Genomic DNA, 56667 nt, shown 5'->3' on the forward strand with positions numbered 1-56667 from the left:
CTGATGCCGGTATTTCCGCTGCTTTCCGATCGGCGGGCGGACCGTCATTGTAGCGTGCCGGACCGAGAGCACGGCGCAATGATCCTTGCCCTGCGCATCGCGGAACCGGACCTCGTGGGTGCCGCTGGACTGCACCTCTGCCATCACCTTGGCAATGGTCGTGCCGCCATCCTCCGCCAGACGGTCGACGCAGCTGCGGACGAGGAACCCGGTCCCGAGTTCTTCGGACAGGCAGTAGAGTTCGTATATGTCGCTTTCCCGATCACCGATATGCACGCAGCGCTCTGGCACCCCTGTCAGTTCGGTGGACAGGCGCAGATTGTCGAGCCAGCGCATGCTTTCCTTCTGTTCGATCGGCACCCGGGTCGGATTGATCTTCCGTTTAAGAGCGGCGGTTCCCTTGAACTTGCTGCGCGACCAGAACTTGGCCGCCGTCAGGCCGAGCGGCAGCCCATCCGGCGTGATGGCCATGCTGGCATGCATCAAAAGCCCGCAGACCGCATGTTTCTGATAGCGACCTTCCTTCAGTTTGCGTCCAGTCGACACCGTCGTGAACCCCACCTTCTCCGGAGCCGAACGCTTGAAGGAGAATTCCGTGGTGTCCTGCAGGATCAGGATGGGACCATCGGTTGCCCGGATGCGCAGGGCAGAGGCAGCGAAATGGCCCTCGAGGATCTTGTCCTCGCTGACATTGCCGTTAGCAAAGAAGCGGTAGGCGGCCTTGGTATTCGACCAGTCCTGGAATGCCGTCGGCAGCGATTTTCCCGGCCGTTCCCCGAGGGCCTCGAGCATTGCCTCAAGCCGCCTGTTCAGCCTGACATCTCCCAGATCGCATCCGGCCGTTTCCGTTTCCACCCAACTCTGTCCCATGTCTGCACCTCAATTATTCGGTGCCACATGACGAATCATGATCGCTTGTGCTCAGGCAAGGCCAAGTCTGGTGGGTGAATCAATTCGCCGCACCACTTGTGGGTAACTGCAAGCTCAGCCGGTCGTATACAGACCTTCATAGATCGGCAGCAGCGTATCGGTCTCGAACAGGCTGGAAACCGACGTCCCGTTCCAGATGTTCAGGATCGCCTGCGTGAACATCGGCGCGGTGGGCACGATGCGGATGTTCGGCGCCGACTTGGCCGCCTCGCTCGGCTGGATCGAATCGGTGATGACCAGCGATTTCATCACCGATTTGCTGACCCGCTCGACCGCCGGACCGGACAGCACGCCATGGGTGATATAGGCGTGAACCTCGGTCGCGCCGCGATCGGTCAGCACCTGCGCCGCCTTGACCAGCGTGCCGGCCGTGTCGCAAATGTCATCGACGATGATGCAGGCCTTGCCCTCGACATCGCCGATCACGGTCATCTCGGCCACCTCACCCGCCTTCTCGCGGCGCTTGTCCACGATCGACAGCGGCGCACCGATCCGGGTCGCCAGTTCCCGCGCCCGCGCCACTCCGCCGACATCGGGCGAGACCACCATCAGATCGCCCATCCGGCCCTTGAAGTGATGCTGCACATCCAGCGCAAAGACCGGCGCGGCGTAAAGGTTGTCCACCGGAATATCGAAGAACCCCTGAATCTGCGCCGCATGCAGATCCATGGTCAGCACGCGGTCCACACCCGCCTTGGTCAGCAGATTGGCCACCAGCTTGGCCGAAATCGGCGTGCGCGCCTTGGCGCGGCGATCCTGCCGGGCATAACCGAAATAGGGAATGACCGCCGTGATCCGCGCCGCCGAGGACCGCTTCAGCGCGTCCACCATGATCAGCAGTTCCATCAGGTTGTCATTGGCCGGATTCGAGATCGGCTGGATGATATACATGTCCTCGCCGCGGACATTCTCGAAAACTTCGACAAAGATCTCCTGATCGTTGAAGCGTTCGACGCGGGCATCGCACAGGCCCACATTCATGCCGCGATGCATGGACATGCGGCGGGCGATGGCGGCGGCCAGCGGACGGTTGGCATTGCCGGAAATCAGCTTGGGTTCGGTCATGACGGGCATGGGGGATGGCCTTTACGGGATTCGTCAGATTGCACCCGCCTTAGCACCGGGCTAGCCTGCGGGCAAACCAAGAAGGACCGCTCATGGCCAGCATCGACTTCTATCTCAGCACAATGAGCCCGTGGTGCTATCTCGCAGGCGACCGGATGCAGCAGATCGCCACCCGGCACGGCGCCTCGGTCAGCTACAAGCCGCTGGACGTGCTGCAACTGTTCGACCGTACCGGCGGCACCCGGCCCGCGAACCGCCATCCCTCGCGCATCGAATACCGCGAACAGGAATTGCGGCGCTGGTCGGCGCATCTGGACCTGCCGCTGAACCTGAAACCCGCCTTCTTCCCGGTCAATACCGCGCCCTCATCCTATGCCGTCATCGCCGCGCAACAGGCGGGCGGCGGCGATCCGGGCGGGCTGGTCCAAGGCTTTCTGCGTGCCGTCTGGGCCGAGGATCGCGACATCGCCGACGACGCCACCATCCGCGACATCCTTGCCGCAAACGGCTTCGATCCCGATCTGGCCGACAAGGGCCTGTTCATCGGCGCCGAAACCTATGGCCGCAATCTCGACGAGGCGGTGAATGCCGGGGTATTCGGCGCGCCCTTCTACATCATCCGCGAAACCGGCGAACGGTTCTGGGGACAGGACCGGCTGGAATTTCTCGACCGCGCGCTGCAATCCGCATGAGCGGACAGATCCACCAGCGCCACTGGCCGGGCGATCCCGACCGCCCCGCGCTGGCGCTGCATTGCATGCTGGGCAGCGCCGGATACTGGGGGCCGATCGCCACCCGGCTGAAGGGACGGGTCGACCTGAGCGGCTTCGACATGCCCGGCCACGGCCGCAGCGATGCCTGGCATCCCGGCCCCGACAGCCCCGACTATCACACCACCGTCACCCGCATCGCCGCCAGCTATATCCAGCGCCCGCTGGACCTGATCGGTCACTCGATGGGCGCGACCGTGGCGCTTCGTATCGCCGTCGCCGCCCCCGATGCGGTGCGCAGCCTGACCCTGATCGAGCCCGTGCTGTTCGCCGCCGCCCCCCATCCGGCCCAGTCCGCCCTCGACGCCGAGATGCTGACCCACCTGAACGACGGGCGCGAGGCCGAGGCCGCCCGCCTCTTCCTCTCGGTCTGGGGTCATTACGGCTATGACGAGATGCCGCACCCGATCCAGAAGCAGATGCGCGACCTGATCCCGCTTGTCACCCGGACGAACGACGCCCTGAACCATGACAGCGCCAATATCCTGCGCGATGGCGGGCTGGAAGCCATCGACGCGCCGGTGCTGATGATCTCGGGCGCGCAATCCCCGCCGGTCATCAGCGACATCGCCGAGGCGCTGGCCGCCCGACTGCCCGATGTCGGCCGCGCCACCGTCCCGGACGCCGCCCATATGCTGCCGATCACCCATCCCGCCGCCGTGGCCGAACTGATCGCCCTCAACCTCGACCGGGCCTGACCCTCAAACCAAAGCCATGCCCCCTCGCACTCCTGAAAAATACCTTGGGGGTGAAGGCCCGGCACGGGCCGAGGGGGCAAAGCCCCCTTCCCCGTTCCCACCCGACACATCAGATGTGAAAATCATCCTCATAACGCACCGGCCCGATGGCCAGCCACTCGGCACGGACCCTGGCGACGCGGGTATCGTCCCAGGTGCGAAAGACGATCTCGAACCCCTCTTCGGTGATACGGTCGGCGCTGATATCGCCGCGCTGGTTATGCCCGCCCGCCATATCCCACATGCCGACGCTGACATGCACGACCGGCGGTTCCATGAACCGCTCGTCAAAGTGGACCCTGACACGCTCGACCCGCGGCCCGGTGCCCGTCCACATCGGCCCGCCATCCTCGAAGGCGGAAAACAGCATCACCGCGCCGCGCGTCACGCCCACCATCGACTGACTGAAACGCTTCATGACTCCTCCATATCGTCCTCAGGATAATCCAGGAGTTATGCGAAGGCAGCCTCAAAGCCGACCCCTTCGGGACAAAAAAGGCGCGGCATCGCTGCCGCGCCCATTATGGGATCGTGTTTGCGCCGGATCAGTCCGGGAAGGACGCCTGATTGGGGTCCAGCCCGATATGGGTGCCAAGGGCCTCCATATCGGCAAGAAGCTTGACCGCGGCGGTCACGACATCCTCGCCCACCTGCGCGCGACGCTCTTCCAGCGACCGCTTGCGGCGATGGGCGTCGGTCAGCATCTCGTTGAAGACCTCCTGCGTCACCTCTTCGCGCGGATGACCACGTTCGGCCAGCAGCGTGACGGATTCCGCGTTGATCTCGACGAAGCCGCCGGTGACGGCGAATTCGCTTTCGCTGCCATCGGCGGCCACCAGCGTGACCATGCCGGGGCGCAGCGTCACGATCGCGGGCGCATGGCCGGGCATGGCGGTCAGATCGCCCTCGCTGCCCGGCAGGCGCACCTCGCGCACGGAAACAGAGACGAGGCTCCGTTCCGGCGACACGAGGTCGAACTGCATGGTATCAGCCATCTCGCCCCCTTATGCGGCTTCAGCCGCAAGACGCTCGGCCTTGGCCTTCACATCCTCGATATCGCCAACCATATAGAAGGCACCTTCCGGCAGGTGGTCATATTCACCGGCAACCACAGCCTTGAACGAGGCGATGGTTTTTTCCAGCGGCACCTGAACGCCGTCCGAACCGGTAAAGACCTTTGCCACGTCGAAGGGCTGCGACAGGAAGCGCTGGATCTTCCGGGCGCGGGCCACGGTCAGCTTGTCCTCTTCGCTCAGTTCGTCCATGCCCAGAATGGCGATGATGTCCTGCAGCGATTTGTATTTCTGCAGGATCCCCTGAACGTCGCGGGCCACCTGATAATGCTCTTCGCCGACAACCGCCGGGTCGAGGATCCGCGAGTTCGAGTCCAGCGGGTCCACGGCCGGATAGATGCCCAGTTCCGAGATCGCCCGCGACAGAACCGTCGTGGCGTCAAGGTGGGCAAAGGTCGTGGCGGGCGCCGGGTCGGTCAGGTCGTCGGCCGGAACGTAAACGGCCTGGATCGACGTGATCGAGCCGTTCTTGGTCGAGGTGATGCGTTCCTGCATCGCGCCCATGTCGGTGGCCAGCGTCGGCTGATAGCCCACGGCCGAAGGAATACGACCCAGCAGCGCCGACACCTCGGACCCTGCCTGCGTAAAGCGGAAAATGTTGTCCACGAAGAACAGAACGTCGGTGCCCGAGGCATCGCGGAACTGTTCGGCCAGCGTCAGACCGGTCAGGGCAACGCGCATCCGGGCTCCCGGGGGCTCGTTCATCTGACCATAGACAAGGGCCACTTTGCTTTCGACAAGGTTGTCAGGAACGATAACGCCCGATTCCACCATCTCGTGATAAAGGTCGTTGCCCTCGCGGGTCCGTTCGCCAACGCCCGCGAACACCGAGTAACCCGAGTGCACCTTGGCGATGTTGTTGATCAGTTCCATGATCAGAACGGTCTTGCCCACGCCGGCGCCGCCGAACAGCCCGATCTTGCCGCCCTTGGAATAGGGCGCCAGCAGGTCGATGACCTTGATGCCGGTGACAAGGATTTCCGAGCTGGTCGCCTGCGCCGCGAAATCCGGGGCCGGCTGGTGGATGGCGCGGGTCTCGGTCGCCTCGATCGCGGCGCCCTCATCGACCGGCTCACCCACGACGTTCAGGATGCGGCCAAGCGTGACATCACCCACCGGAACCGAGATCGGCCCGCCCAGATCGCGAACGGGTTCGCCGCGAACCAGACCCTCGGTCGAGTCCATGGCGATGGTGCGGACGGTGTTTTCGCCCAGATGCTGAGCGACTTCCAGCACCAGCCGCTTGCCGTTGTTTTCCGTCTCCAGCGCGTTCAGAATCGCCGGCAGGTTGTCTTCGAACTGCACGTCAACGACGGCGCCGATCACCTGCGTGATTTTGCCCCTTGATTCTGCCATGTCATCAACTCCTTGGCTTTTATTTGCGGTCAGACCGGACGGCAAACCGATCTCGCGTTCATTTGCTGACGTTCCGGACAGTATCCGAAGCGTATACATTCCTCTTGAGATAGTCCCAGCGGCTTTGCGGGGTCTCGTTCCACCCCTCGCGCAGCCCGAACAAACCAAACCTGAACTCGGTCACGGTCGCCTGCAGATTCCGGCCGATGAAATAGCGGCGATATTTGCGGGCAAACCGCTCGCGACAGGGCAAAAAGCTTTCATCGATCTTGCCGCCGCTGTGATGCCGTAACAGGAACGGGATGACATAGGCGCGACCGCCCATGATCTCGGAAATCCTGCACAGGTCACTGGCATAAAGATGAAACCCTCTGAGGTCATACGAATTCAGCACCGGGCGATCACGGCGGATGATGAAGAAATTTTCATCCAGCGTTTCAACCAGAACCGGCGCCTCAACGCGCATTCCCAGCTGATGAGGATCGTCGATATGCTGCGTAAGGTAATTTTTGCCGCGCCTGTAGCGGATGCCGCCTGAATTACCCGCAATCGTCCAGTCCGGATCCAGCGCGCTCAGTTCCCCCAACCGCGCTTCCAGCTCTGCCGCACCGTCCCGATGAAACTCCACATCGTCATGGGTAAAGACGATATAGCGCCCCTTCGCCTCGACGACAGTCCGGCGCATCGCATCGTAACCATCGAACTGATTGCCGTTGCGGTTGTCCAGCGCCAGAAACTCCGAATTATCTGGGTTGAAACCCCTGCCCTCGGCCGATTCAAGAAACCGATCGTAACTGTCCTGGTTGGCGACAAGTGTCACGAAGGAAAACAGGATGTCGTGATCGACGGGTTCCGTCAGATAACGGACCCCAAGCCGACCTGCGACATCCTGATTTCCCCCATTCACTATCATGTCAAAGAGCCTCGGCCCCCGCGATGATCTCGACCAGTTCGGTCGTGATCGCAGCCTGACGCGAACGGTTGTATTGGGTCGTCAGACGGTCGATCATGTCGCCGGCGTTGCGCGTGGCGTTGTCCATCGCGCTCATCCGTGCGCCCTGTTCCGAGGCCGCGTTTTCCAGCAGCGCCGCAAAGATCTGCGTGGCAACCGAACGCGGCAGCAGATCGGTCAGGATCCCCTCTTCACCCGGCTCGTATTCATACAGAGCCGAGGCGGCCAGCGCCTCGTCTTCGGGGGCTTCGGCAGGGATCACCTGACGCGCGGTCGGAATCTGGCTGATGACCGATTCGAACCGGTTGTAGAAGATGGTGGCGACGTCGTAATCGCCGGTCTCGAACCGGTGCAGAACCTCGTCCGCAATGCTGCGGGCGTTGTCATAGCCGATGCGCTTGACCTCGGACAGATCGACGTGATGGACGATCTTGTCGCCGTAATCCCGCCGCAGCTGTTCGCGACCCTTCTTGCCGACGGTCAGGACCGTAACGGTCTTGCCTTCCGCCGCCAGCTTTTCGGCATGCTGCCGGGCCAGCTTGACGATCGAGCTGTTGAAGGCGCCCGCCAGACCACGCTCGGCGGTCATCACGATCAGCAAATGGCGCTGATCGCTGCCGGTCCCGGCCAGAAGCGGGGGCGCGGACGAGGAACCGGCCGCATTCGCGGTCAGCCCCGCCATCACCGCCGCCATCCGGTCGGCATAGGGGCGCGCGGCCTCCGCAGCCTCTTGCGCACGGCGCAGTTTGGCTGCGGCGACCATTTGCATCGCCTTGGTGATCTTCCGCGTGTTCTTGACGCTTTCGATCCGGTTCTTGAGATCCTTGAGGCTGGGCATCTATATCCCCTCTCAGGCGCGGGTCTTGTTGTATGCGTCCAACGCCGATTTGATCGCGTCTTCCAGATCGCCCGCCACTTTGCGGTCGTTCTTGGTCATGTCGTCCAGCAGGTCGCCCTTCTGGTTGCGCAGGAACTGGATCAGCCCCTCTTCCCAGGCGACGATTTCGCGCACCGGAACGCTGTCGATATAGCCCTTGGTGCCGGCATAGATGACAATGACGATCTCGGCATTGGTCAGCGGGCGGTATTGCGGCTGCTTCATCAGCTCGGTCAGACGCGCACCACGGTTCAGCAGGCGCTGGGTCGCGGCGTCCAGATCCGAACCGAACTGCGCGAAGGCCGCCATCTCGCGATACTGCGCCAGTTCCAGCTTGACCGGACCGGCGACGGATTTCATCGCCTTGGTCTGGGCGGCCGAACCCACGCGGGACACCGACAGGCCGGTGTTCACGGCGGGGCGGATGCCCTGGAAGAACAGCTCGGTTTCCAGGAAGATCTGGCCGTCGGTGATCGAGATCACGTTGGTCGGGATATAGGCCGACACGTCGCCCGCCTGCGTCTCGATGATCGGCAGCGCGGTCAGCGAGCCGGAGCCGTTATCCTCGTTCAGCTTGGCCGAACGCTCCAGCAGGCGGCTATGCAGATAGAAAACGTCGCCCGGATAGGCTTCACGCCCGGGCGGACGGCGCAGCAGCAGCGACATCTGGCGATAGGCCACAGCCTGTTTGGACAGATCGTCATAGATGATCAGCGCGTCCATGCCGTTGTCGCGGAAATATTCGCCCATCGCGGTGCCCGAATAGGGGGCGAGGAACTGCATCGGCGCGGGGTCCGAAGCGGTCGCTGCGACAATGGTCGTATAGGCCATGGCACCGGTTTCTTCCAGCTTCTTCACCAGCTGCGCCACGGTCGAACGCTTCTGGCCGATGGCGACATAGATGCAGTGAAGCGTCTTCATGCCTTCGGCTTCGCGACCGTTATAGGCCTGCTGGTTCAGGATGGTGTCCATCGCGATGGCGGTCTTGCCAGTCTGGCGGTCACCGATGATCAGCTCGCGCTGGCCGCGGCCAACGGGGATCATCGCGTCCACCGATTTCAGGCCGGTGGCCATCGGCTCGTGCACCGATTTGCGCGGCATGATGCCCGGCGCCTTGACATCGGCGATGCGGCGCTCGGCGGCCTCGATCGGGCCCTTGCCGTCGATCGGGTTGCCAAGGCCGTCCACGACGCGGCCCAGAAGGCCCTTGCCGACCGGAACGTCCACGATCGAGCGCGTGCGCTTGACGGTGTCGCCTTCCTTGATCGAGCGGTCGTCACCGAAAATCACGACGCCGACGTTGTCGGTTTCCAGGTTCAGCACCATGCCCCGGATCCCGCCGGGGAATTCGACCATCTCGCCGGCCTGCACCTTGTCGAGGCCATAGACGCGCGCGATACCATCACCAACGGACAGCACCTGGCCCACTTCGGCCACCTCGGCCTCCTGACCGAAATTCTTGATCTGATCCTTCAGGATCGCCGAAATCTCGGCTGCCTGGATTCCCATTATCCGACCTCTTTCATGACATTCTGGAGGGAGGCGAGCTTCGAGCGGACCGAGGAATCGATCATCTTCGAGCCCAGCTTGACAATCATCCCGCCGATGAGGGCCTCATCGACGCGCGTATTCAATTTGACTTTCTTGCCTGATTTCGCGGCCAGCGTCTCGGTCAGGCGTTTTTGCTGGTCGTCGGTCAGGGCGATGGCGCTGGTCACATCGGCGGTGACTTCGCCGCGCGCCTCGGCGATCAATTCGCGCAGCCGTGCCACCAGCTGCGGCAGCACGAACAGGCGACGGTTGCGGGCCATCAGTTGCAGCGTATTGGCCAGCGTGGCGGACAGCCCCATCCTGGTGGCCAACGCGGCGATGGCGCGGCCCTGATCGTCGCGGGTATAGATGGGCGATCCGATCAGCGACCCCAGATCGGCGCTGTCGTGCAGCGCGGTTCCCAGCTCGTCGATCTGCCGGGCCAGATCATCCAGCCCCCCCTCTTCGCTGACGATGTCGAATACCGCCTGCGCATAGCGCCCGGCGATGCTGTGGGACATGGAAGCAGAGTTGGCCACGGTCATCCTTTACGATTTGCGCATACCCCGCCGGCGGGCCGGCTTACAGCGGTCAGTCGCGGGGTGCGGGTCGCGGTCGCACGGCTTTTGGAGGGCCGTCCTGATTTCTGCGGCGTCTCTAGCAGGTCGTTTTGCTTGCGGCAACCACTTAGGACACGGAAATGAGAGCCCTACGACCATCGTTTTGCGACGTTAGCGGGCAGCAACGCGGTCCGCGCGCGGATCACCGCGCAACAGCTGCGACAGCCTGTCGCAGGCTGGCCCGAAATCGCGGTTTGACCTGTCCGCCCGACCGCCTTTGCCGCTGACAACTGCGCACCGATTCTGTCCGGAATCCCCCACCTCACGACCCGGCATCAACACCCCGCCGCTTGACCGGACTGGCGGCCAGCCGACCGCCGGGTTTGGGCCGCGCCACGCCGTCCAGAATGTCCAGCGGGCTGGGTACATGGACCCGTGCGGTCGGTCCCACGGCGCCGCGCACCTGCTTGGACAGTTCGACCAGCACCACCCCGGCAATCAGCACCCGGCTGATGCGCGCGCCCGTGCGCTCCCACATCTGCGCGCTGCGCAGCCAGAAGCGCCGGTCCGAGGGCGGGATATAAACCGCCGAGCCATGCCATTCGCCGACAAACCCCGCCGCGCGGGTCTGGGCCTGGATCTGCCCGGTGGTATAGCTGCGGCCAAAGCCGAAGGGCGTCCCGTCCGAGGCCGCCCACAGGCCCGAGCGGTTCGGCACCATCACCATCATCCGCCCCCCCGGCCCCAGCGTGCGCCATGCCTCGGCCAGCAGGGCGGCGGGGTGGTCGCTGGTCTCCAGCCCATGCAGCATGACCAGCCGGTCGAGGCTGCCGGTCTCGATGGGCCATGCGGTCTCGTCGCACATGACGCTGTGATTGGGCAGACCGGCAGGCCATGCCATCACCCCCTGCGGGCCGGGCATCAGCGCCGTCACCCGCCGCGCATGACGCAGATAGGGACGCAGCATCGGCGCGGCAAAGCCATAGCCCGCCACGTTCATCCCGTGACAGCTGTCGGGTTCCCACCGCGCCATCAGCCGGTCGCGCAGAATACGCTGAACCACGCGGCCAAGCGCGCGTTGGTAATAGAATCGCCGCAGATCGTCGATGTCGTGGTGCATTGCGTCGGCCGCCCGGGTTTGTCACCCTGACCACAGCACAGGATAAGGAATTTGCCAATGCCGCTGGAACTCGTCACGTTGCGCTGCCTGCGCGACAATTACGCCTATCTGTTGCATGGCGATGCCGGAACCGTGCTGATCGACGCCCCCGAAGCGGGCCCGATCCAGACGGCATTGCGGGAACGCGGCTGGGGACTGGACGCGATCCTGCTGACCCATCACCATGCCGATCACACCGATGCGGTCGCGCCTCTGGTGCAGGCGACGGGGGCCAGGGTGATCGGCGCCGCCAGCGATGCCCATCGCCTGCCGCCCCTGGATACCCGCGTCACCCCGGGCGAGCCGGTCGAGGTTCTCGGCGAACAGGTGTCGGTGATCGACGTGTCCGGCCACACCGTCGGCCATATCGCCTTTCACTTTCCCGAAACCGCCGCGGCCTTCACCGCCGACAGCCTGATGGCACTGGGCTGCGGCCGCCTGTTCGAGGGCGACGCGGCGATGATGTGGGACAGCCTGACCCGCCTGAACGCCCTGCCCAAGGACACGCTGATCTGTTCGGGCCACGATTATTGCGCCGCCAATGGCGCCTTCGCACTGTCGGTCGATCCCGACAATCAGGCGCTGAAGGACCGTCTGGCGGGGGATCTGCCCTGCTCTCCGGTGCCGCTGACGACCGAGCGCGAGACCAATCCCTTCCTTCGCGTGGCGCAACTGCGCGACAGTCTGGGCATGGCCGGGGCCACCGACGCGCAGGTCTTTGCACGGCTGCGCCAGATGAAGGATGCGTTCTGAAGGTTGAAAAACGCCCATCCGCATATCACATCTGCATCAAACGTGGGAAAAACTGTGCATCCTTCGCATTTAGGGCTTGATGCCAGCCGCAATCCACCAAATCTTAACTGTATCATGACAGTCTGGGCAGGTGGGTGACCGAAGACGCCCATACCGCCAGCCGACTGACAGGAGACGACCGTGCCAAGTTTCTCAACCACTCTGGAACAGGCCATCCATCAGGCGCTTGCGCTGGCCAACGAACATCGCCACGAACTGGCGACACTGGAACATCTGCTGCTGGCCCTGACCGAAGAACCCGACGCGGTCCGGGTGATGCGGGCCTGCAATGTCGAGCTGGACGAATTGCGCAAGACGCTGATCGACTTCATTGATGACGACCTCTCGACCCTGATCACCGATGTCGAAGGGTCCGAGGCGGTGCCGACCGCCGCCTTCCAGCGCGTGATCCAGCGTGCCGCGATCCATGTCCAAAGCTCGGGCCGGCAAGAGGTGACGGGTGCCAATGTGCTGGTCGCGATCTTTGCCGAACGCGAATCCAACGCCGCCTTCTTTCTGCAGGAAATGGACATGACCCGTTACGACGCGGTCAATTTCATCGCCCATGGCGTCGCCAAGAACCCTTCGTTCAGCGAGGCCCGCAAGGTCGCAGGCTCGGATGAACCGGTCGAGGCCGCGCAGGCCCCGCAGGCCGAGGAAGCACGCGAGGAAACGGCGCTGTCGAAATATTGCGTCGATCTGAACGCCAAGTCGAAAAAGGGCGATGTGGACCCGCTGATCGGCCGCGAGGACGAGGTCGAACGGGCGATCCAGGTGCTGTGCCGCCGCCGCAAGAACAACCCGCTGCTGGTCGGCGATCCCGGTGTTGGCAAGACCGCCATCGCCGAGGGGCTGGCGCTGAAGATCACCCGCGGCGAGACGCCCGAGGTGCTGGCCGGTGCGACGATCTTTTCGCTGGATATGGGCGCGCTGCTGGCGGGCACCCGCTATCGCGGCGATTTCGAGGAACGGCTGAAGGCCGTGGTCAAGGAACTGGAAAACCATCCCGACGCGATCCTGTTCATCGACGAAATCCATACCGTGATCGGCGCAGGCGCGACTTCGGGCGGGGCGATGGACGCCTCGAACCTGCTGAAACCGGCGCTGGCGGGGGGCAAGCTGCGCTGCATGGGTTCCACCACCTACAAGGAATATCGTCAGCATTTCGAAAAGGACCGCGCCCTGTCGCGCCGTTTCCAGAAGATCGACGTGAACGAGCCTTCGGTGCCCGATACGGTCAAGATCCTGATGGGGCTGAAGCCGCATTTCGAAAAGCACCACGACCTGCGCTATACCAATGACGCGATCAAATCGGCGGTCGATCTGGCCAGCCGCTATATCAACGACCGCAAACTGCCCGACAGCGCCATCGACGTGATCGACGAGGCCGGGGCGGCGCAGCATCTGGTCGCCGAAAGCAAACGCCGCAAGACGATCTCGCCCAAGGAGATCGAGGCGGTGGTGGCCAAGATCGCCCGCATTCCGCCGAAAAGCGTCAGCAAGGATGACGCTCACGTCCTGCGCGATCTGGAGGTGACGCTGAAACGCGTGGTCTTTGGTCAGGACGCGGCGATCTCGGCGCTGTCCTCGGCCATCAAGCTGGCCCGCGCCGGTCTGCGCGAACCCGAAAAGCCCATCGGCAACTATCTGTTCGCCGGGCCGACGGGTGTGGGCAAGACCGAGGTGGCCAAGCAACTGGCCTCGACCCTTGGCGTAGAACTGCTGCGTTTCGACATGTCGGAATATATGGAGAAACACGCGGTCAGCCGGTTGATCGGTGCGCCTCCGGGCTATGTCGGCTTTGATCAGGGCGGACTTCTGACCGATGGCGTCGATCAGCACCCCCATTGCGTGCTGCTGCTGGACGAGATCGAGAAGGCGCATCCGGATGTCTATAACATCCTGTTGCAGGTGATGGATCACGGCAAGCTGACCGACCATAACGGCCGTCAGGTGGATTTCCGCAACGTGATCCTGATCATGACCTCGAACGCGGGCGCCTCGGATATGCAGAAGGCTGCGATCGGCTTTGGCCGCGACAAGCGCGAAGGCGAGGATACCGCCGCGATCGAGCGGACCTTCACCCCCGAATTCCGCAACCGTCTGGACGCGATCATCAGCTTTGCGCCGCTGTCGCGCGAGGTCGTCGTGCATGTGGTCGAGAAATTCGTGCTGCAGCTGGAAGCCCAGTTGATGGACCGCAACGTCCATATCGAACTGACCCCCGAAGCCGCCGACTGGCTGGCCGAAAAGGGTTACGACGACAAGATGGGCGCGCGCCCCCTTGGCCGGGTCATTCAGGAAAACATCAAGAAGCCGCTGGCCGAGGAATTGCTGTTCGGCCGCCTGACCAAAGGCGGCGTGGTCCGCGTGAAGATCGAGGACGACAAGCCTGTCTTCGACATCACCGGCCCCGACGCCCCGCGCATCGGCAAATCATCGACGCCGCTGCTGACGGCGGAATGACAGAAGACGGGGGCCGGCGGCCATGTCGCCGGTCCTTTTCCCGATCCGGCACCGATCCTCGACCTCAGGCAGGCTCGTCCAGCGGATGCAGCGGCGGACCAAAGCGGTCGATCATCCGGGTCATGATCTGATCGCGGCTCTGGCGATAGGCTGCCAGTTTGGCCTCGCGCCCCTCGGCCAGCCCGGTCGGGTCCATGATCGGCCAGTATTCCACATCCAGATGAAACACCCGCGTCAGCTCCAGCGCCAGCCTCTGGCTGGCCGGTGACAACGCCACGATCAGATCGAACCCACCCAGATCATCGCCCCAGGCCGTCATTTCCTCGAACGAGCGGGAACGGTGATTAGCGATCACCACCCCGATCTCGGCGCAGACGGCAATGGCAAAACCGTCCACCTCCATATCGTTCTTGACGCCCGCCGACTGGATATAGGCGCTGCGGCCATACAGCCGCTTCATGATGCCTTCAGCCATCGGGGAACGGATGGCATTGTGATCGCAGCAGAACAGTACCGAGGTGGGAAGGCTCTGCGTCATCGGTCAGCTTTGCGGAATCACGGCGCAGATCAGCGTGAACAGCCGCCGCGAGGTGTCGATATCCAGTTCGACCTTGCCCTCCAGCCGTTCCTGCAAGGTCCGCGCCCCTTCGTTATGGATCCCGCGCCGCGCCATGTCGATCGCCTCGATCTGGGCCGGAGGCAGCCGCTTGACCGCCTCGAAATAGCTTTGGCAGATCTGGAAGTAATCCTTGACCACCTGCCGGAACGGCCCCAATGACAGGTGGAATTCGGCCACCTTGGTCGCATCATCTGTGGTCACGTCAAAGACCAGCCGTCCCTCGCGAATGGCAAGGTCCAGCGCAAAGGGGCCTTCAGGCGCGGGCTGCCCGTCGCGACCCGGAATGACAAAGCTGTTATCCTCGATCAGATCGAAGATGGCGACCTTGCGCTCTTGCTCCATCTCGGCGGTGGTGGGGGGGATCGCGCTGTCGTCGATCTCGATCCGCGTCAGTCGGCTCATTCCCCCCTCCTGACATTCAACTGCGCCAGCCGGGCCTCGACCGAGGCGCCGTGTGCCTGCAACCCCTCGGATTGCGCCAGCCGCACCGCCGCCGGACCGATCGCGGCCAGCGCCCCCGGCGACAGCCGCGCCAGGGTCGTGCGTTTCAGGAAATCCAGAACCGACAGCCCGGACGAGAACCGCGCCGACCGCGCGGTGGGCAGAACGTGATTCGGCCCGCTGACATAATCGCCAACGGCCTCGGGCGTATGGGCGCCCATGAAGATCGCCCCGGCATGAACGCATTTCGCGGCCAAAGCCTCGGGGTCGTCCACGCACAGTTCAAGATGCTCGGGCGCGACACGGTTAGACAGGGCAGCGGCCTCATCCAGATCACGGGCGATGATGACAGTGCCGTAATCGCGCCAGCTCGCCCCGGCCACTTCCGCCCGCGCCAGTCCCGGCAGCAGTCGCTCGACAGCCGCTGCGACGGCCTCGGCCAAGGCCGGATCGGTGGTGATCAGGATGGATTGGGCATCTGCGTCATGCTCGGCCTGCGCCAGCAGGTCCAGCGCCAGCCAATCGGGGTTCTGCGCCCCTTCGGCGATGATCAGCACCTCGGACGGACCGGCGATCATGTCGATGCCCACCCGCCCGAACACCTGCCGCTTGGCCGCCGCGACATAGGCGTTGCCCGGCCCGGTGATCTTGTCCACCGGCGCGATGGTCTGCGTGCCATAGGCCAACGCGGCGATCGCCTGCGCCCCACCGATGCGATAGATTTCATCCACCCCGGCCAGCTCGGCCGCCAGCAGAACCAGCGGGTTCACCACACCATCCGGAGTGGGTACGCAGATTACCAGCCGTTCAACCCCCGCCACCCGCGCCGGGATCGCATTCATCAGCACCGATGACGGATAGGCCGCCTGCCCCCCCGGCACATACAGCCCCGCCGCCGAAACCGGCGTCCACCGCCAGCCAAGCGTGGCGCCATCGGGATCGGTCCAGCTGGCATCCTCGGGCATCTGCCGGGAATGATAGGCGCGGATGCGTTCCGCCGCCAAAGACAGCGCCGCGCGCTCGTCATCCGTCACCCGCGCGACATGCGCCGCAATCTCGTCCGGCGAAAACCGCAGCCCGTCCGGCGTCAGCTCCAGCCGGTCGAACCGCGCGGTCAGGCGGCACAGAACCTCGTCGCCCCCGGCCCGCATATCGGCGATGATCCCGGCCACGGCCTCGTTCACATCGGCGGAATCCTCGCGCTTGGCCGACAGCATCCGGACAAAGCGGCTCTCGAAATCGGCATCCTGGGTATTCAGCGTGACCGGCATGGCATCCCCCTGCAATCGCGCCTTGTTAGCGGCAAGCCGCAGCAGCCTCAAGCACCCGCATTCCCGCGCTCCTTGCAAATACCTGCGGGGTGAATTGGCCGCAGGCCAAGAGGGGGCGGCGAGCCCCCTCCCCGCCTCAGTCGGGATGGCGCGGAATCTTGCCCGACGGCGCGACATAGGGCCGGGTCACATCGCGCAGTTCCAGATTGATGCATTCGACCTCGGCCGCCAGGGTCCCGTCGCCCGCGAATTCCAGCAGCAGCCGCCCGGTGCCGTCATCGCCCGGCTGCCATGTCAGCGCCAGCAGCTCCAGCACGGTATCCTTGTCGCGGTCGATGCCGTCGCTTTGCAGGCGCAACACATCATGCACGATCAGCAACGCGCGCACCCGCTCGAACGGACGACGCTCGGCTCCGGCCTGCTCGACATCCTCCCAGCGGAACCGGTTCAACAGCAGCGCCAGACGCCGCGCCTTCGGGTCATATCCGATCTCGCTGGCGGGCAGGACCGCATCCTGCACCAGCGCCGAGATGATGCGCAGATCGGTCTCATCCTCGGCCATCAGCGTCAACGGACGCGGGTCGGCATCCGCGAAACGGGCATCTTCGGCCATGTTCATTCCTCCTTGATACGCTCGATCCTGGCTCCGACGCCGCGCAGCTTGCGCACGACATGCTCGTATCCGCGATCGAGGTGATAGACGCGGCTGACGGTGGTCTGTCCCTCGGCGGCCAGCCCGGCCAGAATCAAGCTGACCGAGGCGCGCAGATCAGTCGCCATGACCGGCGCGCCGCGCAGCTTTTCGACCCCGGTGACGGTGGCGTGGCCGCCATGAACCTCGATCCGCGCGCCCATGCGGGTCAGTTCCGGGGCGTGCATGAAGCGGTTCTCGAAGATCGTCTCTTCCAGCACGCTGGTGCCTTCGGCCACGCACATCAGCGCCATGAACTGCGCCTGAAGATCGGTCGGAAAACCGGGGAAAGGCTCGGTCGTGACATTGACGGCCCGGACGCGGCCATTCTTGCGGCTGACCTTCAGCCCGCGCGGGGTTTCCTCGACGCTGATCCCGGCCTCGTCCAGTTTCTCGCAAAAGGCCGACAGCAGATCGATCCGGCCGCCCAGACATTCGACCTCGCCCCCGCAGATCGCCGGCGCCAGCATATAGGTCCCCAACTCGATCCGGTCGGTGACCACCGGATGGGTCGCGCCGTTCAGCGTATCCACGCCCTGAATGGTAATGGTGCCGGTGCCCTCGCCTTCGATCTGCGCGCCCATGCGGCGCAGGCATTGCGCCAGATCGACGATCTCGGGCTCTCGCGCGGCATTCTTCAGCACCGTGGTCCCCTTGGCCAAGGTTGCCGCCAGCAGCGCATTCTCGGTGGCCCCGACCGAGACGATGGGAAAATCAACCACTGCCCCGCGCAACCTGCCCGATGGGGCGCGGGCAAAGACATAGCCGTCGCGCAGATCCAGTTCTGCCCCCATCGCCTCCAGCGCCTTCAGATGCAGATCGACCGGACGCGCGCCGATGGCACAACCACCGGGCAGCGACACCTCGGCCCGGCCATCCCGCGCCAGCATCGGCCCCAGCACCAGAATCGAGGCCCGCATCTTGCGCACGATGTCATAATCCGCGCGATGGCTGGTCAGCGCATGGCTGGACAGCGCCAGCACCTGCCCGTCCTGCAACGGCGCGACCTCGGCCCCCAGACTTTGCAGCAAGGCCGTCATGGTGCGGATATCCGACAGCCGCGGCGCATTGGTCAGGGTCAGCGGCTGATCGGTCAGCAGCGTCGCCGGCATCAGCGTCAGACAGGCATTCTTGGCCCCCGCAATCGGTATCTCACCCTGCAGAGGGCCATTACCCTGAACAATGATCTGGTCCATCCTAGCTGTCGTCTCCGCCTGTATCGTCTTTGTTGTCGTTATTGCCGATCGTCTTTTCCGCCCGGGCCCTTGCCTGCTGCTTGCGCCGCTGCAGATTTGCCCGCAAGGCGGCTCGCAGCCGCTCTTCGCGCCCCGCCGCGCCCTTGCCGGACGCGCCTTTGCCATCTTTCGAACGATCAGTCATCCGATCCTGTTAGCCTCCGCATGGCGGACAGTCCAGCAAAGCCCGGGCACTCCCCCCCGTTTTACCCGACGCGGCACCAGAATTTACACGATCACCTGCGATCCCCGAACGAGTGTGATGGTGCCCTATGTCGGAAGTACCATTTCCATTGATCGATGCCGATGCCTGACATGGCTTTATATTCCAGTTAGCGGCGGTGTCTAATCGACGGGTGGGTCGGCCATGGCGTGGTTTTTGAGGACCGCGTTCGCGATCGTGCCCAGGCTGCGCGCGACTGCAGCGATGATGAGCTTGTGCGGCTTACCGCGCCCTTTGAGGCGTTTTGTCAGCGGCTTCAGCACCGGTTGTGACATGCGGCGGCGGGTGCTGCCTGCAACAGAACGTGCCGCAGATCTCACCGTCCTCCGGCGATCACGCGCTTGTCGCGCATTGTGCCGATGTTTCATGGAAATATCCCCTGTTCGTGGAAGACGGTGCCCAAGCTGGGTGGGCGACCCCGCCAGAAAGGGTGTTTCAGCGCTTCAATGGGCGAAGCGATGGCAGCCTCCGACAGCTTCCGCCGCTGGCCTTGGCGACGGACGAAGTCTACAGGTTCCGCGAAGCTGGGATTGCGCATCATCAGAGGCAGGCAGCGACTGAGCAGCGCTCCTGGATCCGCTCGATTGCCATAGCGCGAAGTGCGTCGGGCGATGTGCGGCGCCCGTTGGGCATGGTCCCCCTGCGCCGCGCCTGATTCGAGTCCCCCAAGAAGGTATTTGGCAGGAGTGCGAGGGAGGCGCGACCTCCTGTATCCTCGCACTCCTTGAAAATACCTTGGGGGAGTCGCGCAGCGACGGGGGCAAAGCCCCCTTCTGCCAACTCCGATAAGATCACGCTTGTCTTTGTTGCGCCTGTTCAACGTAACGGCCCGATTGTTCTTGCAGTTACCCATATGTCTCGGATGATGGTGTTTCGGCGATGCGAGCGCCTTCGACAAGATCGGCGAGGCGGGAGAGGCCGCGCCATATGACGGTGGTTCCTGGTGGCGCATCGGAGGTCCGATCGAGATAGCCGCCGAGCCGCGCGACGAGTCTGACATAGAAATCGAGGTCACGCGGAAGCTTTTGCTTGCTCTCGGGCGCTGTGCGCTCGAGCAGTTGGCGTTCGGCGTCGGTGAAGACGGCAGCAGGCGATGCTTTCGGCACCTCTCGGCCGAGCATCGTCATCCATGACACGCGCCAGGACACGACGCAGCACAACGCGATACAGTTTGCCAGTCGATCAGCCGTGGCCAGGCGCAGCTCTTCGATCCGGCACCCGGTCTTCAGGGTCCGGAAGAATGTCTCGATCTTCCAGCGCAGCGCATACCATTGGAGCTTGTGGATTGCGTCCGCGTGGGTCGCCACCGGCAAGTTCGTGATCAGCTTCCAGAAGACGGGCACCCGGCCTTCCGGCGGGTCAAGCTCCTCGGCATGGATGATCTGAAGATTCTGATGCCGGTATTTCCGCTGCTTTCCGATCGGCGGGCGGACCGTCATTGTAGCGTGCCGGACCGAGAGCACGGCGCAATGATCCTTGCCCTGCGCATCGCGGAACCGGACCTCGTGGGTGCCGCTGGACTGCACCTCTGCCATCACCTTGGCAATGGTCGTGCCGCCATCCTCCGCCAGACGGTCGACGCAGCTGCGGACGAGGAACCCGGTCCCGAGTTCTTCGGACAGGCAGTAGAGTTCGTATATGTCGCTTTCCCGATCACCGATATGCACGCAGCGCTCTGGCACCCCTGTCAGTTCGGTGGACAGGCGCAGATTGTCGAGCCAGCGCATGCTTTCCTTCTGTTCGATCGGCACCCGGGTCGGATTGATCTTCCGTTTAAGAGCGGCGGTTCCCTTGAACTTGCTGCGCGACCAGAACTTGGCCGCCGTCAGGCCGAGCGGCAGCCCATCCGGCGTGATGGCCATGCTGGCATGCATCAAAAGCCCGCAGACCGCATGTTTCTGATAGCGACCTTCCTTCAGTTTGCGTCCAGTCGACACCGTCGTGAACCCCACCTTCTCCGGAGCCGAACGCTTGAAGGAGAATTCCGTGGTGTCCTGCAGGATCAGGATGGGACCATCGGTTGCCCGGATGCGCAGGGCAGAGGCAGCGAAATGGCCCTCGAGGATCTTGTCCTCGCTGACATTGCCGTTAGCAAAGAAGCGGTAGGCGGCCTTGGTATTCGACCAGTCCTGGAATGCCGTCGGCAGCGATTTTCCCGGCCGTTCCCCGAGGGCCTCGAGCATTGCCTCAAGCCGCCTGTTCAGCCTGACATCTCCCAGATCGCATCCGGCCGTTTCCGTTTCCACCCAACTCTGTCCCATGTCTGCACCTCAATTATTCGGTGCCACATGACGAATCATGATCGCTTGTGCTCAGGCAAGGCCAAGTCTGGTGGGTGAATCAATTCGCCGCACCACTTGTGGGTAACTGCAAGCCGGTTGCCACCGCCTTTTGATCTGGGTCTCGGACCTTAAGCTACGTCGTTATTGACGTCCTTACCGACGTCGTATCGGGGAGCTGAGATCTGTGGGTCATGTTGGGGTTCTGGGACGGGAGCGTCGCCGTAGATGGTCGGATGCCGAGAAGATTTCGGTCCTGGAGCGCGTGGGTGTCAACGGCAGGACGGTGACGGATGTCGCGCGCGAGGCCGACCTGACGCGGCAACACATCTATCAGTGGCGCCAGGAGATGCGGCGCAAGGGGCTTTGGCCTGTCTCGGGTTCGGCGCTGTTTGTGGCGGTTGACGAAGATGCCGCTGGCCGCAGCCAGCCCCTGGCACCCGGGTCGGTGCCGATGATCGAGATATTGCTGCGCAACGGTCGGCATGTTCGTTGCGCCGAGACGATCGATGACCGATCTCTTGCGCGGCTGATCCGTGTGCTGGAGGCCGTATGATCGGACCAGTTGATCCAGGCCCTGCGGTTACGCATCGCCAGGCTGAAGAAGCAGGTGTTCGGCCGGTCCTCGGAAAAGATCGAGCGCGAGATCGAGCAGCTTGAGCTGGCGCTGGAGGATCTGCTGATCGCGACGGCCGAAAGCGAGACTTCGGTCCCGGCTGACGGTCAGGGCGATGATACGCTGGAAACGTCAGCGACCGATGGCGTCTCTGACCGCCCCTCCCGCCGCCGCCCTCGGGTCTCGGACAGCACGCCGCGCGAGCGGCAGGAACTGGACCCCGGCAGGTGCTGCCCCGATTGCGGTGGCGATCTGCGTCTGGTGGGCGAGGATGTCAGCGAGATGCTGGATCTGATCGCGGCACAGTTGAAGGTCGTGCAGATCGCCCGGCTCAAGAAATCCTGCCGCCGCTGCGAACGCATGGTGCAAGTTCCGGCCCCCAGCCGCCCGATCCCCGGCAGCGTGGCAGGCGCGGGCCTGCTGGCGCATATCCTCGTCTCCAAGTTCGACGACCATCTTCCCTTGTATCGCCAGCACGAGATCTTCGCCCGGATGGGAGCGGATATCCCCGACAGCACACTGGTCGACTGGTGCGGTCGCGCCATGAAGGTGCTGGCCCCGTTGATCGAACGGATCGAGGCGGACGTGATGACCAGCGACCTGCTGCATGCCGACGATACACCGATCCGGGTGCTGGATCGTGTGGGCCGGGACAAGGGGCTGGGCAAGGGCGTGAAGAAGGGCCGGATCTGGGCCTATATCCGTGACCAGCGGCCTTGGTCGGGTGCCTCGCCCCCCGGTGCTGTCTATGCGTTTGCGCCGGATTGGAAGGAAGAACACGTCCATCGCCATCTGGCCAACACCCGCGGCATCCTGCAGGCCGATGGCTACAAGGGATATGCAAAGCTCTATGCTCCACAGCCGGATGGGGCGCACCGCCTGCAAGAGGCAGCGTGTTGGGCCCACCTGCGGCGCGACTTCCATGACGAATGGGACAAGACCAGATCCGCGATCGCCCGCGAAGCGCTCGACCGTATCGGCGCGCTCTACGACATCGAGCGGGAGATCACCGGTCATCCCGCCGCGATCCGTCTTGCCGCGCGCCAGAAGCACAGCGCCCCGAAGGTCGAGGCCTTCTTCGCCTGGTCAGAGAGCCAACTCTCGCGGATCCCCGGCAAGGGGGATCTGGCCAAAGCCTTCCGTTATGGGCTGAGCCGTCAGGACGCCTTCAGCCTGTTCTTGTCCGATGGGCGCGTGGGCATCGATAACAATCCGGCCGAGCGCGCCCTGCGCCCGATCGGCGTTGGCCGCCGTAACTGGCTCTTCGCGGGGGCCGATACCGGAGCCGAAACGTTGGCCCGGGCCATGACCATCGTTGAGACCGCCAAAATGAATGGCCTGGACCCGCAGGCCTATCTGGCCGACATTCTGGCCCGTATCCATGATCACAAGATCAACCGGCTCGACGATCTGCTGCCCTGGAACTGGTCGCCGCTGCCCTCCGCCCAGCACGAGGCCGCCTGATGGCAACCGTCACCCACGTCTGCACCCTCGACTACGTCGCAAAGATGCTGGGCGAGGACCCCGAGCTTCTCGAAGCCATCGTCTACAACGATGACAACCTGACCTACGGCGCGATCATCAGCGTCTATACCGGCCCCGATGACACCGTCACCGCCCTGACCGATGACGGTATCGACGAACTGAAAGACATGCTCAGGGACGCGCGCATCACCACCGAAACCTGGCACGCGTTCCTCGACGACCTTGTCGATGACACAGAACTCGTCGCCCGCATCAAAGCCCAATCGCTGCGGTAACAATCGGCTTGCAGTTACCCACAAGTGGTGCGGCGAATTGATTCACCCACCAGACTTGGCCTTGCCTGAGCACAAGCGATCATGATTCGTCATGTGGCACCGAATAATTGAGGTGCAGACATGGGACAGAGTTGGGTGGAAACGGAAACGGCCGGATGCGATCTGGGAGATGTCAGGCTGAACAGGCGGCTTGAGGCAATGCTCGAGGCCCTCGGGGAACGGCCGGGAAAATCGCTGCCGACGGCATTCCAGGACTGGTCGAATACCAAGGCCGCCTACCGCTTCTTTGCTAACGGCAATGTCAGCGAGGACAAGATCCTCGAGGGCCATTTCGCTGCCTCTGCCCTGCGCATCCGGGCAACCGATGGTCCCATCCTGATCCTGCAGGACACCACGGAATTCTCCTTCAAGCGTTCGGCTCCGGAGAAGGTGGGGTTCACGACGGTGTCGACTGGACGCAAACTGAAGGAAGGTCGCTATCAGAAACATGCGGTCTGCGGGCTTTTGATGCATGCCAGCATGGCCATCACGCCGGATGGGCTGCCGCTCGGCCTGACGGCGGCCAAGTTCTGGTCGCGCAGCAAGTTCAAGGGAACCGCCGCTCTTAAACGGAAGATCAATCCGACCCGGGTGCCGATCGAACAGAAGGAAAGCATGCGCTGGCTCGACAATCTGCGCCTGTCCACCGAACTGACAGGGGTGCCAGAGCGCTGCGTGCATATCGGTGATCGGGAAAGCGACATATACGAACTCTACTGCCTGTCCGAAGAACTCGGGACCGGGTTCCTCGTCCGCAGCTGCGTCGACCGTCTGGCGGAGGATGGCGGCACGACCATTGCCAAGGTGATGGCAGAGGTGCAGTCCAGCGGCACCCACGAGGTCCGGTTCCGCGATGCGCAGGGCAAGGATCATTGCGCCGTGCTCTCGGTCCGGCACGCTACAATGACGGTCCGCCCGCCGATCGGAAAGCAGCGGAAATACCGGCATCAGAATCTTCAGATCATCCATGCCGAGGAGCTTGACCCGCCGGAAGGCCGGGTGCCCGTCTTCTGGAAGCTGATCACGAACTTGCCGGTGGCGACCCACGCGGACGCAATCCACAAGCTCCAATGGTATGCGCTGCGCTGGAAGATCGAGACATTCTTCCGGACCCTGAAGACCGGGTGCCGGATCGAAGAGCTGCGCCTGGCCACGGCTGATCGACTGGCAAACTGTATCGCGTTGTGCTGCGTCGTGTCCTGGCGCGTGTCATGGATGACGATGCTCGGCCGAGAGGTGCCGAAAGCATCGCCTGCTGCCGTCTTCACCGACGCCGAACGCCAACTGCTCGAGCGCACAGCGCCCGAGAGCAAGCAAAAGCTTCCGCGTGACCTCGATTTCTATGTCAGACTCGTCGCGCGGCTCGGCGGCTATCTCGATCGGACCTCCGATGCGCCACCAGGAACCACCGTCATATGGCGCGGCCTCTCCCGCCTCGCCGATCTTGTCGAAGGCGCTCGCATCGCCGAAACACCATCATCCGAGACATATGGGTAACTGCAAGAACAATCGGTCGGTTACGATTTATGAAAACATGAGGTCTTTGCACCGTTTACCTTGAACCGGGTGATCTGATGCGACAACTCCGCGGCAAAGCCCATGATCTTGCCGACGGTCTCATCCTCAAGCAGGTTCTACGGCCTGATCATCACGATCCCGTCAGGGATCGTATGCGGGGTGAGCTCAGTATAGGGCACTGGAGATCTCCTGATTGCCGAGGACATTCAAAGCGTTTGCGATTGCGGTCTGGACCTCCTGTACTGGCAGGTCGTTTGCCCCATTTCGCCACCCTTATCGGGTTGGTGCCCAGCTCCCGGTATCGCGATCGAAGCTTCCGATCGCTGTATTGTTGCTCGGATGGCGTGCGTGGTCTTGGCGCTCCAGGGACGAACCTGGTCCATACTGCTTCCTCCCATTCCCGAGAAAGGATCGCGCCAGCAAATCGGAGCATCAGGCAACTACGTTGGAACAACGAAACAATGGTGTGACATGTCAGACTGAAGCCTGAGGCTGACATGGCCTCAGCTTCCGGCGATGTCCTGGATCGGGACAACCCGCATCGGTGTGATTTGCACCGCAGCCGTGGGTGTTTGCCTATCGTCGGGACAGTCGCGCTGCTTTGGCAAATCGGGAGTGCGAAGATAGACCCATATCGCACAGCCCAACAGCGTCACCGAACCCGCCCCCATATAGATCAGCGGAATCGCCCACCACGGGACACCCAGTAACAGTGCCCCAACAGAGCATATGATCGCAGCGACAACTCCCATGATCGCCAAAGCCATAATGATGCCTTCCTGTAAGGGCGGGCCGGGGTCGGTATATTCATCCCATATAGTGTAATACATGGAAACCGCTTGATGCAATCACTGGGAGAACCAAGTTAATGACATTCTTCTGCAATTTGCGCCGGACAGATAGCCTGAAGAAAGCAGCCCGGCGATGACATGGCGAACGCCGGCAAGGCTGCGTTAAGCCCATTCATATCAAATGGCGGGTGGTCAGTACGACCGTGCCGGCAGGCCAATGGCGTCAACCACGAGGTAGAGCCTGATCGGACAGCTCAAGCCACAATGTCGAGAAGCCGGGCATCACCACGGCCTGAATCTGACGGCTGGATCCTCCCCCGCCATTGGCGATTTGCGACAAGGGCGGTGCGGTCGGTTGGAATGCCGCTCTGCCCCCATTGAACGCGCCGCGTGGCGCGGATAGCCTGCCCGCAACCCTGTCCATGGAGGCAAGCCGATGACCAAACCGCAAAGCTGGGAAGCCCGCGCCGACGAATATTCGCTGTATGGCTTTACCGATCTGCCAAGCGTGCATCAGCGCGGCGCGGTGGTGGTGACGCATGGCGAGGGGCCCTATGTCGTCGATGTGAACGGCAAGCGTTATCTGGACGCGAATTCCGGCCTGTGGAACATGGTCGCAGGCTTCGACCACAAGGGTCTGGCCGAGGCCGCCAAGGCGCAATACGACCGCTTTCCCGGCTATCACGCCTTTTTCGGGCGCATGTCCGACCAGACCGTGATGCTGTCGGAAAAGCTGGTCGAGGTGTCCCCGTTCGAGCGCGGCAAGGTTTTCTATACCAATTCCGGCTCCGAGGCGAATGACACCATGGTCAAGATGCTGTGGTTCCTTCACGCCAGCGAGGGCAATCCGCAGCGCCGCAAGATCCTGACCCGCTGGAATGCCTATCACGGCGTCACCGCCGTTTCCGCCAGCATGACCGGCAAGCCCTATAACGAGGTGTTCGGCCTGCCCCTGCCCGGCTTCATCCACCTGACCTGCCCGCATTACTGGCGCTTTGGCCATGAGGGCGAGACCGAACAGCAGTTCACCGCCCGGCTGGCGCAGGAGCTGGAGGACACCATCCAGCGCGAGGGGGCCGACACCATTGCGGGTTTCTTTGCCGAACCCGTGATGGGCGCGGGGGGGGTGATCCCGCCCTCGGCGGGTTATTTCCAGGCGGTGCTGCCGGTTTTGCGCAAATACGGCATTCCGGTGATCTCGGACGAGGTGATCTGCGGCTTCGGGCGGACCGGCAATACATGGGGCTGCCAGACCTATGATTTCATGCCGGATGCGATCATCTCCTCGAAGAACCTGACCGCCGGACTGTTCCCGATGGGCGCGGTGATCCTTGGGCCGGAACTGGCCGACAGGTTGCAGGCGGCGGTCGAGAAGATCGAGGAATTCCCGCATGGTTTCACCGCCTCGGGCCATCCGGTCGGCTGCGCCGTCGCGCTGAAGGCCATCGACGTGGTGATGAACGAGGGGCTGGCCGAAAACGTCCGCCGCCTTGCCCCGCGGCTGGAGGCCGGGCTGCGCGCCATCATGGAGCGCAGCGACCATATCGGCGAATTGCGCGGCGTGGGCTTCATGTGGGCGCTGGAGGCAGTCAGGGACAAGCCCACGAAAACCCCTTTCGACGCCCATCTGTCGGTCAGCGAGCGTATCGCCAATACCTGCACCGATCTGGGCCTGATCTGCCGCCCACTGGGGCAGTCCATCGTGCTGTGTCCGCCCTTCGTCCTGACCGAAGAACAGATGGACGAGATGTTCGACAAGCTGGAACAGGCGCTGAAGAAGGTCTTTGCCGAACTGGCATGATGGATATGGGCGGGCTTCAACGGGCATGACGCCCGCCCCACGGCACCCGCCCCAGATGGTCGCGGGTCGAGGTGATCCGCAGCCCGCCATCCGCCGGATCGACGGCCAGCGCGCCCGTGTCGCGCAAGGCCCAGGGGTCAATCAGCCCGCAGGCCGCCATGCCGTCGCGCCGCGCGTTCGGGACGGGTTCTGACGCAATCACGATCCGGCCGGGCTGACAGGCCTGCAAGGCCCGATCCGCCGACCCCTTGCCGGTGAAATGCCAGACGCTCAGCCCGGCCTCGGGCCAGTCGATCCAGCGGTCGCGCCGGTCGCCCTGCCAGCCCGCCCGTGCCGCCGCCTGTTCCTGCGTGGCGATATCGCCATCCTCCAGCAGCCATGTCGAGACGACGAAACTGCCCCCCGCCGGTTTCGACAGGGCGCGTCCCGCGGGCGTCATCAGCCCCACCGCCTCGGCCTCGGGCGCGATCAGCAGCGCCGGGCGAGAGGTTCCCAGCCACAGCCCGCCCGCCCCCAGCAGCATCAGCCAGCCGGCCACAAAGCCCGCGAAGGGCGGTGTCACCCGCCGCCAGCCCTGCCCGGGCCGCCAGCACAGGATGGTCAGCATCGCGCCGAAACACATCAGCGGCAGCACCTGCCACGGCGGCAGCGGAATCGCGGTGACGGCACCACCCAGCCCGGCGACGCGATCCGCCACGATCAGCATCCATTTCGTTCCGATCCCCATCACCCACAGCGCCGGTGCGGCCAGACCCAGCGGCCCCAGAATTGCCGCGATCACGCCGGCGGGCATGACCAGCGCACCCATCACCGGCACCACCAGCAGATTGGCGATCAACCCGTATTGCGCCATCCGGCTGAAATGCGCCGCCGCGATGGGCGAGGTCGCCATTCCCGCCACGAATGACGAAATCACCAGCATGCACACGGGCCGCAGCCACCAGGGCACGCGCCGCGCCACTTTCATCCACGGCCCATAGCTGAGGATCAGCGCGACCGTGGCGGCAAAGCTCATCTGAAAACCGGGCGAGGTCACCGCGTCGGGGCTGTAGATCAGGATCAGCACCGCCGCCAGCGCCACGGTTCGCAGCGAGATCGCCCGCCGGTCCACCAGAATCGCGCCCAGCATGACGGCAACCATGATGAAGGACCGCTCGGTCGCGACCCCGCCGCCCGACAGCCACAGATAGATCGCGGCAGCCATCATCGCCGCCGCCGCCGCCAGCTTGTGCGTCGGCCCCGGCAGCAGCACCCCCAGACCGCCCGCCAGCACCAGCGCCAGCCGCAGCGCGTTATAGACGAAACCCGCCAGCATCCCCATATGCAGCCCGGAAATCGAGATGATGTGGTAAAGGTTCGAGGCCCGCATGATCTCGTTCGTGGCCTCGCTGATACCGGACCGGTCGCCGGTCATCAGGGCCGAGGCCACCGCCCCCTCCTGCCCGCCGATATGGTCCTGAATGGCACGGCTGATCGACATCCGCGCCCGGTGCATCCCCCACATGCCGCCCTCGGGCGGGGCGACGCTCATCACCGGATTGCGGGCGTAACCGACCGCGCCCAGCCCGCTGAACCACGCGAATTGCCGAAAATCGAAACTGCCGGGAGAGGCCGGACCGGGCGGCGGTCCCAGATGGCCGGTCAGCATGATCCGCTGACCCAGCGCGGGCATGTCACCCGTCGCCGCCGCGCCCATCAGCGACAGGCGGACACGGCGCGGCACCCGCTCGGGCGCGGTATTCTTCAGCACCACCTGATCCAGCGTCAGCCGGATGCGGTCACGCGAAGAGCGGTCGATCACGACCAGCCGCCCCTCGACCGGGCCGTAATAGCGCCACTCCATCACCGGGGCCGCGACCAGCGCCGAACGGGTGGCCGTCAGCCCGACCCCCGCCACCGTCAGTGCCACGGCGGCCGCGATCATCCGCAGCATATCCGCCGCCTGCCAGCCCAACCTGCCCCGCAGCGCCAGACCCGGCGCCAGCGTCAGAACCATCAGCGCGGCCAGACCCGTCAGCCCGGTCAGCGCCAGCATCTGCACCGACCAGAAGCCCGGCGCGGCGAACCACGCCGCGATTCCCGCCGACATCCAGACCGGCACCCACAGGAACAATCCCGCCCGGTTGGTGGCCGCAGGCCGGGGCCGGCGCGGAACCGCCGCCGCCAACGCCTTTGGACGTGCGGACGGGATCGCAGGCTGGATCGCTGGTGGGGCCATGCCTGACGTGGCAGACATTCTTGTTCTTTCCGGACCGCTTCTCTATCACTCGGCCCCGAGGATGACAGGCAACCCTTACGAAATGGTTAACCGCGTCCACCCCTATAAGACTCAAGAAGGCCGCGATGACCCAGACCCGTCCCGTCGTCACCCGTTTCGCCCCCTCGCCGACCGGCTATCTGCATATCGGCGGTGCCCGCACGGCGCTGTTCAACTGGCTGTATGCACGCGGAAGGGGCGGCAGGTTCCTGCTGCGGATCGAGGATACCGATCGCGCGCGTTCCACCCCCGAGGCCACCGAGGCGATCCTCAAGGGCCTGAAATGGCTGGGTCTGGACTGGGACGGAGAGCCGATCAGCCAGTTCGCCCGCAAGGACCGCCATGCCGAGGTCGCGCATCAGATGCTGGCGGCAGGCACGGCCTATAAGTGCTTTTCCACGCCCGAGGAAATCGCCGTCTGGCGCGACGCGAACCCCCGCCAGCCGTTCCAGAGCCCGTGGCGCAACGCGACCGATCTGCCCGACGCCCCCTTTGCGATTCGCCTGAAGGCCCCGCGGACGGGCGAAACGGTGATCCAGGATGCGGTGCAGGGCGATGTCCGCGTCGCCAACGATCAGCTGGACGACATGGTGCTGTTACGCAGCGATGGCACACCCACCTATATGCTGGCCGTCGTGGTGGACGATCACGACATGGGCGTGACGCATGTGATCCGGGGGGATGACCACCTGACCAATACCGCGCGGCAGATCCAGATCTATGATGCGATGGGCTGGCCACGCCCGGTCTTTGCCCATATCCCGCTGATTCATGGCGAGGATGGCAAGAAGCTGTCGAAACGCCACGGTGCGGTCGGGCTGCATGAATTCGCCGCGCTGGGATATCCGGCCAGTGCGATGCGCAACTATCTGGCGCGTCTGGGCTGGAGCCATGGCGACGATGAGCTGTTCGACGACGATCAGGCCCGCGAATGGTTCGATCTGCCGGGAATCGGTCGTGCCCCTGCCCGGCTGGATTTCAAGAAGCTGGAGCATGTCAGCAGCCACCATATCGGCGCGATGGACGACCAGGCGCTGCTGAAAACGCTGGAGGATTTCCTGAAGGAAACCGGCGCCCCGGCGCTGACCGAACGTCAGAGGGAACGCCTGACTCTGGCGCTGCCCGCGCTGAAGGAAAAGGCGAAAACCCTGCCTGCGCTGCTGGATCAGGCCCGTTTCGCGCTGATCGACCGGCCCGTCGAGGTCGATGAAAAGGCGGCTAGATCGCTGGATACGGTATCCCGTGGTATGCTGAAATCGTTGACTGCCGCATTGCAGCATGCTAGCTGGCAGCGAGACGAGCTGGAGCAGGCGGCCAAGACGGTTGCCGATGAAAATGGCGTCGGGTTGGGCAAGATTGCGGGGCCCCTGCGCGCCGCTCTGGCCGGACGGACCGCCACCCCCAGCGTGTTCGACATGATGACGGCGCTAGGCCGCGATGAATCGCTGGCCCGGCTTCAGGACCAGACCGAATTGGCAGGCTGATTGCCTGTCCCCACATGCCAGGGCCGCCCCGAGCGTTATGACGGATGGCCTGGCGCAAGCCGGAAAGGACGTTTTTGATGGCCGAACCGAAACAGGCGACAATCAAGGTGAATGGGGCCGAATACGAGCTTCCGATCCTCAAGCCCACCGTCGGACCCGAGGTCCTGGATATCCGCAAGCTTTATGGTCAGGCGGATGTCTTTACCTATGATCCCGGCTTCACCTCGACGGCAAGCTGCGATTCCACCATCACCTATATCGATGGCGACAAGGGAGAGCTGTGGTATCGCGGCTATCCGATCGAGCAGCTGGCGGGCAAGTCGCATTACCTCGAAGTCTGCTATCTGCTGCTTTACGGCGAATTGCCGACCGAATCGCAGATGATCGATTTCGAGAACCGCGTCACGCGCCACACGATGGTGCATGAACAGATGCACAACTTCTTCCGCGGTTTCCGCCGCGACGCCCACCCGATGGCAACCATGGTTGCGGTGGTGGGCGCGATGTCCGCATTCTATCATGATTCGACCGATATCAACGATCCGTGGCAGCGCGAGGTCGCCTCGATCCGGCTGGTCGCGAAACTGCCGACCATCGCCGCGATGGCCTATAAGTATTCGATCGGCCAGCCCTTCGTCTATCCGCGCAACGAGCTGGATTATGCCAGCAATTTCCTGCATATGTGCTTTTCGGTCCCGGCCGAGAAATACGATGTCGATCCCGCCCTGGCCCGCGCCATGGACCGGATCTTCACCCTGCATGCCGATCACGAACAGAACGCCTCGACCTCGACCGTGCGTCTGGCCGGATCCTCGGGGGCGAACCCGTTTGCCTGTATCGCGGCGGGCATCGCCTGTCTGTGGGGCCCGGCCCATGGCGGCGCCAATCAGGCCTGTCTGGAAATGCTGCGCGAGATCGGCAGCGTGGACCGGATCCCCGATTTCATCCAGAAGGCCAAAAGCAAGGACGATCCGTTCAAGCTGATGGGCTTTGGCCACCGGGTCTACAAGAACTTCGATCCGCGCGCCAAGGTGATGAAGGAATCCGCCGACGAGGTGCTGGGGCTGCTGGGCGTCCAGAACAACCCGACGCTGCAGGTCGCCAAGGAACTGGAAAAGATCGCGCTGGAGGACGAGTATTTCATCGAGAAGAAGCTCTATCCCAACGTCGATTTCTATTCGGGGATCATCCTCGAGGCGATGGGCTTCCCGACCTCGATGTTCACGCCGATCTTTGCGATGTCGCGCACGGTCGGCTGGATCGCACAGTGGAAAGAGATGATCGGCGATCCGCAGAACAAGATCGGGCGCCCGCGCCAGCTGTATGTCGGTTCGGACAAGCGCGACTATGTGGATGTCGCCAACCGCTGATCGCGGCGGACGGCGGACGACGAAGGCCCCCTTTGCCGGGGGCCTTTTCATTGGCGGCCTCATGTTGGCTGCGGCGACAAGACGGCTTGCACGCGCAGCCGGGCTTTGGCATGGGGACGGGCATGAACGATACGCATCAGGAAAATCCGGCGCAGAAACTGGCGCTGGTCACCGGCGCCTCGCGCGGGTTGGGGGCGGCGCTGGCCGAGTTGCTGGCGGCGCAGGGATATCACGTCCTGGCCGTCGCCCGCACCGTCGGCGGGCTGGAAGAGCTGGACGACCGCATCCGCGGGCTGGGCGGCAGCTCCACGCTGGCGCCGATGGATGTGGCCGAGGCCCCGGCCATGCAGCAGATGACCGAGGCCATCGCCAGCCGCTGGGGCGGGCTGGATCTGTGGGCGCATTGCGCCATCCATGCCGCGCCCCTGTCGCCCGCGCCGCATATCGACGGCAAGGACTGGTCGAAATCCATGCTGGTCAATGTCGAGGTGACACGCGGGTTGATCGCCCTGCTGGAACCCTTGCTGATCGCGCGCAAGGGCACGGCGCTGTTCTTTGACGATCCGCGCGGCGGGGCCAAGTTCTTTGGCGCCTATGGCGCGACCAAGGCGGCGCAGATCGCGCTGGCCCGCAGCTGGCAGGCGGAAACGGCGAAGATCGGCCCCCGGATCGTCATCGCCGAGCCCGCCCCGATGCCGACCGCCACCCGCGCCCGGTTCTTTCCGGGCGAGGACCGGACCGCCCTGACACCCTGCAAGGACGAGGCCGCGCGGATACTGGCCGGGCTGTGATTGCGTCCCGCGACGGTGGGGGGCTGCCTGCCCCCCACGCCCCCCGGAGGTATTTTCGAGGAGTGCGAGGGGCGGGTTTCAGGTCAGCGGGGTAGTGGCGCGGTCCAGCCAGTTCTGGCTGTCGGGGTCGAGATGGGGGCCGAGTTCGGTTCTCACGCGGGCGTGGTAGGTGTCGAGCCAGGCGATTTCCTCGGTGGAGAGCGCGTTGGTGTCGATCAGGCGGCGGTCGATGGGGCAGAGGGTCAGGGTCTCGAAACCCAGCATATTGCGGCCGGGTTCGGCCTTGACTTCGGTCGTCACGATCAGGTTCTCGATGCGGATGCCGAAGGCGCCCGCGCGGTAATAGCCGGGCTCATTCGACAGGATCATGCCGGGTTCGAGGGGTAGATCGCTGGCGCGGCTGATCCGTGCCGGACCTTCATGGACGCAAAGCGCCGCGCCGACTCCGTGGCCGGTGCCGTGGTCGTAATCAAGCCCCTGCTGCCACAGGAACTGCCGGGCCAGCGCGTCGAGATGGCCGCCGGCCACTCCTTTGGGGAAGCACGCGCGACTGAGGGCGATCATGCCGCGCAGCACGGCGGTATAGGGCGCAATGGCTTCAGGCGGCGGCGTTCCGAGGGCGACCGTGCGGGTGATGTCGGTGGTGCCATCCGCATATTGGCCGCCGGAATCGATCAGCAGCAGGTCCGAGGCCGCAAGGCGGCGGTTGCTGGCATGGGTGACGCGGTAATGGACGATGGCGCCGTTCGGGCCCGCGCCGCAGATCGTGTCGAAGCTGATATCGGTGATCCCGGCCTCTTGCCGGAGAGCTTCCAGTCGCCGGACCACGTCGATCTCGGTCAGTTGCGCCGGGTCCTGCGTATCGAGCCAGGCCAGAAGCCGGACCATCGCCACGCCGTCGCGCTGATGGGCGGCGCGCATCCCGCTCAGTTCGGCGACGTTCTTGCGCGCCTTGGGCAGCACCGCCGGATCGGGGGCGCGGGCAATCCGGGTGCCCGCGGCCTCGATCAGGCGGAAGGCGGCTTCGGGGGCCGTTGCCGGGTCGAGGCGCACAGGGCCTTGCAGGTTGCCAAGGGCGGCGACCAGCCCGTCGGGAGGCAGGATCGTCACCTCATTGCCCAACCGCGCCCGCAGCTGGTCGTCGAACTTGGCCGCATCGACAAACAGCGCGACATGCCCGTTATCGGACAGGATCGCGAAGCCCTGCACCACCGGGTTCTTGGGCAGATCGCTGCCGCGGATGTTCAGCAGCCATGAAATCGAGTCGGGCAGCGACAAAAAGGCCGCCGCCTGCCCCGCATCGACCAGCATATCGGCCAGCCGGTGGCGCTTGGCATGGGCGCATTCCCCGGCCAGATCCTCATCATGGGCGCGGGCCGGACCGATGGGCCGCGCGGGGCGATCGCTCCAGACCGCGTCCAGCGGGTTTTCGTCCAGCCCGATCAGGCCGATGCCAGAGCCAGCCAGCCCCTTTTCCATCGCCTCGATCTCGGCCCGGGTGTGCAGCCAGGGGTCGAAACCGATGCGGCCGCCTTCGGGCAATGCCTCTTGCAGCCATGCGGAAGGGCGTGTCTCGGGCCAGTCCACCGGGGTAAAGCAGCCCGTGTCGATCTGGGTGCGGACCTGAAGGCGATAGCGGCCATCGACAAAGACCCCGGCGCGATCATGGGTCAGGATGCAGAACCCCGCGCTGCCGGTGAATCCGGTCAGCCATGCCAGCCGCGCATCGGCATCGGCCACATATTCGCCCTGATGGGCATCGGCGCGCGGCACGATGAAGCCGTCCAGCGACAGGTTCCGCAGGCGCGCCCGCAGCGCGGTCAGGCGGGCGGCGTGATCGCCCCCGCCAGCCGGATCGTCAAAGCTTTGATACATGATGGATCACAGGGCGATGGGCGCAAGGACTTCGGGCTCGATCACATCGACGCCGGGCAGGCCGGATTTCAGTGCTTCGGCCGATTGTTCCAGCAGCGGGAAGGTGCGGTAATGGCAGGGGATCACCGTCTTGAAATCGAAGTACTTCTTCGCGGCGAAGGCGGCGCGCTTCATGTCCATGGTGAAATGGCCGCCCGCCGACAGGATGCCGATATCGGGCTGATGATATTCGCCCATCCAGCCCATGTCGGCCATGATGTCGGTATCGCCCGAGACATAGATCACATGCCCCTCGCCCGCGATCATATAGCCCGATTCGTGGCCCGCATAGACCGGCCCATCGGCACCGTCCAGCGAACTGGAATGGCTGGCATTGACCATCGTCACCTGCGCGCCGCCCAGATCGATGGTGCCGCCCTTGTTGAAGCCGATCCCCTCTATCCCGTCGCGGCTTTGCCAGAAATTGATCAGGTCATAGATGCCGGCAACGGGGATCTTCAGCTCTCTCGCGATGGTCTGCGCATCGCCGGTATGATCGCCGTGACCATGCGTCAGCAGGATATGGGTCGCGCCGGTGATCGCCTCGGCCCGCCGGTCTTCGGGAAACATCGGGTTCCCCGACAGCCACGGGTCGATCAGAATCACCGCCTGTTCGATTTCCAGACGAAAGCCGGAATGTCCAAGCCAGGTCAGTTTCATCGCTGCCTCCTGTTCGAATATCGGGGGCAGGTTAGCGGCAGGTCGCGGCGGTGACCAGCACCGACCTAGTGGTCGTCATGCGCGTGGTCGCGGTCGATCACGAAACGCTTGTCGCAATAGCCGCATTCGACCCAGCCGGTATCGCGCGGGATCGGCAGCCAGACGCGGGGATGGCCCAGCCCGCCGGCCTCATCGCCGTCGCAGGCGACTTTCCAGGTGGTGACGATCTGGGTTTCGGGCGCGGCGTGTTCCGGGCTGGCGGCGGTCATGGCGGTTCCTTGAGCTTTGACGCGAAACGCGGGATATGTCGGGCCACGATATTAGCCGGGAGACAGGCCGGATGCCAGACGGATCGACAGCAGGAAACGCAATCGAGATCACGGGTTTGCGCAAGACCTATGCAGCCAGCGGCAATGCCCCGGCCAAACAGGCGCTGATGGGAATCGATCTTGCCATCCCGACCGGCAGCATCTTCGGGCTGCTGGGGCCGAACGGCGCGGGCAAATCGACGATGATCAACATTCTTGCCGGGCTGGTGAACAAGACCGCCGGGCGGGTGCGGATCTGGGGTTTCGATCAGGATGTGAACCCGCGCCAGTCCCGCGCGGCCATCGGGGTCATGCCGCAGGAACTGAACATGGACCCGTTCTTTACCCCCCGCGCCAGCCTGGAGGTTCAGGCGGGCCTTTACGGCGTGCCGAAACGCGAACGCTGGACCGACGAGCTTCTGGAACTGGTCGGGCTGACCGAGCAGGCCAATGCCTATGCCCGCAACCTGTCGGGCGGGATGCGGCGGCGGCTGCTGCTGGCCAAGGCGCTGGTGCATCGCCCGCAGATCCTTGTGCTGGACGAGCCCACGGCGGGCGTGGACATCACCTTGCGCGAAATGCTGTGGGCCAATATCCGCAGGCTGAACGAACAGGGCATGACCATCATCCTGACCACGCATTATCTGGAAGAGGCCGAACAGATGTGCGACGAAATCGCCATCATCAATCATGGCGAGCTGATCGTGCGCAAACCCACCCGCGAATTACTGGACGGTATGGACGGCAAGACGCTGGTGATCGACGCAGGCGGGCGGGTCGAATTGCCCGCCCTGCCCGAGGGCGCCCATCCCGAATGGCGCGAGGACGGGCGGCTGGCGATCACCTATCCGCCCTCGCGTATCCGCGCGGATACGCTGTTGGACGCGCTGCGCGGTGCGGGCGTGCCGATTCTGGACGTGGCCAGCGAGCAGCCCGATCTGGAGGATGTGTTCGTCGAACTGACGCGGGGTTAGGCCCCCGCGTCGGGTTTGGTCGCGTGGGCGTCAGTCGCGTCCGCTTCAGTCGCGCAGCGCCAGCATCGGGCCCATCACCCGCCCGCCCATGATGTGCAGATGGTAATGCGGCACTTCCTGCACGCCGTGGACGCCGGTATTGGCCACGGTACGGAAGCCCTGCCCGCCACTATCCAGCCCGACGCCTTCCTTGGCGATGGCCTCGGCGCACAGCCGGGTGAAGCCGACGATCTCGGCATCCGAGGCATTGGCGGCGAAATCGTCATAGCTGACATAACGCCCCTTGGGGATCACCAGCACATGGCTGGGCGCCTGAGGCCGGATGTCGCGAAAGGCCAGCGCATGTTCGTTCTCGGCCACGGTGTCGTTGGGGATTTCGTTGCGCAGGATCTTGGCAAAGATGTTGTTGTCATCATAATCGAAAGCCATCGTCGGCTCCTTTCGTCAGTCGGCGAAGAGATGGGGAATTTCGGCAAGCTGCTGCGCGGTCTCGGGCGGCACGTCCAGAAACCGCTGAATGGCCTCGGCATTGTGGTCGGTGGTGCGCTCGGGCGAGATCACCTCGAACCGGGCGAAATCCATGTCGCGCAGCCGCTCGGCCTCGTGTTCCAGATCGCCGCGCACGACCGGCAGCAGGCGGTCCACGACCTCGGACGGGGTGCCGACACTGACCAGCCCCACGCGGATCATGTGGCCGCGCAGGTAATCGTCGTCAAAGGGGCTGTCCACGAACAGGATCCGCGTCTCGGCCCGGTCCGACGCAAAATCCGCGATCAGCGACAGCGCCGACGGATCGAGGCACAGCACCAGATTCGGCGTCTCCATCTGGTCGAACAGCATCTTGACCAGCGCCCGGCGATGGCGCTGCCGCTTGTCCAGCGTCGAGGCGACACCGCCCATATCCGGCAGATTGGCCGCAAGCTCGTTGAAGACGTAATCGACGGCGGGAATGTCGGTCGTGGCGCGGATGCCGTCGGTCAGTCGCTTGGCGATGTGCCATTTCTTGGCCACGATCAGCAGCACCATGCGCGACCGGCCCAGACTGCCCTCGGTCTCCCAGAAGCGGGGGGCAAAACGGCGCCCGACGCGGCCCCGACCGACAAGGAACTGAAACAGCCGCGGCCCCTCGCCCGACAGCGGAAACTCCATCCCGGTTTCCTGCCACAGCGCACCCAGCCTGTCGCGCAGCTCAAGCGACTCGGGGCTGATCTTGCGCGCGAACAGATAGTCCTGACGCAGCAGCAGATCGTAATGGTCGTTATAGAAGGTCACCGGCATGCCGTAATCGGTGAACATCAGGAAGGTCAGTGTCCGGGTGCGGATCTGCCGTCGTGGCACCAGATGGGCGACCAGCGTCTGAAAGAAGGTCTCGTCCGGGATCCATGTCGTGGCAAAGAAGCGCATCACATCGGGGCGCGATTCACAGAAGGTCATCACGCTTTCGACAGTCTCGCGCCGCAGGCACCACCATTGCGACCCGATCATCATGCGGATGTCCTTGGGGATGTCCCGCGTCAGGCCGAATCGCTGCTGCAACCCCATGCTGGCATAAAACAGCCGCTTCTGGGTGCGTTCGTTGAACCAGTGGCGATAGATCAGCCGCTCGGCCTTGATGCCGGTCTTGATCCAGTCGCTTTCGAAGAAGTCGAAGCTCTCGATATAGTCGAAATCCTCGGCATCCAGAAAATTATGCACATATTCCGCCGACTTGATCGGCAGGCAATCGCCCGACAGCATATAGAAATGCGTCGCCTGCGGAAACGCATCGGCGGCGGCCTTCAGCGCCTCCAGCGTGGCGGCCACCAGCGACCACTCGCCCCAGCCGCATTTCAGCCGCTTGCGCGCGAAGGTGACACCGGGATCATCGGCCAGCGCAGTGCGGATGGCGCGGAAATCGTCGGAATTCGCGCGCGCATCGAAATGGATCGCGACATAGTCGCCCGCGGCAGTCAGCCGCCGGGCCTGGGCAATGACACCCTTGGGATCCTTGTGCGTCAGCAGGATAAAGGCAATACGGGCCATGTCTGTGCTGTCTGTTCCGGCTGGTTTCCGACAAAGCAACGGAAGGCGTTGATAATCACGCCGCGATTTGCTTTTTGTCTGTAGCAATTTTCAACGCACGGGCAACCCATCGGGGGAAAATTCCCCGGATGGTCATGTGCCAGACTAACGGAAGGTGAGAAGACATATGGCATTTCCCGGCGTGTGGATGACCGAAAGCGAAAGCATGATCTATCGGGTCGTGCCAAAATGTGCCTGCTCGACCATTGGCCAGATCATGTTCTATTCCGATCACGGGCGGTTCTTTGATGGCGACATCCATGATTCGACCGACGGTCTGCACAAGTGGTCGCAGGAACACAGCCAGAAGGCAATCGAGCAGGCCGTCCGTCACAGCAAGGCCCCCAGCTTTACCGTGGTGCGCAACCCCTATGCCCGCATCCTGTCGTCCTTCTTCGACAAGATCGCCGGCATCCAGCGCAACGGCCGCCGTTATCGCGGCAATCTGGTGCCGCAGCTGACGCAGCGTTACGGAATCGATGTCGGCAGCCCCGAAAACGGTTTCGAGTTCGATCAGGTCGCCAGCTTTCGCCGATTCCTGCTGTTCGCCCGCGATACCATCCGCTGGCGCCGCCCGATGGAGCCCGACATCCACTGGTCGGCCATGTCGGGCCATATCTCGACCTTCATCGTGAATGGCGGCCATTACGACCAGATCTTCTATACCGAGACGTTCAACGAAGGCATGCAAAAGCTGCTGGACAGCGCCGAAACCCCGGTCAAGGTCGATCTGGCCTCGGTGCCGCGCTTCAACGAATCCGAAGGTCACGGGCCCAAGCGCGCCTTCAAGGTCAGCGATTATTTCGACGACCTGTCGCGGCACCTGATCTGGGAAATCTACAAGGATGATTTCCAGCTGTTCCGCTATGACTTCGACGATCCCGACAACAAGTTCCCGGTCGGAGAGATCGACCTGGCCGAAGTCCACGCCAAACTGGGCCGCTGAACAGGCAACAGGGGCAATGCCGGACATGGCATCGCCCCCTTTTCGGTCACATCACGCGCGCCTGCGGGCTGCGGTCATTCCAGATGGCTTTCCAGGAACCACAGATCCTTGTCGGCGGTCTGTGACGCGGCGGTAAAGATATCCGCCGTATTGGCATCCCCGGCCTCATCCGTGGAATCGATGGCGGCGCGCAATTTCTCGCCATGATCCCGCATCCGCGCGCAGATCTGGCGGATATGATCGGCGGATTTCGTCAGATCGGTCGGATAGGCCTTCAGCGTGCTGGTCTTGGCGACCACTTCCGCCGTGCCCTCGGCCACGCCGTCCAGTTGTTGCACACGCTCGGCAAACACATCCAGATGCGCTTGCAGATTGGCATAGACCGTGTCGAACAACTCATGCACGGCGATGAAATTCGGCCCCTTCACGTTCCAATGCGCCTGCTTGATCGCCAGCGCCAGCGCCAGCCCATCGGCCAGTCGCGCATTCAGTTCGGAAATCGCGGTCTTGCGGGCATTGTCTGTCAGCCCCTTTACGTCAACAGCCATGTTGGTCTCCTTTTGCGGCTTTGCCACATCAACCATCTCACGGCGCTGTCAGTTCCCTGCGCATGACGGCCATGCCGCTGCCGCATGGATACGCACAAAAAGAAACGACGCCTCACCGAGGCGCCGTTTCCGCATGCCGTTGATCGGCCAGGGGCTGCTCTGGATCAGAGCGCGCCCTTGATGAAGGTCACCGCGTCGCCAACCGTCTGGATGGTCTCGGCGGCGTCGTCCGGGATCTCGATGCCGAACTCTTCCTCGAAAGCCATCACCAGTTCCACGGTATCGAGGCTGTCGGCACCCAGATCGTCGATGAACGAGGCGGATTCGACCACCTTCTCTTCATCCACACCCAGATGCTCCACCACGATCTTCTTCACGCGATCAGCGATATCGCTCATGTCATATCCTCACATTCGCGGGCATCCGCCCAAATTTTGCGCAAGCCTCCGGCCTGCATCAGCACAGGGCGGTTTCCCTGCTGCCAAGCGCGGGGATATAGCACCGATAAGCGTTCATGCAACCGCTTTTCAACGCTTTTCCATGCCGAGTTGCCCCCACGCCCGACCGGTCACAGCATGGCCATGCCGCCGTTGACATGCAAGGTGGTGCCGGTGACATAGCCCGCCTGCGGGCTGGACAGATACCGGACCGCCGCGGCAATATCCTCGGGCCGCCCCATCACTCCCGCCGGAATCTGCGTCAGGATCCTGTCCTTCTGCTCGTCACTCAGCTTGTCGGTCATGGCGGTGGCGATAAAGCCCGGCGCCACGCAATTCACGGTAATGCCACGGCTTGCGACCTCATAGGCCAGCGATTTCGACATGCCGACCAGCCCCGCCTTGGCAGCGGCATAGTTGCCCTGCCCCGGATTGCCGGTGGCCCCCACAACCGAGGTGATGTTAACGATCCGCCCCCAGCGCGCCTTCATCATCCCGCGCAGCACCGCGCGGCTCAGCCGGAACACGCTGGTCAGATTCACCTCCAGAACCTGCGCCCATTCCTCGTCGGACATGCGCATGAACAGATTGTCGCGGGTGATCCCGGCATTGTTGACCAGAATATCGACCGACCCCATCGCCTCGGCCGCCACCTTCGGCAGCGCCAGAACCGATTCGGCATCCGACAGATCGGCAGGCACCACATGGGCGCGGCTGCCCAGCTTCCCCGCCAGCTCCTGCAAGGGCGCCTCGCGCGTCCCCGACAGGGCGACCGTTGCCCCCGCCGCGTGCAGCGCCTCGGCGATCGCGCCGCCGATCCCCCCCGATGCGCCCGTCACCAGCGCGTTCCTGCCTGTCAGATCGAACATCCCTGCCTCATCTCTGGTGTCAAAATATCCCGGGGGTCCGGGGGCTGGCCCCCGGCCCGTCCTCAGCCCTTCAGCGCCGCAATATCCGCCGGCGCGCCGACATTGCGCACCGTGGCCTCTTTCGTGATCCGCCGGATCATGCCGGACAGCGCCTTGCCCGCGCCGATCTCCCAGAACTCGACCACACCGGCGCCGGCCATATTGGCGATCGATTCGCGCCAGCGCACGGTGCCGGTGACCTGCTCGACCAGCAGGCGGCGGATCGCGCCCGGCTCGATCACCGCCTCGGCGCGGACATTGGCGATCAGCGGCACGGCGGGCGGCTGGATATCAACCCCGGCCAGCGCATCGGCCATCACCGCCGCCGCAGGCTGCATCAGCACCGAATGGAACGGTGCCGAAACCGGCAGCATCATCGCCCGCTTGGCCCCCGCCGCCTTCAGCGCCTCGGCGGCACGCTCGACCGCCTCCCTGTGGCCCGAGATCACCACCTGAGAGGGGTCGTTGTCATTGGCCGCCTGAACCACCTCATCGCCCGCCACCTCGCGCGCGATCCGGTCAACGGTCTCGAAATCCAGCCCAAGGATCGCGGCCATGGCGCCCTGCCCGACCGGCACCGCCTCTTGCATGGCCTGCCCGCGCAGGCGCAGCAACCGCGCCGTATCCTCCAGCGACAGCGCCCCCGCGGCACACAGCGCCGAATATTCCCCCAGCGAATGCCCGGCGACGAAATTCGCATCCAGAATGTTGAACCCCTCGGCCTCCATCGCGCGGAACGCCGCCATCGAGGTCGCCATCAGCGCGGGCTGGGCGTTCTGCGTCAGGGTCAGGGTCTCGATATCGCCGTCCCAGATCAGCGCCGACAGCTTTTCATCCAAAGCCTCATCCACCTGCTCGAAGACATCGCGCGCGGCGGGATAGGCTTCGGCCAGTTCGCGCCCCATGCCAACGGTCTGCGCCCCCTGCCCCGGAAACACGAAAGCCCGCATCAAAAACCCTTTCGTCATGTGACTGTTCCCCTTGGGCATATCGCGCGGCTGGTAACACCGCAACCAAACCCCGCCCGCACATGACGAAAAAGGGGGCCCGAAGGCCCCCGATCATTCCATTTCCGGCCTGAAAGGGCTCAGCCGACCAGTTCAAGGCCCGAGAAGAAGAAGGCGATTTCCTGCGCGGCGGTTTCCGGCGCGTCCGAGCCGTGGACCGAGTTTTCGCCGACCGACAGCGCGAACTCCTTGCGGATGGTGCCCTCGGCCGCATCGGCAGGGTTGGTCGCGCCCATCACGTCGCGGTTCTTTGCAATCGCGCCTTCGCCTTCCAGCACCTGCACGACGACGGGTTCAGAGGCCATGAACTCGACCAGCTCGCCATAGAAGGGGCGTTCCTTGTGGACTTCATAGAACTTGCCGGCCTGCTCGGGCGACAGCTTGATGCGCTTCTGCGCGACGATGCGCAGGCCGGCATCCTCAAACTTGGCATTGATCTTGCCGGTCAGGTTGCGACGGGTGGCGTCGGGTTTGATGATCGAGAGAGTGCGTTCGATAGCCATTGGGGGCCTTACCTTGTTGCTCATGTGGCGGAGAATACCGCCGATTGAAACTGCGCCGCCCGGTTAACAGGCTTGACCGCGCCGGGCAAGCTGCGGCAATGCCTTGGAGCGGGCCGTCTGCATGTCGGGCGGGCAAATTTGATCTGCTGTGTTTTCAGACTCTGTGATTTCGTGATTTCGACATAACTCTGCGCTATGTTGCGCCGGATTGATGCGGGGTGCCGTCTTTATGCAACCGATTGTCAAAGGCCGCTATCGGGGCCGTCTGGCCCAGTCCGCGGCCGATATCCGCGCCGCGCAGGCGCTGCGCTGGCTGTGCTTCGTCGCCCGCAATGGCGATGCAGCCACCCGCGACGATCTTGACCGCGACGATATGGACGACAGTTGCCAGCACATGCTGGTCGAGGATCGCGACAGCGGTCAGCTGGTCTGCACCTTCCGCTTTCTGCCGCTGTCGGGCGGGCACGAGATCGGGCGCAGCTATTCGGCGCAATTCTACAACCTTCGCAGCCTCGAAGGCTTCAACGCCCCGATGGTCGAGATGGGGCGGTTCTGCATCCATCCCGAATGGCGCGATCCGGGCATCCTGCGCATCGCATGGGCCGCCATGACCCGCTTTGTCGATGACAACGGGATCGAGATGCTGTTCGGCTGCTCCAGCTTCATCGGCACCCGGCCCGAGGAACATGCCGAAGCCTTCGCCATGTTGCGCGAACGGCATCTGGCACCGCGCCGCTGGTGGCCACGGGTCAAGGCGCCAAATGTGTTCCGCTTTGCCCGGGCGCTGGCCCGCAGGCAGCCCGATCCGCGCCGCGCCATGGCCGCGATGCCGCCGCTGCTGCGCAGCTATCTGGCGATGGGTGGCTGGGTCAGCGATCACGCCGTGGTCGATCCGGCGTTGCAGACGATGCATGTCTTTACCGGGGTAGAGATCCGCGCCATCCCCGATTCGCGCAAGCGCCTGCTGCGCGCCGATGCGGTCTAGCCCACCGCCGTCAGATCCGATCCCGTCGGGACGCGCAACGCCGCCACCGCTGCCGCCAGCGCCAGTGTCAACGTCATCATCGAGGCCAGGGTGCGAAAGCCCGCCGCCTCGGCCTCGGCCAGCACCAGACAGATCGCGCGGTGACGCAGGTGCATTTCCACCCCCGGATCGCAGACCGCGACCAGCCTTGCATCGGAACGCGGCAGTGAGGTGACGAAACGCCGCAATTCGTCGCTGATCGGAGAGGTCGCGATCAGCAGCAGCGCATCGCCGGCCCGGATCGCCTGCAATCCGGGCAGATCGCCTGCCGCGCCATGCAGCACCTGCGGCACTTCCATCCGGTCCCAGCCATGCGCAACCTGTGCGGCAATCGGAAAACAGCGGCCAAAGCCGATGGTATGGACCAGATCGGCATCGGCAAGCAGTTGTACGGCAGCCTCGAAACGATCGGGCATGATGCTGTCGGCCATGCGATCCAGTGATTCCCGCGCCGCGCCAATGAAATCGGCCAGCAATTGCACCGACTGCCCCTGTCCGCGGCTGCGCAGCTCGGCCAGACGCTGGGTATAATCGGTGCGCGGCATCTCGAAGGGGCTGCGGAACAGTTGCCGCAGCTGGGCATAGCCCGAAAACCCCATGACCTGCGAAAACCGCACCACGGCCGAGGCCGGCACCCCCGCGCCACGAGCGAAATCGGCCACCGTCGCCTGCGCCAGCCGCGCCTGATGCCGGGCGGCGTAATCGGCGCATTGCCGCAAGCGGCGCGGCAGGGAATCGTGAATTTGCCTCAGCCTGTCATTGAACTGATCAGCGCTCAGCGGCGGGCCGCCGTCCATTCCTGCCCCCAAAAACATGAACTCGTTACGTTATGAGCAAGATAGTGCCGATTGCCGTCGCGTGTTACCAGATGATTTAATGCAACCTATTGGCGATCAATGTTTTTCTTCGTTCAATCAATCGGATAGGGTCAGGCTTTGCGCTGCCAGCGGCCCGTTTCCTCGGACCAGTATTCGGCCTGAACCCCTGCCGAGGTCAGCGACCGCCATTGCCCGCGTGCGCGCTGGACCGCCGACGAATCACCACCGTCGAAAATGATGCAGCTGCGTTGCAGGATCTGGCATTCCTCGGGGGCGATTTCGGCCCCGTCCACGGCCATCAGACAGCCCGCCTTGTTGGCCGCCGCGCCATGCCGGCCGGCGATGGTCAGCAGCACCGGCTGGCGGGCATCATGCGGCCCGCCAGCCAGCCCATGCGGCAGGAAACCATCGCCCTGCCACAGATGCTGATCCAGATATTCGGCGCGATCCGGCGCGGCGCTGCGCAGCTCCACCCGCCAGCCCGCCGCCAGCGCCTTGCCGATCAGCACTGGCAGCAGCGCCTCTGCGGGCGAGCGGGTCAGATGATAGAACAGCGCATTGCCCATCAGGTCACTTCGCCTCGAAACGGTCGCGCACCAGACGGTCCAGCGTCATCACGCCCCAGCCGGTCGCCCCCTTCGGCGCCAGATCCGTGGCCGAGGGCGGCAGCGCCACCCCGGCGATGTCGATATGCGCCCATGGCTGCCCCTTGCGGACAAAGCGTTGCAGGAACTGCGCCGCCGTGATCGAGCCCGCCGGGCGCCCACCGGTATTTTTCATATCGGCCAGCCGCGACTTGATCAGCTTGTCATAGGCCGGGGCCAGCGGCAGACGCCATGCGCCCTCGCCCTCGGCCCTGGCGGCGGACAGGATCTGGCCCGCCAGCGCATCATCGTTGCAAAACACCCCGGCATTGTCATGCCCCAGCGCGATGATGACCGCCCCGGTCAGCGTCGCAAGGTCGATCACCGCCGCAGGCTGAAAGCGGGTCTGCGCATACCAAAGCACATCGGCCAGAACCAGCCGGCCCTCGGCATCGGTATTGATGACTTCGATCGTGTCGCCCTTCATCGACTTCACGATATCGCCGGGACGTTGCGCGCGCCCGTCGGGCATGTTCTCGACCAGACCGACCAGCCCGACCACGTTCGCCTTGGCCCGGCGCAGGGCCAGCGTGCGCATGACGCCCGCCACGACACCGGCACCGCCCATGTCCATCGTCATCTCTTCCATGCCGGCGGCGGGCTTGATCGAGATGCCGCCGGTGTCGAACACCACGCCCTTGCCGACCAGCGCCAGCGGTGCCTCGTCGCCGCCGCCGTTCCAGCGCATGACCACCACCTTCGACGGCGTTTCGCTGCCCTGCCCCACGGCCAGCAGCGCGCGCATCCCCAGTTTTTGCAGCTCGTCCTCGTCCAGAACCTCGACGGTCAGGCCGATTTCCTCCATCGCCTTCAGCCGGTCGGCGAAATCGCTGGTGGTCAGGACGTTGGCCGGTTCATTGATCAGATCGCGGGTAAAGAACACCCCTTCGGCCACGGCGGCGGCATGGGTGGCCAGCTTGGCCTGCGCCTCGGGATCGCGGACCATGAAGGTCACGCGGGCGCTTTCCCCCACGCGCAGAGAAGCATCGCCTGCCGCATCCGCTCCGGTCTGCGCATCCGTCAGCCGGGCATCGTCAGCCGCGCCCTGACGCGACACGGCCTGCGGCGGCTCGGCCGGGGTGTCGGTGGCGGTGTCGGGTGCCGGATCATCCGATTCCCCCGCCCCGGTCTGATAGGCCGAAAAATCATAGCCCCGCAGCGCCAGCCCCAGCGCGACATCCTGCGCCCGCCGGTGCCCGCCCGCCAGAACCAGCGTATGCACCTTGCCCAGACGTGCGCCGATGGCGGCACCGGCGCGGCGCGCATCCTGCGCGGTCGAGGAAGGCGGCAGCCAGATCAGTTGCAGCGCCTCGGCCTTCATCGCGGCGGGAAAGGCCAGTTCCAGCACGCCGCCCGGCTTCATCGCCTTGCCCTGTTTCGAGGCCAGCGCCCTCAGCGCGGCCTCTCGTGCGGGGCGGGGCAGACCGGCGGGCAGACGTCCACCCGGCCCCAATATCAGCGCGACCCGCCCTTCATGCCCGGCCAGTTTATCGGTGGCGGTTTCGACGAAGGTGATCTCGACAGGCTGGGTCATCCGAAGCTCCTTACAATGCTGGCGCGAAGCCTAGCCATGTCGCGGACCCTTTTCCAGAGCCGCCCTTGTCGCTAATCAGGGCAGACCACCCCTTGCGCAAAGGCCCCTGTCCCCGCAATGCCCCGGATCGACCGCTATATCCTCGGCCAGATGCTGACGCTGTTTGGCTTTTTCGCGCTGGTGCTGGTGTCGGTCTATTGGATCAACCGCGCAGTCAGCCTGTTCGACGATCTGCTGAACGATGGGCAGACGGCGCTGGTGGTGCTGGAATTCACCATGCTGACGCTGCCGCTGGTGATTTCGGTGGTCCTGCCGGTCGCGGCCTTCGCGGCGACGGCCTATGGCACCAACCGGCTGGCAGGCGAATCCGAGATGGTGGCGATGCAGGCGGCGGGTCTGTCGCCGTGGCGGCTGGCGCGGCCGATTCTGGTCTTTGGCCTGTCGGTCGGGATCATGGTGACGATTCTGGTGCACGGGCTGGTGCCGCTGGCCCGTGAAAGACTGGCCGAGCGTCAGACCGAGATCGCCGAGAACGTCACCGCGCAGTTCCTGCGCCCCGGTTCCTTCCAGTATCCGACCGACGGCATCACGCTGTTCATCCGCGACATCGCCACCGATGGCCGCCTGCTGGACCTGTTCATCGAGGACGCGCGCAACCCCGACAACCAGATCACTTATACCTCGGAAGAGGCGCTGGTGGTGCGCACCGATACCGGGCCGGTGCTGGTGCTGTTGCAGGGCATGGCGCAGACCCTGCGTTATCAGGGCGGGCGTCAGAATCTTGCGGTCACCCGCTTTTCCGAATTCAGCTATGACATCGGCGAGATGATCTCGTCCAGCGACCGGCGCGGGCGCGATCTGCGCGATTATTCGACCTGGCGGCTGCTGACCCCCGATGCCGAACTGCTGGAGGCCACCGGCCGCACGCCCCCCGATGCCCGGCGCGAGGCGCATGAACGGCTGGCCCAACCGCTGCTGGCGCCCATCGCCGCCATGATCGGCTTTGCGACGCTGCTGATCGGGGGGTATTCGCGCTTTGGCGTCTGGCGGCAGGTGTTCTGGGCCATCCTCGGGCTGATCGCGGTGCAGTTTTTGACCAATGCCGCCGCCAATGCCGCCGGGCGCGATCCGGCGATGTGGCCGCTGCTGTATCTGCCTGCAGCCTTCGGGGGGGCGCTTTGCGTCCTGCTGCTGTGGCTGGCGGCGCGGCCGCGACGATTGCCGGGATCTGCGGCTGGCGGGGTGCGGACATGATCCTTGCGCGCTATGTCGCCCGCCGTTTTCTGCGCAGTTTCGGCCTGATCGCCGGGGTATTCCTGCTGGTCCTGCTGCTGATCGACATGATCGAGATGATCCGCCGCTTTTCAGACCGCGATATCGGCCTGTCGGGTGCGGCGGGGCTGGCCGGGCTGAACATCGCCGGCAGCTTCTATTCGATCCTGCCGCTGATGACGGTTCTGGGCGGGATCGCGCTGTTCCTGGGGCTGGCGCGCAGTTCGGAAATGGTGGCGATCCGGGCCTCGGGGCGGTCGGCGCTGCGAGTGATCGCCGCGCCCGCCGTCACCGCCGCGCTGGTGGGGATGCTGGCCGTGGGGCTGCTGAACCCGCTGGTCGCCGTGACCGGCCAGCGCTATGACGAGGCCGTCGCCGCCATCGAAAGCAATGGCCGTCAGACCGTCTCGATCGGCGACAGCGCGGTCTGGATGCGGCAGGCGGTGCTGGAACGCGGGCAGGAATCGGGCCAGATCGTGATCCGCGCCGCCCGCGCCAGCCCGGAAGGCACCACGCTTTACGGCGCCACCTTCACCCTGTTCGACAATGAAAGCGGCCCGGTCCGGCGGATCGAGGCGCGCGAGGCCCGGCTGAAGCCCGGTGAATGGCAACTGACCGGCGTGACCGATTATCCGCTGGATCAGCCCAATCCCGGCGCCTCGGCCCGCAGCAGCGCAACGCTGACGCTGGCCTCGGACCTGACCGCGCAGCGCATCCGCGAGGGCTTTGGCCGCCCCGAGGCAATCCCGGTCTGGCAATTGCCCACCTTCATCGGCGGGATGGAACGGGCGGGCTTTTCCGCCGCGCGCCACAAGGTCTGGTTCCAGATGGAGCTGGCCCGCCCGCTGCTGATGGCGGCGATGGTGGTGATCGCGGCGGCCTTTACCATGCGGCATGTACGCGGCACCAGCACCGGCGGCGCGGTGCTGATGGCCTTCGGTTCCGGGATCGGACTGTTCTTTCTGCGCAATCTGGCGCAGGTTCTGGGCGATAACGGACAGGTGACCCCGATGATGGCGGCATGGGGTCCGCCGCTGGTCGGGCTGCTGCTGGCCCTTGGGCTGATCCTGCAACGGGAGGACGGATGACGGGCCTTGCGCTGAACCGGCTGAGACGCGCCACCGCGCTGGCGGGGCTGACGGCGGCGGCCTTGCTGCCGCCGACCCTGCCCGCCTTTGCGCAGCAGGTGATGGATGAGATCTCGGGCAGCGCCCAGTCGTTGCTGTTCAGGGACGATGCCGAGCCGGCGCTGGCCCCGACCGCCAACCGTCTGGGGCACATGACCTATGGCGACCGCACGCCGACCGCCTTCGATCTGGAAACGGCCGAGCCCAGCCGCAACGTGACCCTGCCCGGCACCCCATCCGGGGAAGGCAGCGCCGCCACTGTTCTGGCCGACAGCGTGACGCTTCAGGGCGACCGCACGCTGATCGCGTCGGGCGGGGTGGTGGTCTGGCATCAGGGCACGCGGCTGGTGGCCTCGCGGATCGTGGTCGATGGCGAAACGCGGGCACTGACAATCGAGGGTCCGATCCACCTGACGCGACCCGACGCGACCGATGCCGATTCCGAGGCGATCCTGATCGCCGATTCCGCCCAGTTGGACGGCGAATTGCAGGACGGCATCATTCGCGGCGCCCGGCTGGTGCTGGCCCGCGAACTGCAACTTGCCGCGCGTGTGGCCGAGCGCAGTCAGGGCGGCCGTTTCACCGAATTGCGGCAGGTCGTGGCCTCGTCCTGCCAGATCTGCGCCTCGGACCCGACGCCCCTGTGGGAAATCCGCGCCAGATCCATCCTTCACGATGCCGAGCAGCGCATGATCCACCTGTCGCATCCGCAACTGCGCGCCTTCGGCGTGCCTCTGGGCGGGCTGCCCTTTACCGTCACCGCCCCCGATCCCACGGTCGAGCGAATGTCGGGCTTTCTGCAACCGCAGTTCCGCACCACCTCGAAACTGGGCTTCGGCATCAAGCTTCCCTATTTCCAGACGCTTGGCGATCACGCCGATCTGACGATCACACCCTATCTGTCGGCCAGCCGCACCCGCACGCTGGAACTGCGCTATCGCCACGCCTTCCAGACCGGCGCGATGGTCTGGAGCGGCGCAGTCACCCGCGACGACATCAATCCCGGCGAAACCCGCGGCTATCTGTTCGGCAATGCCATGTTCGAGCTGCCGCGTGGCTATACGCTGGGGGTGCAGGTGCAGACGGCCAGCGATCGCGGCTATCTGCTGGATTACGGCGTCGCCGATGCCGACCGGCTGTGGAGCGGGCTGACCCTGACCCGCGTGCGCCGCGACAAGATGGTGTTCGGGCGGGTCGGCAATTACCACTCGCTGCGCGATGACGAAGATAACGCCACCTCTCCGGCGCAGGTGGCCGATGTGCTGTGGCTGCGCCGCTTCACCCCCAACCTGATCGGCGGAGAGGCGCTGATGGAATGGTCGGTCCACGCGCATCGCCGCCCCTCGGACGACAACGGTCCAAATGGTCGCGACATGGCGCGGGGGTCTTTCGGGCTGGACTGGCGCCGGTCCGAGATCCTGCCGGGCGGCGTGCTGGGCGCGGCACTGATGGGGCTGGACGCGGATATCTATCGCATCGCGCAGGACAATGACTTTGACGATCTGGTCACCCGCATCGACCCGATGATCGGGGTCGAACTGCGCTGGCCGCTGATCGGTCACAGCGCGGGCGCCACCCATCTGGTCGAACCGGTCGCGCAGATCCTGTGGTCGCCACGCGGTCAGGACGACGACATCCCCAACGAGGACAGCCGCCTGATCGAATTCGACGAGGGCAACCTGTTTTCGGACAACCGCTTTCCCGGCTGGGATGCGCGCGAAACCGGGCTGCGCGCGAATCTGGGCATCAGCTGGACCCGGATCGACCCCGCCGGGTGGTCGCTTGGCATGACCGCCGGCCGGGTCTTTCGCAGCCATCACGAGGAAAACTTTCCCGATGGATCACCTCTGGCCGGGCGCAAATCCGACTGGCTGGTGGCGGCCAATTACGACAGCGGCAAGGGGCTGGCGCTGGTCAACCGCTCGCTGTTCAACGATTCGCTGGAATTTTCGCGCAACGAATTGCGGGTCGGCTGGCTGCGCGAGGATCTGCAACTGTCCGCCGGGCATCTGTGGATCGACGGCGATCAGGACGAGGGCCGCACCAGCGATATCAACGAGGTGACGGCGAATATCGGCTGGCAGATCGCGGATGGCTGGTGGGGATCGGCGGAAACACGCTATGATTTCTCGGCCGAACGGGCGCAGCGGGCTTCGCTGGATGTGACCTATCGCAACGAATGTCTGGCACTCGAGATGGGGCTGAGCCGCCGTTTCACCCGCACCGATACGGTCACGCCGGAAACCAGCTTCGATCTGTCGGTGCGTCTGGGCGGCTTCGGGGCGCAGAAAGTCGGTCCGGGCACAGTGGCGCGTCGCAGTTGCTTGCGTTAGTCTGGCGCGAAAGAACGAATTGGGGGCAGCAGATGCGGCATTTCCTTTCCAGCATCGCCTTGGCGGCGACGATCGGCCTCGGGGCCCCGGCTGCGGGCTGGGCGCAGAACCTGTTTCAGCCGGTGGTCTATGTCAATGACGGCGCCGTCACCCGCTATGAGATCGACCAGCGGGTGCGATTCATGCGGCTGCTGGGCGCGCCCAACACCACCGCGGCCGAGGCCGAAGAGGAGTTGATCAACGACCGGCTGCGCCTTTACGCCGCCCGGTTGCGGGGAATCGAGGCATCGGACGAAAGCGTGCAGCGGGGGCTGGAGGAATTCGCCAGCCGCGCGGGCATGAGCGCGGATGAATTCACCCAGGCTCTGGCCCAAAGCGGGATCGAACGGCAGGTGTTTCGCGATTTCGTCTCGGCCGGGATCGTCTGGCGCGGCGTGGTGGGCCAGACGGTGCTGCCCATGGTCGATGTCAGCGATGCCGAGATCGATCAGGAACTGAAGCGCCGGATCGAAACCCCGATCATCACCCGCGTTCTGTTGTCGGAACTGATCATCCCCGCGCCCGAAGGCCAGGAAGGTCAGGCGATGGAGATCGCCACGGGCATCGCGCGCTCGAACCCGTCCAGCGCGCAATTCGCATCAGCCGCGCAGCAATATTCCGCCGCTCCTTCGGCCGAGGCAGGCGGACGGCTCGAATGGGTCAATCTGGACAACCTGCCGCCGACGTTGCGCCCGGTGATCCTGTCGATGGCCCCCGGCCAGACCAGCCAGCCGCTGACGGTGCCGGGCGCGGTGGTGCTGTTCCACATGCGCGATCAGGCGGGCACGCTGCGCCCGGGCGCGCGCGAACAGGTGCTGGACTACATGACGCTGCGCATGGGTTCAGCCTCCGAGGCCGCCGCACTTGCCGCCCGGCTGCGCTATTGCAACGACCTCTATCTGCAGGTCAGCCCCGAGGCCTCTGCCCAGATCCAGCGCCAGACCCTGTCGCAGAACCAGATCCCGACGCTGATCGCCACGCAACTGGCCTCGATGGACCCCGATGAGGCATCGGTCGTCAATTACGGCAACGCCGCCGATCTGGTGATGCTGTGCTCGCGCCAGCCCGCGCTGCTGGCCTCGGGTTCGGGTGATGACGATATCGCGGTTACTGCCGAAGCCCCCGACGGGGTCGAGGCCGCGGTACCCAGCCCCGACGGCCTGCCCGACCGCGAATCGGTGCGCAGCGAGTTGTTCAACCGCAAGGCCAATGCCGCCGCCGACGCCTATCTGGCCGAGTTGCGCGCCGATGCGGTCATCCGCCGCCCATGAGCCCGGCCCGCCAGCCTGCGACGCCCCGCATCATCCTGACCTGCGGCGAACCTGCGGGCATCGGCCCCGAACTCGCCCCGCTGGCACTGGCCGGCGGGGTCGATTTCCTCTGGCTGGGCGATCCGCGCCACCTGCCCGCAAACACCGCTTTCACCGAGATTTCGAACCCCGCCGATCCGGTTCCCGCAGGCCATCTGCCGGTGCTGCGCCACGATTTTCCTGGCCCCGCCCGCCCCGGCCAGCCCGACCCGGCCAATGCCGCCGCGGTGATCGAGGTCATCGCCCGCGCCACCGATCTGGTGATGCAGGGACAGGCCGCCGCCATCACCACCCTGCCGATCAACAAGCAGGCGCTGAAAGAGGGCGCGGGCTTTGCCTTCCCCGGCCATACCGAATATCTGGCGCATCTGGCGGGCGATGTGCCGGTGGCGATGATGCTGGCCTCGACCACCATCGACCCGCCCTGCCGGGTGGTGCCCGCCACCATTCATATCCCGCTCGAGGACGTCCCCGCCGCGCTGACGCCCGAACTGCTGGAACAGGTGATCCGCATCACCCATGCCGCGATGATCCGCGATTTCGGCATCCCCGCCCCGCGAATCGCGCTGGCCGGGCTGAACCCGCATGCGGGCGAAGGCGGCACGATGGGCAGGCAGGAACAGGACATGATCCGCCCGTTGGCCGAACGCCTGCGCGCCGAGGGCATCACGCTGACCGGCCCCCTGCCCGCCGACACCATGTTCCACGCCCCGGCCCGCACAGGTTACGACGCCGCCATCTGCACCTATCACGATCAGGCCCTGATCCCGATCAAGACGCTGGATTTCGCGGGCGGTGTGAATGTGACCCTCGGCCTGCCCTTCATCCGCACCTCGCCCGACCACGGCACCGCCTTCGATATCGCAGGCCTGGGTCGCGCCGATCCCACCTCGACCATCGCCGCCCTGCGCACGGCCCGCGACATGGCAGCAAACCGCGAATGACCCATCTTTGGTGTAAAAATATCCCGGCGAAAGCTTGCCGCCTCGCGCGACGCCGGCTCGTGCACTCCCCGGCCTTGCCCCGATGAGCACGATCGACAACCTGCCCCCGCTGCGCGACGTCATCTCCCGCCACGAGCTGCGGGCGAAAAAGCAGCTTGGCCAGAATTTCCTGCTGGACCTGAACCTGACCGCCAAGATCGCGCGACAGGCGGGCGACCTGACACAATGCGACGTGCTGGAAATCGGCCCCGGCCCCGGCGGCCTGACCCGGGGCCTGCTGGCCGAAGGCGCGCGCCACGTCCTCGCCATCGAAAAGGACAGCCGCGCCCTGCCCGCTCTGGCCGAGATCGCCGCGGCATATCCGAACCGGCTGACGGTCATGCAGGGCGACGCGCTGAAGATCGATCCGCTGCCGCATCTGACCCCGCCAATCCGCATCGCCGCGAATCTGCCCTATAATATCGGCACCGAATTGCTGATCCGCTGGCTGACACCGCCGGAATGGCCGCCCTTCTGGGATTCGCTGACACTGATGTTCCAGAAAGAGGTCGCCGAACGGATCACGGCCCGGCCCGGCTCCAAAGCCTATGGCCGACTGGCGCTTCTCGCCCAATGGCGCTGCGAGGCAAGGATCGCCATGATGCTGCCACCCGAAGCCTTCGTGCCCGCCCCCAAGGTCCATTCCGCCGTGGTCCACCTGACGGCCCTGCCCCAGCCGCGCCATCCCGCAGATCCGGCGGTCCTGTCGCGCGTCACCGCCGCCGCCTTCAACCAGCGCCGCAAGATGCTGCGCGCCAGCCTGCGCGGCCTGCATCCCGACATCGAGCCGCTGCTCGAATCGGTGGGCATCGCCCCCACCGCGCGCGCGGAAGAGATCGGCCTGCAACAGTTCTGCGCCCTCGCCACAGCCCTGAAACAGGCAGGCCCCGGCGCATCACGCTGACAGCCTGCGCCCCGGCAGAGGGGGCAAGCCTCGCCAACCCCGTCGAGGGGTTGGCGAGGCTGGGGGCAAAGCCCCCGCGCATATCCGCACCCTTTGAGATGACAAAGGCCCGCCGGATCATGGCGGGCCTTGTTATCTGGTCGTTTGGAACCTGGGCGACGCCTATTCGGCAGCCCCGCCGGTCGTGCCGTTTCCGGCGGGCTCGCCCTCGGCGGCCGGTTTGCGGCGGCTGCGCGTGGTGGTGGTCGAAGTGCTGCGCGGCGTACGGGCGCGGGGCGTCCGGCTGCGGGCGGGCTTTTCGCTGGTCTCGGGGGTCTCGACCCGCTCGGGCTCCTTGCTGGGCTCGTCGGCAAGACCGGTAGCCTCGACGGCATCGGGCAAGGCGGCGCTGGTACGGCGGCGGGGGCTTTCCCGGCGCGGACGCGGCGAGGGCTTGGCCTCGGGTGTGTCGGCAGGCTCGGCAGCGGGCGCAGTCTCCACTTTCGGCAGCGGCGTTTCCGCAGCGGCTTCCTGGGACGGTTGATCCGCCACACTCAGATCAAGCTGTTCCTGCGCCTCACGCGAAGCGGTTTCGCGGGGGGCATTCTCGCGCGCGGAGCGGTCGCGGCCATCATTCTCGCGCCGACTGTTTTCGCCGGAACCGCCATCGCGGGCAGCATGGTCACGCTGGCCGTTTTCGCGCGGTCCACTCTCGCGCTGCCCATTCTCGCGCTGGCCATTCTCGCGGCTGTCATTGCCGCCCTCATCGCCATGCTGACGCTGATGCTGATTCTGCTGCGCCTGACGCTCGGCCATCTCGCGCTGCGCCTCGCCCAGCATCCTTGTGTAATGCTCGGCATGCTGCAGAAAGCTCTGCTCGGCCACGCGGTCATTGGACAATTGCGCATCGCGGGCCAGCGCCAGATACTTGTCGATGATCTGCTGTGGCGTTCCACGCACCTTGCCCTCGGGACCCGAGCT

Annotated in this window: 54 protein-coding genes and 1 pseudogene (2 of these 55 only partly in view); 21 read left to right on the forward strand and 34 right to left on the reverse strand. The window is 64.7% G+C overall.

Annotated elements, in window-relative coordinates; translation table 11 throughout:
• Both JHW40_RS17460 and JHW40_RS17465 read right to left on the reverse strand, forming a co-directional pair.
• Positions 1-870: the 5' portion of an IS4 family transposase gene (locus JHW40_RS17460; RefSeq protein WP_272848964.1), read on the reverse strand. Its footprint begins 546 nt before the window's first position; 870 of the gene's 1416 nt are visible here — the first part of the coding sequence; the start codon lies at positions 868-870; its stop codon lies beyond the left edge, outside the window.
• Positions 871-984: 114 nt separating this feature from the next.
• A complete protein-coding gene (locus tag JHW40_RS17465) occupies positions 985-2004 on the reverse strand; it encodes a ribose-phosphate pyrophosphokinase (protein WP_090617279.1) in 1020 nt (339 codons plus the stop codon).
• Positions 2005-2087: 83 nt separating this feature from the next.
• Here JHW40_RS17465 and JHW40_RS17470 point away from each other — a divergent pair, with 83 nt between their 5' ends.
• Entirely contained in the window at positions 2088-2687 is a 600-nt protein-coding gene (locus tag JHW40_RS17470) for a 2-hydroxychromene-2-carboxylate isomerase (protein ID WP_090617277.1), read from the forward strand.
• Complete coding sequence (locus tag JHW40_RS17475) at positions 2684-3463, forward strand: alpha/beta fold hydrolase (RefSeq protein ID WP_090617275.1); 780 nt, start codon at positions 2684-2686, stop codon at positions 3461-3463. The genes JHW40_RS17470 and JHW40_RS17475 overlap by 4 nt, the downstream gene beginning before the upstream one ends.
• Positions 3464-3572: 109 nt before the next feature.
• On the opposite strand, the gene JHW40_RS17480 is transcribed toward JHW40_RS17475, so the two are convergent.
• The 8 genes from JHW40_RS17480 to JHW40_RS17515 form a co-directional block, all read right to left on the reverse strand.
• A complete protein-coding gene (locus tag JHW40_RS17480) occupies positions 3573-3920 on the reverse strand; it encodes an H-type lectin domain-containing protein (RefSeq protein WP_090617272.1) in 348 nt (115 codons plus the stop codon).
• Positions 3921-4047: 127 nt separating this feature from the next.
• Positions 4048-4497, reverse strand: coding sequence for a F0F1 ATP synthase subunit epsilon (locus JHW40_RS17485; RefSeq protein WP_090617269.1), 450 nt, complete (start codon positions 4495-4497; stop codon positions 4048-4050).
• Positions 4498-4506: 9 nt separating this feature from the next.
• The gene (atpD, locus tag JHW40_RS17490; RefSeq protein WP_090617267.1) at positions 4507-5931 is read right to left on the reverse strand and encodes a F0F1 ATP synthase subunit beta; all 1425 of its coding nucleotides are present in this window, start codon (positions 5929-5931) and stop codon (positions 4507-4509) included.
• Between the two features lie 58 nt (positions 5932-5989).
• Positions 5990-6844: a hypothetical protein gene (locus tag JHW40_RS17495; RefSeq protein WP_139208269.1), complete on the reverse strand. Its 855-nt coding sequence runs from the start codon at positions 6842-6844 to the stop codon at positions 5990-5992.
• Between the two features lies 1 nt (position 6845).
• Positions 6846-7721 (reverse strand): F0F1 ATP synthase subunit gamma, encoded by an 876-nt coding sequence (locus JHW40_RS17500; protein ID WP_090617262.1) that lies wholly within the window; start codon positions 7719-7721, stop codon positions 6846-6848.
• A gap of 12 nt (positions 7722-7733) precedes the next feature.
• Positions 7734-9269, reverse strand: coding sequence for a F0F1 ATP synthase subunit alpha (atpA, locus tag JHW40_RS17505; RefSeq protein ID WP_090617257.1), 1536 nt, complete (start codon positions 9267-9269; stop codon positions 7734-7736).
• A complete protein-coding gene (locus JHW40_RS17510; RefSeq protein ID WP_170851959.1) occupies positions 9269-9829 on the reverse strand; it encodes a F0F1 ATP synthase subunit delta in 561 nt (186 codons plus the stop codon). The genes atpA and JHW40_RS17510 overlap by 1 nt, the downstream gene beginning before the upstream one ends.
• Positions 9830-10172: 343 nt before the next feature.
• Positions 10173-10970: a class I SAM-dependent methyltransferase gene (locus JHW40_RS17515; protein ID WP_090617253.1), complete on the reverse strand. Its 798-nt coding sequence runs from the start codon at positions 10968-10970 to the stop codon at positions 10173-10175.
• A gap of 57 nt (positions 10971-11027) precedes the next feature.
• Between JHW40_RS17515 and gloB the strand changes: the two genes are divergently transcribed.
• A complete protein-coding gene (gloB, locus tag JHW40_RS17520; RefSeq protein WP_090617251.1) occupies positions 11028-11762 on the forward strand; it encodes a hydroxyacylglutathione hydrolase in 735 nt (244 codons plus the stop codon).
• 180 nt (positions 11763-11942) lie between these two features.
• Positions 11943-14267, forward strand: a complete 2325-nt coding sequence (gene clpA, locus JHW40_RS17525; protein ID WP_090617249.1) for an ATP-dependent Clp protease ATP-binding subunit ClpA — start codon at positions 11943-11945, stop codon at positions 14265-14267.
• Between the two features lie 64 nt (positions 14268-14331).
• Here the strand turns inward: clpA and JHW40_RS17530 are convergent, their stop codons facing one another.
• The 8 genes from JHW40_RS17530 to JHW40_RS17565 all read right to left on the reverse strand — a co-directional run bounded on the left by JHW40_RS17530 (position 14332) and on the right by JHW40_RS17565 (position 21008).
• Positions 14332-14805, reverse strand: a complete 474-nt coding sequence (locus tag JHW40_RS17530) for an arsenate-mycothiol transferase ArsC (RefSeq protein WP_090617248.1) — start codon at positions 14803-14805, stop codon at positions 14332-14334.
• 3 nt (positions 14806-14808) lie between these two features.
• Positions 14809-15288: a UPF0262 family protein gene (locus tag JHW40_RS17535; RefSeq protein WP_090617247.1), complete on the reverse strand. Its 480-nt coding sequence runs from the start codon at positions 15286-15288 to the stop codon at positions 14809-14811.
• On the reverse strand, positions 15285-16598 hold the full coding sequence (gene hisD / locus JHW40_RS17540) for a histidinol dehydrogenase (protein WP_090617246.1): 1314 nt from the start codon (positions 16596-16598) through the stop codon (positions 15285-15287). The genes JHW40_RS17535 and hisD overlap by 4 nt, the downstream gene beginning before the upstream one ends.
• Before the next feature lie 136 nt (positions 16599-16734).
• A complete protein-coding gene (locus JHW40_RS17545; RefSeq protein ID WP_090617245.1) occupies positions 16735-17211 on the reverse strand; it encodes a DUF2948 family protein in 477 nt (158 codons plus the stop codon).
• 2 nt (positions 17212-17213) lie between these two features.
• Positions 17214-18485 carry a UDP-N-acetylglucosamine 1-carboxyvinyltransferase gene (gene murA / locus JHW40_RS17550; protein WP_090617243.1) on the reverse strand — a complete coding sequence of 424 codons (1272 nt, stop codon included), beginning with the start codon at positions 18483-18485 and terminating at the stop codon, positions 17214-17216.
• A gap of 1 nt (position 18486) precedes the next feature.
• On the reverse strand, positions 18487-18669 hold the full coding sequence (locus JHW40_RS17555) for a hypothetical protein (protein ID WP_090617241.1): 183 nt from the start codon (positions 18667-18669) through the stop codon (positions 18487-18489).
• Positions 18670-18869: 200 nt separating this feature from the next.
• Positions 18870-19115 carry a hypothetical protein gene (locus tag JHW40_RS17560; RefSeq protein WP_211657433.1) on the reverse strand — a complete coding sequence of 82 codons (246 nt, stop codon included), beginning with the start codon at positions 19113-19115 and terminating at the stop codon, positions 18870-18872.
• A 477-nt stretch (positions 19116-19592) separates the two neighbouring features.
• On the reverse strand, positions 19593-21008 hold the full coding sequence (locus JHW40_RS17565) for an IS4 family transposase (RefSeq protein ID WP_272848964.1): 1416 nt from the start codon (positions 21006-21008) through the stop codon (positions 19593-19595).
• 283 nt (positions 21009-21291) lie between these two features.
• Between JHW40_RS17565 and JHW40_RS24255 the strand changes: the two genes are divergently transcribed.
• The 4 genes and pseudogenes from JHW40_RS24255 to JHW40_RS17585 all read left to right on the forward strand — a co-directional run bounded on the left by JHW40_RS24255 (position 21292) and on the right by JHW40_RS17585 (position 24938).
• The gene (locus tag JHW40_RS24255) at positions 21292-21582 is read left to right on the forward strand and encodes a transposase (protein ID WP_419182453.1); all 291 of its coding nucleotides are present in this window, start codon (positions 21292-21294) and stop codon (positions 21580-21582) included.
• A gap of 3 nt (positions 21583-21585) precedes the next feature.
• Positions 21586-23106, forward strand: a pseudogene (gene tnpC, locus JHW40_RS17575) (IS66 family transposase); the annotation flags it as partial.
• Positions 23106-23402 carry a hypothetical protein gene (locus tag JHW40_RS17580; protein WP_090616778.1) on the forward strand — a complete coding sequence of 99 codons (297 nt, stop codon included), beginning with the start codon at positions 23106-23108 and terminating at the stop codon, positions 23400-23402. The pseudogene tnpC and the gene JHW40_RS17580, both read left to right, overlap by 1 nt.
• Positions 23403-23522: 120 nt before the next feature.
• A complete protein-coding gene (locus JHW40_RS17585) occupies positions 23523-24938 on the forward strand; it encodes an IS4 family transposase (RefSeq protein WP_272848964.1) in 1416 nt (471 codons plus the stop codon).
• Positions 24939-25462: 524 nt separating this feature from the next.
• Here JHW40_RS17585 and JHW40_RS17590 read toward each other — a convergent pair.
• Positions 25463-25789 (reverse strand): hypothetical protein, encoded by a 327-nt coding sequence (locus JHW40_RS17590; protein WP_090614768.1) that lies wholly within the window; start codon positions 25787-25789, stop codon positions 25463-25465.
• A 397-nt stretch (positions 25790-26186) separates the two neighbouring features.
• Between JHW40_RS17590 and JHW40_RS17595 the strand changes: the two genes are divergently transcribed.
• Entirely contained in the window at positions 26187-27551 is a 1365-nt protein-coding gene (locus JHW40_RS17595) for an aminotransferase (protein ID WP_090614765.1), read from the forward strand.
• 16 nt (positions 27552-27567) lie between these two features.
• On the opposite strand, the gene JHW40_RS17600 is transcribed toward JHW40_RS17595, so the two are convergent.
• Entirely contained in the window at positions 27568-29787 is a 2220-nt protein-coding gene (locus tag JHW40_RS17600; RefSeq protein ID WP_090614762.1) for a ComEC/Rec2 family competence protein, read from the reverse strand.
• A gap of 107 nt (positions 29788-29894) precedes the next feature.
• On the opposite strand from JHW40_RS17600, the gene gltX reads away from it, so the two are divergent.
• The 3 genes from gltX (at position 29895) to JHW40_RS17615 (ending at position 33453) form a co-directional block, all read left to right on the forward strand.
• Positions 29895-31292 carry a glutamate--tRNA ligase gene (gene gltX, locus JHW40_RS17605; protein ID WP_090614759.1) on the forward strand — a complete coding sequence of 466 codons (1398 nt, stop codon included), beginning with the start codon at positions 29895-29897 and terminating at the stop codon, positions 31290-31292.
• Positions 31293-31369: 77 nt separating this feature from the next.
• Positions 31370-32662 (forward strand): citrate synthase, encoded by a 1293-nt coding sequence (gltA, locus tag JHW40_RS17610; RefSeq protein WP_090614756.1) that lies wholly within the window; start codon positions 31370-31372, stop codon positions 32660-32662.
• A gap of 122 nt (positions 32663-32784) precedes the next feature.
• Positions 32785-33453, forward strand: coding sequence for an SDR family NAD(P)-dependent oxidoreductase (locus tag JHW40_RS17615; protein WP_090614786.1), 669 nt, complete (start codon positions 32785-32787; stop codon positions 33451-33453).
• A gap of 78 nt (positions 33454-33531) precedes the next feature.
• Here JHW40_RS17615 and JHW40_RS17620 read toward each other — a convergent pair whose 3' ends face one another.
• From JHW40_RS17620 to JHW40_RS17630, 3 genes are all read right to left on the reverse strand, one after another.
• Positions 33532-35328, reverse strand: a complete 1797-nt coding sequence (locus JHW40_RS17620) for an aminopeptidase P family protein (protein ID WP_090614752.1) — start codon at positions 35326-35328, stop codon at positions 33532-33534.
• Between the two features lie 6 nt (positions 35329-35334).
• Positions 35335-36027, reverse strand: coding sequence for a metal-dependent hydrolase (locus JHW40_RS17625; RefSeq protein WP_090614749.1), 693 nt, complete (start codon positions 36025-36027; stop codon positions 35335-35337).
• A gap of 65 nt (positions 36028-36092) precedes the next feature.
• On the reverse strand, positions 36093-36296 hold the full coding sequence (locus JHW40_RS17630) for a zinc-finger domain-containing protein (RefSeq protein ID WP_090614747.1): 204 nt from the start codon (positions 36294-36296) through the stop codon (positions 36093-36095).
• Between the two features lie 71 nt (positions 36297-36367).
• Here JHW40_RS17630 and JHW40_RS17635 point away from each other — a divergent pair, with 71 nt between their 5' ends.
• Positions 36368-37309, forward strand: coding sequence for an ABC transporter ATP-binding protein (locus tag JHW40_RS17635; RefSeq protein ID WP_090614744.1), 942 nt, complete (start codon positions 36368-36370; stop codon positions 37307-37309).
• A gap of 45 nt (positions 37310-37354) precedes the next feature.
• On the opposite strand, the gene JHW40_RS17640 is transcribed toward JHW40_RS17635, so the two are convergent.
• Positions 37355-37738, reverse strand: a complete 384-nt coding sequence (locus JHW40_RS17640; RefSeq protein WP_090614741.1) for an HIT domain-containing protein — start codon at positions 37736-37738, stop codon at positions 37355-37357.
• 15 nt (positions 37739-37753) lie between these two features.
• Positions 37754-39331 carry a DUF5928 domain-containing protein gene (locus tag JHW40_RS17645; protein ID WP_090614738.1) on the reverse strand — a complete coding sequence of 526 codons (1578 nt, stop codon included), beginning with the start codon at positions 39329-39331 and terminating at the stop codon, positions 37754-37756.
• Between the two features lie 166 nt (positions 39332-39497).
• Here JHW40_RS17645 and JHW40_RS17650 point away from each other — a divergent pair, with 166 nt between their 5' ends.
• Positions 39498-40316: a sulfotransferase family protein gene (locus tag JHW40_RS17650; protein WP_090614734.1), complete on the forward strand. Its 819-nt coding sequence runs from the start codon at positions 39498-39500 to the stop codon at positions 40314-40316.
• 74 nt (positions 40317-40390) lie between these two features.
• Here JHW40_RS17650 and dps read toward each other — a convergent pair whose 3' ends face one another.
• The 5 genes from dps to ndk all read right to left on the reverse strand — a co-directional run bounded on the left by dps (position 40391) and on the right by ndk (position 43719).
• A complete protein-coding gene (gene dps, locus JHW40_RS17655; RefSeq protein ID WP_090614783.1) occupies positions 40391-40864 on the reverse strand; it encodes a DNA starvation/stationary phase protection protein Dps in 474 nt (157 codons plus the stop codon).
• A gap of 164 nt (positions 40865-41028) precedes the next feature.
• Complete coding sequence (locus JHW40_RS17660) at positions 41029-41262, reverse strand: acyl carrier protein (RefSeq protein ID WP_090614731.1); 234 nt, start codon at positions 41260-41262, stop codon at positions 41029-41031.
• A 170-nt stretch (positions 41263-41432) separates the two neighbouring features.
• Positions 41433-42170: a 3-oxoacyl-ACP reductase FabG gene (gene fabG / locus JHW40_RS17665; protein ID WP_090614728.1), complete on the reverse strand. Its 738-nt coding sequence runs from the start codon at positions 42168-42170 to the stop codon at positions 41433-41435.
• A gap of 62 nt (positions 42171-42232) precedes the next feature.
• Positions 42233-43159: an ACP S-malonyltransferase gene (fabD, locus tag JHW40_RS17670; protein WP_090614725.1), complete on the reverse strand. Its 927-nt coding sequence runs from the start codon at positions 43157-43159 to the stop codon at positions 42233-42235.
• Positions 43160-43296: 137 nt separating this feature from the next.
• Entirely contained in the window at positions 43297-43719 is a 423-nt protein-coding gene (ndk, locus tag JHW40_RS17675) for a nucleoside-diphosphate kinase (protein ID WP_090614722.1), read from the reverse strand.
• A 229-nt stretch (positions 43720-43948) separates the two neighbouring features.
• Between ndk and JHW40_RS17680 the strand changes: the two genes are divergently transcribed.
• The gene (locus tag JHW40_RS17680; RefSeq protein WP_090614780.1) at positions 43949-44704 is read left to right on the forward strand and encodes a GNAT family N-acetyltransferase; all 756 of its coding nucleotides are present in this window, start codon (positions 43949-43951) and stop codon (positions 44702-44704) included.
• Here JHW40_RS17680 and JHW40_RS17685 read toward each other — a convergent pair.
• The 3 genes from JHW40_RS17685 to JHW40_RS17695 form a co-directional block, all read right to left on the reverse strand.
• Positions 44701-45540, reverse strand: coding sequence for a MurR/RpiR family transcriptional regulator (locus tag JHW40_RS17685; RefSeq protein ID WP_170851890.1), 840 nt, complete (start codon positions 45538-45540; stop codon positions 44701-44703). The genes JHW40_RS17680 and JHW40_RS17685 overlap by 4 nt on opposite strands.
• A 131-nt stretch (positions 45541-45671) precedes the next feature.
• Complete coding sequence (locus JHW40_RS17690; RefSeq protein ID WP_090614717.1) at positions 45672-46127, reverse strand: DNA polymerase III subunit chi; 456 nt, start codon at positions 46125-46127, stop codon at positions 45672-45674.
• A gap of 4 nt (positions 46128-46131) precedes the next feature.
• Positions 46132-47739 (reverse strand): leucyl aminopeptidase, encoded by a 1608-nt coding sequence (locus tag JHW40_RS17695; RefSeq protein ID WP_090614715.1) that lies wholly within the window; start codon positions 47737-47739, stop codon positions 46132-46134.
• A 117-nt stretch (positions 47740-47856) separates the two neighbouring features.
• Here JHW40_RS17695 and lptF point away from each other — a divergent pair, with 117 nt between their 5' ends.
• From lptF to rsmA, 6 genes are all read left to right on the forward strand, one after another.
• Complete coding sequence (gene lptF, locus JHW40_RS17700) at positions 47857-48993, forward strand: LPS export ABC transporter permease LptF (RefSeq protein WP_090614712.1); 1137 nt, start codon at positions 47857-47859, stop codon at positions 48991-48993.
• Entirely contained in the window at positions 48990-50099 is a 1110-nt protein-coding gene (lptG, locus tag JHW40_RS17705) for an LPS export ABC transporter permease LptG (protein ID WP_090614777.1), read from the forward strand. Before lptF ends, lptG begins: the two co-directional genes overlap by 4 nt.
• Positions 50096-52471, forward strand: a complete 2376-nt coding sequence (locus tag JHW40_RS17710; protein WP_090614709.1) for an LPS-assembly protein LptD — start codon at positions 50096-50098, stop codon at positions 52469-52471. Before lptG ends, JHW40_RS17710 begins: the two co-directional genes overlap by 4 nt.
• A 32-nt stretch (positions 52472-52503) precedes the next feature.
• The gene (locus JHW40_RS17715) at positions 52504-53781 is read left to right on the forward strand and encodes a peptidylprolyl isomerase (protein WP_090614706.1); all 1278 of its coding nucleotides are present in this window, start codon (positions 52504-52506) and stop codon (positions 53779-53781) included.
• Positions 53778-54764, forward strand: a complete 987-nt coding sequence (gene pdxA / locus JHW40_RS17720) for a 4-hydroxythreonine-4-phosphate dehydrogenase PdxA (RefSeq protein ID WP_090614704.1) — start codon at positions 53778-53780, stop codon at positions 54762-54764. The genes JHW40_RS17715 and pdxA overlap by 4 nt, the downstream gene beginning before the upstream one ends.
• 82 nt (positions 54765-54846) lie before the next feature.
• Positions 54847-55707, forward strand: coding sequence for a 16S rRNA (adenine(1518)-N(6)/adenine(1519)-N(6))-dimethyltransferase RsmA (gene rsmA, locus JHW40_RS17725; protein ID WP_090614701.1), 861 nt, complete (start codon positions 54847-54849; stop codon positions 55705-55707).
• Between the two features lie 162 nt (positions 55708-55869).
• On the opposite strand, the gene JHW40_RS17730 is transcribed toward rsmA, so the two are convergent.
• A protein-coding gene (locus JHW40_RS17730; protein WP_244519285.1) for a DUF4167 domain-containing protein crosses the window boundary here: on the reverse strand, positions 55870-56667 show its 3' portion. It continues 81 nt past the right edge of the window; only the last 798 of its 879 coding nucleotides appear in the window; the start codon falls outside the window, past its right edge; it ends in the stop codon at positions 55870-55872.

It is taken from the genome of Paracoccus alcaliphilus (genome assembly GCF_028553725.1).
Lineage (GTDB): Bacteria > Pseudomonadota > Alphaproteobacteria > Rhodobacterales > Rhodobacteraceae > Paracoccus > Paracoccus alcaliphilus.

Bases quoted from the DNA above. Each gene is read 5' to 3' on its own strand.
- fabG (WP_090614728.1), bottom strand. From the start codon at position 42,170: ATGTTCGATCTGACAGGCAGGAACGCGCTGGTGACGGGCGCATCGGGG.
- JHW40_RS17535 (WP_090617247.1), bottom strand. From the start codon at position 15,288: ATGAGCCGACTGACGCGGATCGAGATCGACGACAGCGCGATCCCCCCC.
- JHW40_RS17695 (WP_090614715.1), bottom strand. From the start codon at position 47,739: ATGACCCAGCCTGTCGAGATCACCTTCGTCGAAACCGCCACCGATAAA.
- JHW40_RS17545 (WP_090617245.1), bottom strand. From the start codon at position 17,211: ATGGCCGAAGATGCCCGTTTCGCGGATGCCGACCCGCGTCCGTTGACG.
- JHW40_RS17680 (WP_090614780.1), top strand. From the start codon at position 43,949: ATGCAACCGATTGTCAAAGGCCGCTATCGGGGCCGTCTGGCCCAGTCC.
- JHW40_RS17515 (WP_090617253.1), bottom strand. From the start codon at position 10,970: ATGCACCACGACATCGACGATCTGCGGCGATTCTATTACCAACGCGCG.
- JHW40_RS17635 (WP_090614744.1), top strand. From the start codon at position 36,368: ATGCCAGACGGATCGACAGCAGGAAACGCAATCGAGATCACGGGTTTG.
- lptF (WP_090614712.1), top strand. From the start codon at position 47,857: ATGCCCCGGATCGACCGCTATATCCTCGGCCAGATGCTGACGCTGTTT.
- JHW40_RS17600 (WP_090614762.1), bottom strand. From the start codon at position 29,787: ATGTCTGCCACGTCAGGCATGGCCCCACCAGCGATCCAGCCTGCGATC.
- JHW40_RS17710 (WP_090614709.1), top strand. From the start codon at position 50,096: ATGACGGGCCTTGCGCTGAACCGGCTGAGACGCGCCACCGCGCTGGCG.
- JHW40_RS17565 (WP_272848964.1), bottom strand. From the start codon at position 21,008: ATGGGACAGAGTTGGGTGGAAACGGAAACGGCCGGATGCGATCTGGGA.
- JHW40_RS17645 (WP_090614738.1), bottom strand. From the start codon at position 39,331: ATGGCCCGTATTGCCTTTATCCTGCTGACGCACAAGGATCCCAAGGGT.
- JHW40_RS17685 (WP_170851890.1), bottom strand. From the start codon at position 45,540: ATGGACGGCGGCCCGCCGCTGAGCGCTGATCAGTTCAATGACAGGCTG.
- JHW40_RS17530 (WP_090617248.1), bottom strand. From the start codon at position 14,805: ATGACGCAGAGCCTTCCCACCTCGGTACTGTTCTGCTGCGATCACAAT.
- JHW40_RS17650 (WP_090614734.1), top strand. From the start codon at position 39,498: ATGGCATTTCCCGGCGTGTGGATGACCGAAAGCGAAAGCATGATCTAT.
- pdxA (WP_090614704.1), top strand. From the start codon at position 53,778: ATGAGCCCGGCCCGCCAGCCTGCGACGCCCCGCATCATCCTGACCTGC.
- JHW40_RS17615 (WP_090614786.1), top strand. From the start codon at position 32,785: ATGAACGATACGCATCAGGAAAATCCGGCGCAGAAACTGGCGCTGGTC.
- JHW40_RS17555 (WP_090617241.1), bottom strand. From the start codon at position 18,669: ATGACTGATCGTTCGAAAGATGGCAAAGGCGCGTCCGGCAAGGGCGCG.
- ndk (WP_090614722.1), bottom strand. From the start codon at position 43,719: ATGGCTATCGAACGCACTCTCTCGATCATCAAACCCGACGCCACCCGT.
- murA (WP_090617243.1), bottom strand. From the start codon at position 18,485: ATGGACCAGATCATTGTTCAGGGTAATGGCCCTCTGCAGGGTGAGATA.
- hisD (WP_090617246.1), bottom strand. From the start codon at position 16,598: ATGCCGGTCACGCTGAATACCCAGGATGCCGATTTCGAGAGCCGCTTT.
- JHW40_RS17595 (WP_090614765.1), top strand. From the start codon at position 26,187: ATGACCAAACCGCAAAGCTGGGAAGCCCGCGCCGACGAATATTCGCTG.
- JHW40_RS17660 (WP_090614731.1), bottom strand. From the start codon at position 41,262: ATGAGCGATATCGCTGATCGCGTGAAGAAGATCGTGGTGGAGCATCTG.
- lptG (WP_090614777.1), top strand. From the start codon at position 48,990: ATGATCCTTGCGCGCTATGTCGCCCGCCGTTTTCTGCGCAGTTTCGGC.
- JHW40_RS17480 (WP_090617272.1), bottom strand. From the start codon at position 3,920: ATGAAGCGTTTCAGTCAGTCGATGGTGGGCGTGACGCGCGGCGCGGTG.
- JHW40_RS17690 (WP_090614717.1), bottom strand. From the start codon at position 46,127: ATGGGCAATGCGCTGTTCTATCATCTGACCCGCTCGCCCGCAGAGGCG.
- JHW40_RS17620 (WP_090614752.1), bottom strand. From the start codon at position 35,328: ATGTATCAAAGCTTTGACGATCCGGCTGGCGGGGGCGATCACGCCGCC.
- JHW40_RS17495 (WP_139208269.1), bottom strand. From the start codon at position 6,844: ATGATAGTGAATGGGGGAAATCAGGATGTCGCAGGTCGGCTTGGGGTC.
- dps (WP_090614783.1), bottom strand. From the start codon at position 40,864: ATGGCTGTTGACGTAAAGGGGCTGACAGACAATGCCCGCAAGACCGCG.
- JHW40_RS17715 (WP_090614706.1), top strand. From the start codon at position 52,504: ATGCGGCATTTCCTTTCCAGCATCGCCTTGGCGGCGACGATCGGCCTC.
- JHW40_RS17590 (WP_090614768.1), bottom strand. From the start codon at position 25,789: ATGTATTACACTATATGGGATGAATATACCGACCCCGGCCCGCCCTTA.
- gloB (WP_090617251.1), top strand. From the start codon at position 11,028: ATGCCGCTGGAACTCGTCACGTTGCGCTGCCTGCGCGACAATTACGCC.
- atpA (WP_090617257.1), bottom strand. From the start codon at position 9,269: ATGGGAATCCAGGCAGCCGAGATTTCGGCGATCCTGAAGGATCAGATC.
- JHW40_RS17475 (WP_090617275.1), top strand. From the start codon at position 2,684: ATGAGCGGACAGATCCACCAGCGCCACTGGCCGGGCGATCCCGACCGC.
- JHW40_RS17470 (WP_090617277.1), top strand. From the start codon at position 2,088: ATGGCCAGCATCGACTTCTATCTCAGCACAATGAGCCCGTGGTGCTAT.
- atpD (WP_090617267.1), bottom strand. From the start codon at position 5,931: ATGGCAGAATCAAGGGGCAAAATCACGCAGGTGATCGGCGCCGTCGTT.
- gltA (WP_090614756.1), top strand. From the start codon at position 31,370: ATGGCCGAACCGAAACAGGCGACAATCAAGGTGAATGGGGCCGAATAC.
- fabD (WP_090614725.1), bottom strand. From the start codon at position 43,159: ATGCGGGCTTTCGTGTTTCCGGGGCAGGGGGCGCAGACCGTTGGCATG.
- JHW40_RS17630 (WP_090614747.1), bottom strand. From the start codon at position 36,296: ATGACCGCCGCCAGCCCGGAACACGCCGCGCCCGAAACCCAGATCGTC.
- JHW40_RS17485 (WP_090617269.1), bottom strand. From the start codon at position 4,497: ATGGCTGATACCATGCAGTTCGACCTCGTGTCGCCGGAACGGAGCCTC.
- JHW40_RS17640 (WP_090614741.1), bottom strand. From the start codon at position 37,738: ATGGCTTTCGATTATGATGACAACAACATCTTTGCCAAGATCCTGCGC.
- JHW40_RS17500 (WP_090617262.1), bottom strand. From the start codon at position 7,721: ATGCCCAGCCTCAAGGATCTCAAGAACCGGATCGAAAGCGTCAAGAAC.
- JHW40_RS17580 (WP_090616778.1), top strand. From the start codon at position 23,106: ATGGCAACCGTCACCCACGTCTGCACCCTCGACTACGTCGCAAAGATG.
- gltX (WP_090614759.1), top strand. From the start codon at position 29,895: ATGACCCAGACCCGTCCCGTCGTCACCCGTTTCGCCCCCTCGCCGACC.
- rsmA (WP_090614701.1), top strand. From the start codon at position 54,847: ATGAGCACGATCGACAACCTGCCCCCGCTGCGCGACGTCATCTCCCGC.
- JHW40_RS17625 (WP_090614749.1), bottom strand. From the start codon at position 36,027: ATGAAACTGACCTGGCTTGGACATTCCGGCTTTCGTCTGGAAATCGAA.
- JHW40_RS17585 (WP_272848964.1), top strand. From the start codon at position 23,523: ATGGGACAGAGTTGGGTGGAAACGGAAACGGCCGGATGCGATCTGGGA.
- JHW40_RS17465 (WP_090617279.1), bottom strand. From the start codon at position 2,004: ATGCCCGTCATGACCGAACCCAAGCTGATTTCCGGCAATGCCAACCGT.
- JHW40_RS17560 (WP_211657433.1), bottom strand. From the start codon at position 19,115: ATGAAACATCGGCACAATGCGCGACAAGCGCGTGATCGCCGGAGGACG.